Source organism: Roseateles sp. 22389 (assembly GCF_052044995.1).
Taxonomy (GTDB): Bacteria; Pseudomonadota; Gammaproteobacteria; order Burkholderiales; family Burkholderiaceae_C; genus Roseateles.
On the sequence record NZ_JBQEOF010000005.1, the window covers coordinates 339761 to 383857 of the forward strand.

A 44097-nucleotide genomic window follows, 5' to 3' on the forward strand; every position below is an offset into this window, starting at 1 on the left:
AGAAGTGCTCCACCCGCAGCGACGCCAGCGTGACGTCCAGCGGTGAGCCGAAGCTGGTGAACGCCGAGAACAGGCTGAGCACGCCCGCCGACGAACGCAGCCGCGTGTGCAGCAGCGGCGTGTGGGCGTGCGGCGCGACGCGCTGCGGCACATGCGGACGCAGTTCCTCCAGCAGCGGCTTGAGCTCGGCGAAATGCGCGGCCTCGTGCTGGGCGCGGCTCCAGAGCGCGGCGCAGACCTCGGCCTCGTTCTCGCACAGCGCGCGCAGCCCGCCCGGCTGCAGGCAGGCGCGCAGCAGGTTGAAGCCGGGCTGGAGCATCGCCTCGGCGTCGACGCCCAGCAGCGTCATCAGCCGGTGCGCGCCGCGGTTGGCCATCACCAGGTTCCAGCCGCCGTCCAGCACCAGCGCGGGCGCGGGGTCGTGCGCGTCGAGCAGATGGCGCAGCGCCTCGCGCACCGCGCCGAGGTCGGGATCGTCGAGCGAGCGGCGCGGATAGTGCGGCGCGTAGCCGGCGGCCAGCAGCGCCTCGTTGCGGCGCGGCAGCGGCGCGTCCAGCGCGTCCAGCAGCGCGATCAGCATCTCGCGGCTGGGCCGCGCGCGGCCGGTCTCGATGCAGCTCAGGTGGCGCTGCGACACGCCCACGCGCAGCGACAGCTCGAGCTGGCTCAGGCGGCGCTCGCGGCGCAGCTGCGGCAGCAGCACCGTGACGGGGGAGGTCGCGGAGGTCGAGGCGGTGAACGTGTTCATGCGGGGCATGCTAGCCGCGGGGTGGATGGCGGCAATGACCTCGCAGGTCATTGAGCCGGCGCGCGCCGCCGCCGAGACTGACCGCCATGTTCAACCCGTCGATGACCTCAAGGAGCCCGTCATGCTGAAGATCTCCCTCGCCCTGGTGCTGGCCGTGTTCGGCGCGTATTCGATGCACGTCGTCGTGGAGCTGGGTTACGTCGGCCTGTGGATGTCGCTGTTCGAGCGGCCCGGCAGCCGCCAGGCGGTGGCCGACCTGATGATCGCCTGCGTGCTGCTGCTGGGCTTCCTGTGGCGCGACGCGCGGCAGCAGGGCCGCCGCTTCTGGCCGTATGCGGTGATCACGCTGGCGGCCGGCTCGGTCGGCCCGCTGCTGTACCTGCTGCTGGCGCCCAAGGCCGCGACCGCGCCGGCGCACCGGGCCGACGGCCTTCAGACCTCGCCCAGCAAGTCCTGACCCTCGTCCAGCGGCGGCGCTTCGGGCGCCGCCTTCGCGAGCGCCATCCAGGTGCCGAAGTCCGGCCTCATCGGCCGGCGCGGCGCCGGACGGCCCAGCTCGAAGCGCCAGCCCTCGCCCAGTTCATGCGCGAACAGCACGCCAAAGGCGGGCGGGATTTCCTCCACCGCGGCGATGCCCGCGCGCAGCACGTACCAGCACTGGCCGCTCAGCGCGAGGTAGGCCTGCGCCTTGGCCGGGCGGCGGAGTTCCGAGAGCAGGTCGGCGCGGCTGACCTTGATCTCGTGGACGGCCGGTTCGAGGTAATCCTCGACGGTGGTGTTGCGCACCGAATAGACGTCGGGCATCGCGTTGACCCAGCGCAGGCGGTCGGGTTCGTCTTCGCGCGGCAGGCCGGCGCGCAGCGACAGTCCGCGCCAGACGACGCGCCCCGCGCGCTGCAGTTCCACCGCCATCCGGCCGACCAGATCCTCGTGCCGGTCGCGGGCGGCGCGGTTCCTGCGCAGGCCCAGGTGCAGGACCTCGATGCCGGGGGCGGTCAGCCGCAGCGTCTCGCGGCCGTGCGCGTCCTGCTGGCGCTCCAGCCAGCCCAGCGCCAGCAGCTCCACCTCCAGCATGTCCTGGCACGGCCAGCCCGCCGAGCGCCACAGCTGGCGCAGGCGGCGGATCTGGATCACGGTGGGACGGAGCGGCGGCGAGGACATCCGGCGATGTTGCCGCATGCGGCGTCCGGGCGCGTCAGGAGAGGCGCCCGAACGCCCTGGCGATCAGCGTTCGCGGCGCACGACGCCACGCGCCGTGCCATCGCCACCGAGCATGAACACCGTGTAGACGCCGTCGGCCAGCGCGGCGAAGCTGGGCTCGGTGTGCAGCGCCGCCGCCGACTGGGTGGCGGTGACCGTCAGCAGCGCGGACGTGGTGGCCGTCACCGTGCCGCCGCCCGCGGCGCCGGGCGAGATCGCCCCAGCCAACGGGCTGTAGTTGAAGTTCAGCGAGACCGGCTGCGCCAGGCCATTCACCAGCCGCAGCCGCGCCTGGCCGGCCTGCGCCGGCGGGCGGTTCTCGTCGGTCAGCACGTCCAGCGTGGCCGAGCTTGCCGGGCCGCGCAGCAGCAGCGTGTAGTCGCCGCCGGCGGTCATCGCGGGCAGGGTGCGCACCGTCTCCTGGCCGTCGAGCGAGGTCCGCAGCGCCGAGGCGGCCGCCGGCACCTGCGTGTAGTCGCCGATGACGGGCGCCGCGGCGGCGTCCAGCAGCTTGCGTTCGCCGATGCTGCCGTCGACCCGCCCGCCGGCCATGGCCGCGACCAGCCGCCCCCGCGCCATCGGGTTGTCCCGGCGCACCGCCTCGCCGCGCTGCGCCAGCGTCAGGCCGTGCACCAGCACGCCGCCGCTGCCGCCGGTCAGCACCAGCGTCGTCACCGCGCCCGAGTCGAGCTTGAGGTCCGCCAGATCCAGGCGCAGGTCGTCGGTCCGGCCGGTCCCGGTGACCCGCACGCGGAAGCTGCCGCTGTTGCGCGTCAGGTAGCCGCTGCCCGCGCCGCCGGCCAGGTTGGTCGCGAACGGCGTGGCGCCAGCGAGCGAAGCGTCAGCGGCCGTGACGAACACGTCCAGCGCGCCGGCTTCGGGGGCCAGGTTCAGCACCATCAGCTTGCTCTGGCCGGACGGCGGCGCTTCCTGGTCCTCCTGCAGCAGGCTGGTCCGGATGGCCCCGGTCCTGCCGTAGGCGATCACCGTGTAGTGGGTCTGGTCCTTGAGCGTCGCGGGCGAGGACGCGACCGTCGCCCCGTCGCCGCTGCTGCGGATCTGCAGCGACAAGCCACCGGGGCCGCGGTCCGCATAAGCGCTGACCGAGCGCGCGGCGATCGAGGACGCCAGCTTGCCGTTCTCGACGAACAGGTCGGCGGACGACAGATCGGCGCTCGCATTGAGCAGCCGGACCCGGGCGTCCTTGTGGGATCCGCCTCCGCCGCAGGCCACGAGCAGCGCGGCGCAGCTCAGCGACAGCCACAGGGTCAGGGTGTTTCGGTTCTGGGAGTGCATCGTCGGCATCGCCCGTCGGGCGCCAAGTGAAAAACCTGGGAGGCTAAGGAGCGCTTCCCGCGGGCGCAGTGGCCCTCACTTGCCTCTTTGTCGAACGCGCCTGATTCAGGTGAGAGTCGGTCTGACTCAAAGTTGGGGCAGCCGACCAGCGAAAAAAGGGCCACGCCTCGTGAGAGGACGTGGCCAACAGGGAGGAAGTTGCTGGGGCCCGGAGCGTCGGGCCTGAGGGCCGGGCAAGGGCCCGGCCGGCGCTTTCCAGCGCTTTCGGCGCGTCAGTTGTTCGTGCGTTCGCGGCGCAGCGAGCCCACCATCGCGGTGCTGTCGCCCATCACGAAGACGGTGTAGACGTAACCCGCCGTGATGCCCAGGTCGCTCAGCGAGTACACCGGCGTCGTCGACGACGGCGAGGTCACCGTCAGCAGCGCTGAGGTCGAGGCCGGCGTCGTCTGCGCCGTCGAGGCCGTCCCGGCCACCACGTTCGACGCCAGCGCGCTGTAGTCGACGTTCAGCGTCAGGCCGGTCGCGGCGCTCGCCACGCCGTTGACCAGGCGGATCTTGGCGGTCGTCGTCGGGCTGGTGGGCAGGCGGTTGTCATCGGTCAGCACCGCCAGCTGCGGACTCGCCGCCGGGCCCCACACCATCAGCGTGTAGTCGTTGCCCGCCACCAGCGTCGGCTTGGCGAAGGACATCAGCTGGCCGTTGACGTAGACCGACAGGTCGGCCGCGCCGGCCGTGAGGGTCGTGTAGTCGCCGATCGTCGGCGCGACCGAGGTGGGCATCAGCGCCGTCTGGCCGACCGAGCCCGACACCAGCGCGCTGCCGCCCACCGCCGCCACCAGCCGCGCCCGTGCGGTGGTGTTGGGGAAGTTGGTCGTCGCGCCCTGCTGGATCAGCTGGATGCCGTTGACCAGCACGCCGCCGGCGCTGCCGGTCAGCACCAGCGTCGAGACGCCGGCCGAGGGCAGGGTGATGCTGGGGATGTCCAGGCGCACGTCGCTCTTGGAGCCGGCGGCGGTCAGGCGGACCCGGAAGGTGCCGCTGTTCAGCGACACGTAACCGCTGCCCGAGCCGGCCGCGATGCCGGCCGCCACCGTCGACGCGGTGTCCAGCGTCTCGTCCGCGCCGGTGACGTAGACGTCCATCGAGCCCGCGTCCGGCGCCAGGTTCAGCACCAGCAGCTTGGACTTGCCGGAGGCCGGCGCTTCCTGGTCCTCCTGCAGCAGCGTCGTCTGCAGCGAGCCCGCCGAGCCGTAGGCGATCATCGCGTAGTGGCTGCCGGCCGCCAGCGTCGGCGTGGACGAGGCCAGCGTGCTGCCGACGCTGTTGCTCTGGATCTCGGTGCCGGTGGCGGAGGTCTTCACGTCGGCATAGCTGCCGACCCCGGCGTAGGCCACGGCGGAGTTGACCGTCGTGCTGTCCACCGACATGTCCAGCGCGGCATAGCCGATGCTGGCGTTGAGAAGGCGCATCTGCGCCGTGCTGCTGTCACCGCCGCCCCCGCAGGCAGCCAGCAAGGTGGCCGCGGCCACGCTCAGGCCCCAGGCCCAGGTCTTGAATCGCATCGTCCGACACTCCGATTGAGGATGGCGGGATTGAACGAGGCCCGTGTTGCTGCGGCTTGTGGCCGCTTGCCAGGTTTGTGTAGTTCCATATCAAGACCGACACAGCATTGCTGGCGTCCGGCCCAGCGCGGGCGCACCTGGGGTCTTCCCTCCTGGGTTCCACTCTCTAAACGGCCGGTGGGCGCGCCGCTAGCATCCGCGCCATGAATGCCTACCCGCAGCTGCTGTCGCCCCTGGACCTGGGCTTCACCACCCTCAGGAACCGCGTGCTGATGGGCAGCATGCACACAGGGCTGGAGGACTCGCGCAAGCACATCGGGCGCCTGTCCGAGTACTTCGCCGAGCGCGCCCGCGGCCAGGTCGGCCTGATCGTCACCGGCGGCTACGCGCCCAACATCGCCGGCTGGGCCAAGCCCTTCGCCGGCACCTTGATGACCGGCGGCGCCGCGCGGCGGCACCAGGCCATCACGCGCGCGGTCCACGCCGAGGGCGGCAAGATCGCGCTGCAGATCCTGCACACCGGCCGCTACGGCTACCACCCGTTCAACGTCGCGCCTTCGGCGCTGAAGTCGCCGATCTCGCCCTTCACGCCGCATGCGCTGAGCGAGCGCGGCATCGAGCGCCAGATCCGCGCCTTCATCCGCTGCGCCGTGCTGGCGCGCGAAGCGGGCTACGACGGTGTCGAGGTGATGGGCTCCGAGGGCTACTTCATCAACCAGTTCCTGGTCGCCGCGACCAACCAGCGCGACGACGCCTGGGGCGGCGACTTCGCGCGCCGCATGCGGCTGCCGGTCGAGATCCTGACGCGCATGCGGGAGGCCGTCGGGCCGGACTTCATCATCATCTACCGCCTGTCGATGCTGGACCTGGTCCCGGACGGCGGCAGTTGGGACGAGGTGCTGCAGCTCGCGCGCGCCGTCGCCCGGGCCGGCGCGACCATCATCAACACCGGCATCGGCTGGCATGAGGCCCGCATCCCGACGATCGCCACCAGCGTGCCGCGGGCCGGTTTCGCCTGGGTCACGAAGAAGCTGCGCGACCAGCTGCACGCCGAGGGCCTGCGCATCCCGCTGATCACCAGCAACCGCATCAACACGCCGGAGGTCGCCGAGTCGGTGCTGGCCGACGGTTCGGCCGACATGGTCTCGATGGCGCGGCCGCTGCTGGCCGACCCCGCCTTCGTGCGCAAGGCCGCGGAGGGCCGCGCCGACGAGATCAACACCTGCATCGCCTGCAACCAGGCCTGCCTGGACCATGTCTTCAAGCAGGAGGTCGCGTCCTGCCTGGTCAACCCGCGCGCCGGCCACGAGACGCTGCTGCGCATCGTGCCGGTGACCCCGGAGCAGCGGCGCAAGCGCGTGGCCGTGGTCGGCGCCGGACCGGCCGGCCTGGCCGCCGCCACGACGCTGGCCGAGCGCGGCCATGCCGTCACCCTGATCGACGCCGCCACCGAGATCGGCGGCCAGTTCAACCTGGCCAAGCGCATCCCCGGCAAGGAGGAGTTCCACGAGACGCTGCGCTACTTCAAGCGGCGGCTGGAACTGCTGGGCGTGACGCCGCAGCTGGGCCGGCGCGTCGGCGCCCAGGACCTGATGGACTACGACGAGGTGCTGCTCGCCACCGGCGTCACGCCGCGCGATCCGCGCATCCCCGGCCAGGAGGAAGGCGTCGCGCGCGGTCAGGTCCTGACCTACCTGGAAGTGCTGCGCGGCGAGAAGCCGGTCGGCCGCCGCGTGGCGGTGGTCGGCGCGGGCGGCATCGGCTTCGACGTGTCGGAGTTCCTGCTCGAGCAGGGGCACTCGCTGGCGCTGGATGCGCCCGCCTGGCGCCGGCATTGGGGCGTCGGCGATCCGCAGGAGACGCGCGGCGGCCTGGCGCGTCCGCAACCCGAGCCGGCCGAGCGCGAGATCACGCTGCTGCAGCGCCGCGCCGGCAAGCTCGGCGCCGGCCTGGGCAAGACCACCGGCTGGATCCATCGCGCGGCGCTGAAGACGCACGGCGTACGGATGATCGGCGGCGTGCAGTACGAGCGCATCGACGCGGCGGGCCTGTGGATCAGCCGGGGCGAGGATCGCACCGAGCCCGAGCGCATCGACTGCGACACCATCGTGCTGTGCGCCGGCCAGGAACCCTTGCGCGAACTCGAGGCGCCGCTGCGCGCGGCGGGCCGGTCGGTGCACCTGATCGGCGGTTCGGCCGAGGCGAAAGAATTGGACGCAAAGCGTGCAATCCTGCAGGGAACCCAGGTGGCGGCCTCGCTGTAAACCCTAGCGGCCCCTTCAGCCGCGCGCCGATACTCCGAAGGTCGAGCCAAAGGGAGCGGCCGCCACACGCGGCCGCCGCCGACATGGGGCCAGCTGTTGCCCCTCCATTCATAAGAAAAGCTTGGGTGAGCCATGCGTCTTCGCCTGACCCGTCGTTGGGGATGCCTTGCCGTGTCCGCGCTGCTGCCTGCGTGCCTGAGCACGACGGCATGGGCCGGCGCGTCCGCGCCTGCGTCGGTCCAGGCGGCGGCGACCGGGATGGCCTCGCGCCTGCCGGCGTGGATCGATTCCGGCTCGACCGTGTTCTGGCTGGGCGCCGGCTGCGTGATCGGCGGCCTGACGCTGGGCGTGATGGTCAGCCTGTTCGTGCAGCAGCGCGGCCGGCTGCAACGCCGACGCGAGGAACTCAAGCGCGTGCGCCGCGAGCGCGCCCGCCTCAGCGCGCTGCTGAACGCGATCCCCGACCCGATGTATTTCAAGGACGCGAACGGCGCCTATGAGGGCTGCAATCCGGCCTTCGAGCGCGCTGTCGGCCTGAGCGAGCAGGAGATCATCGGCCGCCGCGACGCCGACCTGCCCAACCCGCCGGGCTGGGTCGACACGCAGGCCGACGGCCGCACGCTCACCTGGCGTGATGGCGCCGACGGCGGCGCCCGCTGCCTGGACGTGCTCAGCGCGCCGGTGGTCGATGACGACCAGTACCTCGGCCAGGTCGCCATCGCGCGCGACATCACCCAGCTGCAGCAGGCCACCGATGCCGCCCGCCGCGCCGCCACCGTCTACGAGCACTGCGGCGAAGGGATCATGGTCATCGACCACAACCTGCGCATCGTCGACGTCAATCCGGCGCTGGTCGCGATGGTCGGCCATGACCGCCAGACGCTGCTGGGCAAGCGCCCGCTGCTGCTGCGCGAGGCCGAGCAGGATCCCGAGAAGCTGCGCGCGCTGTGGGCCGACATCGAGTCCCGCGGCAAGTGGAGCGGCGAGGTCACCGAGCGCCACAAGAACGGCGAATCGATCCCGATGTGGGCCACCTTCGTGAAGGTGCCGGCGCCGTCGGGCGATCCCGACCAGGTGCAGTACCTGAGCGTGCTGACCGACATCTCCCGCATCAAGCAGACCGAGGCCGAGCTGCTGCACCAGTCGCTGCACGACAGCCTGACCGGCCTGCCCAACGCGGCGCTGCTGCGCGACCGCATCTCGCGCCAGATCGGCAACGCGCAGCGCGAGCACACCTGCGTGGCGGTGCTCTACATCGACCTGGACGGCTTCCGCGACGTCAACGACATCGCCGGCCATGCCGCCGGTGATCAGGTGCTGCTGACGGCGGCGGCGCGTTTCGCCAATGTCACGCGGCTGAGCGACTCGGTGGCGCGGGTGGGCGCGGATGAATTCGTCGTGGTGCTGTCCGGCCTGGTCGACGAGGAAACCGCGATGCGCCTGGGCGACCGCCTGATCCAGGCGATGGACGAGCCGGTCGTGATCGACAACCACCGCTTCAATGTCGGCGCCAGCATCGGCCTGGCGCTGTTCCCGGCCGACGGCACGCAGGTCGACGAGCTGCTGCGCAATGCCGAGGTCGCCATGGTGCGCGCCAAGCTGCATGCGCGCGGCTCGGTCCAGGCCTACCGGCCGGAGCTGACCCAGGCGGTGCAGCAGCGCTTCGAGCTGACCCACGCGCTGCGCCAGGCCAATGAGGCCGCGCAGTTCCGCCTCGAATACCAGCCGCAGGTGCGCCTGAGCGACGGCCAGCTGATCGGCGCCGAGGCGCTGCTGCGCTGGCGGCATCCGACGCGCGGGCCGATCTCGCCGGCGGACTTCATCCCGCTGGCCGAGGAGACCGGCCTGATCATCCCGATCGGGCGCTGGGTGCTGGAGCAGGCCTGCGCGCAGGTGGCGCGCTGGCAGGGCCAGGAGGGCAAGCCGCAGCAGGTCGCGGTCAACGTGTCCGCCCGCCAGCTGCGCCAGCCCGATTTCATCGAGACGCTGGACTTCATCCTCGGCGAGACCGGCTGCCCGCCCAGCGCGCTGGAGCTGGAGGTCACCGAGAGCCTGCTGCTGGAGGATGCCGAGCAGGCCATCAGCCTGCTGACCCGCATCTCCAAGCGCGGCGTGCGGGTGGCCATCGACGATTTCGGCACCGGTTATTCCTCGCTGGCCTACCTGAAGCGGATGCCGGTCAGCACGCTGAAGATCGACCGCAGCTTCGTCCATGAGCTCAGCAGCGACGCCAACGTCGCCGCGATCGCGCGCACGGTGATCGTGCTGGCGCGCAGCCTCCACCTGGACGTGCTGGCCGAGGGCGTGGAGACGCTCGAGCAGGTCGAGTGGCTGCGCCGCGAAGGCTGCGACTGGGCCCAGGGCTGGTACTACGGCCGCCCGATGCCGGCCGAGGACTTCGTGCTCACGCCGCCGCCCGAGCCGCTGCGCCGCGCGCCGGCCAAGCGGCTGCAGCTGGCCTGATCAGGCGTCGCCGTCGCCGTTCACGCGGCGCCGGGGCGCGGTCGGCGGGGCCGGCTCGCTGACCCAGAGCCGCCATTCGCGGGCGCTGATCTCGCGCACCTCCAGGCCGCGCCTGAGGACGTAGCTCGAGTCATGCCAGCTCTCGACCGGACCGGCGACGGTGCGCTTGGGCGGGGGCTCGAAGCCGAACTCGGAGTCGCCGAAGCTGCTGCCGCTGTCCGCGTACTGGCTTTCGCCATGGCTGAAACGGCTCTCGCCGTAATGGCTGGGATACAGGCTGTCGGACCCGCCGCCGGTCGCCATCGGCCTGGACGCCGCGGGCGGGAGTTGTGGGAGGGAGGACCGGTACTTCATCGCTGGAACTCCGGGATCACGGGGAAGGGGCACTCCATGGTGATCCTGTCGGCCCGCGGCCGTCAGCCCGCAGATGGAGGGGCTGGCGGGGGAGGACATCTCCCCCTTGAAATCACTTGCCGGCGCCGGCGGTGTGTGCAAGTCACAGCGGTAGCGCTGTCGTGTGCTTCACCTCTTCCATCACCGCGTAGGTCCGCGTCTCGCGCACACCGGGCAGCGTCCAGATGACGGCGCCGATGAACTCGCGGTAGGCCGCCATGTCCGACACCCGCGTCTTGAGCAGGTAGTCGAAGCCGCCCGCCACCAGGTGGCATTCCAGGATCTCCGGCCGCGCCTGCACCGCCGCGCGGAAGTTGTCCATGACGTCGTGGACGGTGCGGTCCAGCAGGATCTCGATGAACACCAGCATCTGCGCGCCCAGCTTGGCCGGATTCAGGCGCGCCTCGTAGCCGAGGATGAAGCCCTCGCGCGTCAGCCGCCGCACCCGCTCCAGCACCGCCGTCGCGGACATCTGCACCTCCTCCGCCAGCTTCAGGTTGCTGATGCGCCCGTCCTGCTGCAGCAGCGCGAGGATGCGCCGGTCGATCTTGTCCAGGTCCTGGAGGTCGCTCATGCTGGATTCCGTGCGGTGAATGGCCTAAACATTGGAGATTAATTCGGAGCCCTCCTTTTTACACTCCCGATATTCGCTAGGGGAGTGCCCCTCGCACGAACATTCGAGGATCCCATGACCGCCTTCGCCCTGCCGCCCGAGACCTCCCGCCTGCCGGACCCCTACCGCGAGGAACTGCCGCTGGTGCGCGCGCTGGCCGAGCCGCTGCAGACGCTGCACTGGCCGGCGGTGGTCGACCAGGCGCGCCCCTGGGTGCAGCAGGTGCGCGCCAACCCGGCGCCGTTCTGGGCGATGGAGTCGCTGCTGCGCGAGTACCCCATCACCAGCGCCGAGGGCCTGGCCCTGATGCGTCTGGCCGAGGCGCTGCTGCGCGTGCCCGATGCGGAGACCGCCATCGCGCTGACCGCCGACCAGCTCGGCCGCGCCGACTTCGAAGGCGGCTCGGACGGCCCGCACAAGATGCTGGCCGGCCTGGCGGCGAGCGCGATCTCGCTGTCCAAGAAGTTCCTGCCGGACGCCGAGTCCGACGGCGGCCTGATGAAGCGCCTGGGCGCGCAGACGGTGGTGGCCGCGACGGTGCGGGCGATCCAGCTGCTGGGCCGCCAGTTCGTCCTCGGCCGCAACATCCAGGAGGCGATGAAGGAGGCCGACGCCGCGCGCAAGGCGCAGGCGCAGCTGCGCTTCTCCTACGACATGCTGGGCGAGGGCGCCCGCACCGAGCGCGATGCCGAGCGCTACCAGGCGTCCTACCTGAATGCGATCGCCGCCATCGCCGCCGGTCGCAAGGCCGAGTCGCCGGAGGGCAGCGACGGCATCTCGATCAAGCTGTCGGCGCTGTTCTCGCGCTACGAGGTGCTGCAGCGCGAGCGCGTCTACGCCGAGCTGCTGCCGCGCGTGTGGCAGCTGGTCGAGAAGGCGGCGCAAGCCAACATCAACCTGACGATCGACGCCGAGGAGGTCGACCGGCTCGAGCTGTCGCTGGAGCTGCTCGACGCGCTGGCGGCGCGCATCGCCACCCACTTCCCGCAGTGGCGCGGCTTCGGCCTGGCGGTCCAGGCCTACCAGACGCGCGCGCGTGACGTGGTGGAGGCGGTCGCCGAGATCGCCCGCCGGCATGGGCTGCGCTTCATGGTGAGACTGGTGAAGGGCGCCTACTGGGACGGCGAGATCAAGCGCGCCCAGGAGCAGGGCCTGCCCTGCTACCCGGTCTACACGCACAAGCCGCACACGGACGTGTCCTACCTGGCCTGCGCGCAGGCCCTGCTGCAGCACCACGACGTCATCTACCCGCAGTTCGCGAGCCACAACGCCGGCACCATCGCCGCCATCCTGCAGATGGCCCGCGCGCTGGGCGCCAAGTTCGAGATGCAGCGCCTGCACGGCATGGGCGAGGGCATCTACCGCGAGGTGCTGAAGGACGGCAGCATCCCCTGCCGCGTGTACGCGCCGGTCGGCGAGCACCGCGACCTGCTGGCCTACCTCGTGCGCCGCCTGCTGGAGAACGGCGCCAACTCCTCCTTCGTCCACCAGCTGGCCGATCCGACGGTGGCGCCGGAGGAGCTGCTGGCCTCGCCGATGACGCAGATCCAGGAGGCCGCGGCGCTGCCGCTGCCGGTGGCGCTGTACCGCGACGCGGCGGGCCGCGGCCGCGACAACTCCGCGGGCCTGGACCTGGCGGTGCCGGCGCAGCGCCAGCCGCTGCTGGACGCGCTGGCCGCCTGCAGCGTGCCGACGCTGACGGAAGCCTCGCCCGATGAAGTGGACGCGGTGATGGCGCGCCTGCAGGGCGGCTTCGCCGGCTGGAACGCGACGCCGGTGGCCGGGCGCGCCGCGGTGCTGCGCCGCGCCGCCGACGCGCTGCAGGCACAGCTGCCGCAGTACTGCGCGCTGCTGGTGAAGGAGGCCTACAAGAGCTTCGGCGACGCGATCAGCGAAGTCCGCGAGGCCATCGACTTCCTGCGCTACTACGCCGACGAGGCCGAGCGCCTGGCCGCCGATGGCGTCGCGCTGAATGGCCGCGGCGTGTTCGTCTGCATCTCGCCGTGGAACTTCCCGCTGGCGATCTTCGCCGGCCAGGTGGTGGCCGCACTGGCCGCCGGCAATGCCGTCGCCGCCAAGCCGGCCGAGCAGACGCCCGCGGTCGCGGCCGAATGCGTGAAGCTGCTGCATGCCGCCGGCGTCCCCGAGGACGCGGTGCAACTGGTGCATGGCCGTGGCGAGACCGTCGGTGCGCGCCTGGTGGCCGCGCCGCAGACGGCGGGCGTGTGCTTCACCGGCTCGACGCAGGTGGCGCAGATCATCAACCGCCAGCTGGCGGCCAAGCCCGGCGCCGCGGCGCTGCCGCTGATCGCCGAGACCGGCGGGTTGAACGCGATGATCGTGGACTCGACCGCGCTGCCCGAACAGGTCATCGACGCCGTCGTGCAATCGGCCTTCCGCAGCGCCGGCCAGCGCTGCTCGGCGCTGCGCCTGCTGGCGGTGCACGAGGCGGTGGCCGATGGCGTCATCGAGATGCTGCGCGGCGCGGTCAAGGAACTGCGCGTCGGCGACAGCGCCGATCTGGCCACCGACGTCGGTCCGCTGATCGACGATGAAGCCTTCCAGGGCGTCTCCCGGGAAGTCCAGCGCCTGAAGCGCGAGGCGACGCTGATCGCCGAGGCCGTGCCGGCCGATGCCTGCCCGCGCCTGCTGCCGCCGGTGGCGGTCGAGCTGCCGACGATCGCCTCGCTGAAGCAGGAGATCTTCGGCCCGGTGCTGCACGTCGTGCGCTGGAGCGGCGATGTGGACGGCGTCGTGCGCGAGATCAACGCGCTGGGCTACGGCCTGACGCTGGGCATCCAGACCCGCATCGACAGCCGCGCGCTGCGCCTGGCGTCGCAGGCGCGCATCGGCAACGTCTATGTGAACCGCAACATCATCGGCGCGGTGGTCGGCGTGCAGCCCTTCGGCGGCGAGGGCATGTCGGGCACCGGCCCGAAGGCGGGTGGCCCGCACTACCTGCTGCGCTTCGCGGCACAGCCCAAGGTCGAGGCGACCGAGGTGGCGGCGCCGGCGTTGGTGACGACGGTCGCCGGCACGGACCTCGGGCCGCTGTTCGCGGCGCACGAGGCCTGGGCCGAACGCGCGCTGGACGAGCGCGCCACCGCGCTGGAGCGCGCCAGCGCCGGCCAGCCGCCGGTGGTGGCCGGAGCCTGGCGCACGCTGGGCGCGGCCGCGCGCCGTGCGTTGGTGGATGTGAAGCTGCCCGGTCCGACCGGCGAGAGCAACGAGCTGCGCCTGCACGGCCGCGGCGTGATCGCGGTGCTGGCGCAGGGGGCGTCGACCGAGGAACTGGCGCGCGCGCTGGGCGCGGCGCTGGTGGCGGGCAACGCGGTGGCCGTGGTGGGCGGCGGCGACACGGCGCAGGACCTGCGCACCGCGCTGATGCGCGGGGGCGTGGCGGCGGCGGCGATGCAGCTGCTGCCGGCTGACCAGCTCGGCGCGGTGCTGCGCGCGGCGAAGCTGGCCGGCGTGATCGCGCCCGCGGGCCTGCAGCTGGCGGCGCAGCGCGAGCTCGCCGGCCGCGACGGCGCGATCCTGCCGGTCATGCCGATGATGGAACTGGCGGATGCGCGCCAGCTCTACCGCCTGGTCGCCGAGCAGACGCTGACGATCAACACCGCGGCCGCCGGCGGCAACGCCGCGCTGCTGGCAGGCGTGCACTGAGCCTCTGCGCTTCAGCGCCCCCAGCGCCGCGTGCCTGGCGCCCGGCGCTCAGCGCCGAAGGCTGAACCGGCCGACGCCGTCCCAGGAGGGACGGCCGTCGATTCGCCACCAACCGGTGCGCGGCACGATCCAGGTCTCGCCCGCGCGCAGGCGCATCGGTTGCGGCCAGCAGTGGTCGGCCCACAGCGCGGGCGCGTCCTCGACGCTGATCTCGCCGCCGCGCAGGTGCAGCACCGTGCCGCGGGCCAGCCGCAGCAGCGTCGACTGACCGGCCGCCAGCGCGTGATCGTCGGCGGTCGACGCTTGCCTCGGCGCCATCGCCTTCGCCAGACGGGTCGGCACGTGCTGCCCGGACCACGGCGCGGGCAGCCATCTCAGGACATGGGTGAGGAACATGAGGTCATCGCCCGACCGGTCGCGGGTCCGGGCGCCATGAAGATGATGGGGACCAGTGTTCCGATCACCGCCGCGTCGCGACAGGTACAGCGGACCGATTTGTTCTGCGCAACAGCGCTCGCGCGCTTGCTGTTCCGTATCCACTGCCCGCCCGCTGTTCCGGTGCCGCGCGGATTGCTGGGCGCAGAATCGCCGCCATGGACGCCACCGACCCCCTCTACGCCCAGGTCGCCGCGCATTACCGCCAGGCCATCACCGCCGGCACGATGCCGCCGGGCAGCCGGATGCCGTCGGTGCGCACGCTGATGGGGCTGCACCGGGTGAGCCTCAGCACCGCGCTGCAAGCCTATCGGCTGCTGGAGAGCCAGGGCCTGCTGCAGGCCCGGCAGCGCGCCGGCTACTTTGTCCGCCCGCCGCGGCCGACGCGCCTGGCCCGCGCGGCCGAACCGCGCCAGACGCAGGCGGACCCGGCGCGTTTCGTCGGCGTGCATGAGCGCATCTCGGAAATCCTCACCCGCGGCATCGCGGCCAAGCCCGAAGTCAATCTCTCCGGCGCCTGCGCGCATCCCTCGCTGTATCCGACCCGCGCGCTGGCGCTGCACGGCCAGCGCCTGCTGCGTCGCCGTCCGGAGATCCTCGGCACCCAGCCCGATCCGCAGGGTCTGCTCGGGCTGCGCCAGGCGCTGTCGCGCCTGGCGCTCAATGCGCAGATCCAGCTCGACCCCTCGCAGCTGGTCATCACCCATGGCTGCACCGAGGCGCTGAGCGTCGCCCTGCGCGCGGTGACGACGCCTGGCGATGCCGTCGCCGTCGAATCGCCCACCTACTACGGCCTGCTGCAGCTGCTCGAAAGCCTGGGCTTGCGCGCGCTCGAGATTCCGACCAGCCCGCACACGGGCCTGTCGGTCGAGGCGCTCGAGGCCGCCGCCGCGCAGGAGCCGCGGCTGAAGGCGGTGGTGGTGGTGCCCAACCTGCAGAACCCGCTCGGCGCGGTGATGCCGGACACGGCCAAGCAGGCCTTGCTGGCGCGCTGCGAGGCCCGTGACCTGGCGCTGATCGAGGACGACACCTACGCGCTGCTGTGCGACACGCCGCAGCGCGCCATCAAGTCCTGGGACACGACCGGGCGCGTGATCTTCTGCTCCTCGCTGCACAAGACGCTGGCGCCGGGCATGCGCGTGGGCTGGATCGCCGCCGGGCGCTGGCAGCCACGGGTGGAGATCCTCAAGTACGCGCAGAGCCGGCCCAACGAGATGCTGGGGCAGGCGATCCTCGCGGAGTTCCTGGCCGGCGGCCAGATCGACCGCCACCTGCGGGCCCTGCGCGCGAAGCTCGCCACGCAGCGCGAGCAGATGGCCGCGGCGCTGTCCGACGAGCTGCCGACCGGCACGCGCCTGTCCATGCCGCCGGGCGGCCCCAGCCTGTGGGTGGAATTGCCCGAGGGGCTGTCGTCGCTGGCGCTCTTCGACGCGGCGCTGGAAAAGGGCGTGCGGCTGGGTCCGGGCCTGATGTATTCGAACTCGGACCGCTTCGACAACTTCATCCGCATCAACGCCGGCAATCCGATGGACGAGGCGCAGCGGCGCGCCATCGCGACGCTGGGCCAGCTCTGCGCGTCGATGCTGCGCGGGCGCTGACCGTCCTCCCGCCCGAGGGCCCGCGGCTACACTGCCGGCCCATGAGTTCCTGCATCGCATTCATCGGTGGCGGCAACATGGCCAGCGCCATCATTGGCGGCCTGCGCCGCGCCGGGCATCCGGCCGAGGACCTGCTGGTGGTCGAGCCTTTCGAGGCACAGCGCGAGCGCCTGGCCGCCAACTTCGGCCTGCATCCGATGGCGACCGCCGATGCCGCGCTGTCGCGCGCCCGCGCGGTGGTCTGGGCGGTCAAGCCGCAGCTGTTCCAGGAAGCCGCCGCGCCGGTGGCGCCGCATGTCGGGGGCGCGCTGCAGCTGTCGGTGATGGCCGGCCTGCGCGCCGACGCGATCGCCCGCGCGACGGGCGCCGCGCGCGTCGTCCGCGGCATGCCCAACACGCCGGCGCTGATCGGGCAGGGCATCACCGGCCTGCATGCGAGCGCCGCGGTGACCGCGGACGATCGCGCGCTGGTCGAGCAGCTGCTGCAGGCGACCGGTCGCACGCTGTGGGTCGATGCCGAGGGCGACCTCGACACCGTCACCGCGCTGTCGGGCTCGGGCCCGGCCTACTTCTTCTTCCTCGTCGAGCACATGGTCGCCGCCACCCGGGCGCTGGGCCTGGACGAGGCCAAGGCCCGCGAGCTCGCGCTGGCGACCTGCGNCGCGCTGGCCCTGCAGTCGGGGGAATCGCCGACCGCGCTGCGTGAGAAGGTGACCTCCAAGGGCGGCACCACGCATGCGGCGATCACCAGCCTGCAGGCGGACGGCGTCGGCGATGCGATCGAGCGCGCGGTGAAGGCCGCGCATCGGCGCGCGGGCGAGCTGGGCGACGAGTTCGGGCGCGGCTGAAGCCCCGTGCTTCACGCGCTGCACCGACGTCCGCCGATGTCCTGATCCAGAGTTCCGTTCCGACCGATGGGGATCGCCGATCGCTGGGGCCTGCGCGCGTGGCTGCGCGCGCCGGGCTCGCTGAGCAAACGCCTGGCCGCGACCGGCCGCCGCTACGAGGTGCTGGTGCTGCGCCAGACGGTGGCGCCGCTGCGGCCGCAGGAGCGCGCCGCGCTCGGCTTGCCGCGTCGCGGCCTGACCGTGGTGCGAGAGGTGCTGCTGCATGTCGACGGCCGGCCGCTGGTGTGGGCGCGCTCGGCGGTGCACGGCCATTCGCTGGCGGGCCCCTGGAAGGCGCTCAAGGGCCTGGGCAGCCGGCCCCTGGGCCATCTGCTCTACGACGATCCCCGCATCCATCGCAGCGAGCTGCAGCCGCGCCGCGTGACCCGCCATGGCGCGACCCACCGGCAGATGCAGCGCCAATGGCTGGCCGCGACCGGCACCGAGGCGCCCGCGCGGATGCAGTGGTCGCGCAATTCCGTCTTCACCCGGCACGGCCAGCAGCTGCGGGTGATGGAGATGTTCGTGCCCGACGTCGCGCTGCGCGACCCCGGGCCGCTGCGGCGCAAGTCGCGGCCGCGGCGCTGAACGCCGCCGCGCCGCGCCCGACGCCCACCGGAGACGCCGATGCCTGATCCGACTTCCCCTGCCGATGCCGGGCCGATGACGCTCGCGGAGCGCCTGGTCGGCGCGTTCCGGCGCTGGCTGCAGGCGCTGCGGCCGGCGCCGATGCGCGTCGATGCCGGCGAGCGCCTGCGCGTGGTGGCCGGCGCGATCGCCGGCGTGCTGGTGACGGCCGTGCTGATGGAGCTGCTGTCGCGCCATGCGCCGGGCGTGCCGCGACTGGTCGCGCCGCTCGGCGCGAGCGCGGTGCTGGTCTTCGGCGTGCCCGCCAGCCCGCTCGCGCAGCCGTGGGCGGTGGTGGTCGGGAACACCGCGTCGGCGCTGGTGGGCATCGCCTGCGTGCACCTGTTCGGCGGCGTGCCGGAACTGGCCGCCGCGATCGCCGTCGGCGGCGCCATCGGGCTGATGTTCCTGCTGCGCTGCCTGCACCCGCCCGGCGGCGCGGCGGCGCTGCTGATGGTGCTGTCGGGCGCGCACGACTGGCACTTCGCGCTCGACACGGTGCTGCCGAACTCGGCGCTGCTGGTCGCGGCGGGCATGCTCTACAACGGCGTCACCGGCCGGCGCTACCCGCACCCGCAGGTGGCGGCGCCCGCCGCGGCGCCGGCCCGCGGCGGTCCGGCCGGCGAGGCGACCGCCTTCAGCGGCGCCGACTTGGAGACCGTGCTGGCCCATTACAACCAGGTGCTGGACATTCCCCGTGACGACCTGCAGGCCATCGTCGACGAGGCCGGGCTGCTGGCCGCGCGGCGGCGGATGACGACGCTGCGCTGCGCCGACGTGATGTCGCGCGAGGTGAAGACGGTGGAATGGGGCACGCCGCTGCAGGAGGCCTGGTCGCTGCTGCGGGAACACCACATCAAGGCGCTGCCGGTGGTGGACCGCGCGCGGCGCGTGGTCGGCATCGTGACGCTGGCGGACTTCCTGCGCGGCGCCTCGCTCGACCTGCACGCGGACTGGGCGACCCGGCTGCGACAGCTGATCCGCCCGACACCCTCGACGCACAGCGACAAGGCGGAGGTCGTGGGCCAGATCATGAGCCGGCAGGTGCGGGTGGCGAGCGCGGACCGCCCGCTGGCGGACCTGGTGCCGCTGTTCGCGGCCACCGGGCACCACCACATCCCCATCGTCGGCGACGAGGCGCGCCTGGTCGGGATCCTGACGCAGTCCGACCTGGTCGCGGCGCTGGCCCGGGTGGATCGCCTGTAGGCCGCCTGGCGCGGCGATCCGTACAGGTCCCGCTCAGGTTCGCTCGGTATGCTGCGGCCGCTCCGTTTTCCTGGATGCCGCGCCGATGGACATCGACCCCGAAGAACTGATCGAGAACGCCCGCCAGGCCGTGGACCGGCCCGAGGCCGCCGCGCGCCCGTCGCGGCTCAATGCCGTCGTGGCGGTGACCGTCGCGCTGCTGGCGACCTTCATGGGCATCTGCAAGGTCAAGGACGACAACATCAACCAGAACATGCAGCAGGCGCAGGCCGACAAGATCGACCACTGGGCCTTCTACCAGGCCCGCAACGCCCGCGAGGAGATCGCCAAGGCGGCGCTGACGCAGCTGAAGCTGCAGGCGCTCGGCGCGCCGGAGTCGGCCGCCGACGGCTACCGGCAGGCGATCGCGCATTACGAGACGCTGGCGGCCGAGCAGTCGGCCAAGAAGGACGAACTGCGCAAGCAGGCCGAGGCCGACCAGCAGCGCTACGACGCGCTCAACTTCCGCGACGACCAGTTCGACCTGTCCGATGCGTTGCTGGCCATCGCGATCGCGCTGCTGGCGATCACGGCGCTCACGCAGATGTGGGCGCTCTTCGCGGTGGCCATGGTGCCGACGGTGTTCGGCGTGCTGATGGGCCTGGCGGGCCTGGGCGGCTGGCCGCTGCATCCGGACCTGGTCGTCCAGCTGCTGTCCTGAGCCGCGCGGCGGGCCGGACGTGGGATCGGGCGCACGAGGCGCCCGTTTGTCATGGGATCGCGACCGCGGCGCTCAGCGCAGCGCCAGGTCCAGCACCGTGCCCGCGAAGATCGCGAAGCCGACCCAGTGGTTCTCGCGGAAGGCCTTGAAGCAGCCGTCGCGGCCGCGGTCCTTGATCAGCGTGTAGTGCCAGACCACCTGCGCCGCCGCGGCGGCCAGGCCGGCCAGGAACCAGTGGCCCATGCCCAGGCGCAGGCCCAGCGCGGCCCACAGCGCGAGGAAGACGACGTAGAAGGCCATCACCCCGATGACGTCGAAGCGGCCCAGCGTCAGCGCGGAGGTCTTGATGCCGATGCGGATGTCGTCGTCGCGGTCGACCATCGCGTATTCGGTGTCGTAGGCCAGCACCCAGAACAGGTTGGCGACGAGCAGTCCCCAGGCCGACAGCGGCACCGAGGCGGCGATCGCCTGCAGGCTCCACTCGCGCCCGCCCAATGCCGCGGAGAAGGCCATCGGGATGCCGAAGGAGAACGCGACGCCCAGCACGGCCTGCGGCATCGAGACCCAGCGCTTGGTGAACGGATAGAGGATGGTCACCGCGAGCGCGGCGAAGGACAGCAGGATGGTGGGCGGGTTGGTCGTCAGCACCAGGCCGAAGGCGACCAGCGACAGCACCGCGCCGAGCACCAGGGCTTCCTTTACCGACACCAGCCCGGCGGTGACGGGCCGCTGGGCGGTGCGTTTGACGTGCTTGTCGAAGTCGCGGTCGGCGACGTCGTTGACGGCGCAGCCGGCGCTGCGCATCAGGAAGGTGCCGATCGTGAAGACCAGCAGCAGGTGCCAGCCCGGCCAGCCGTCGGCGGCCATCCACAGCGCGGAGAGCGTCGGCCACAGCAGCAGGTAGGTGCCGGCCGGCCGATCCCAGCGGATCAGGTTCAGGTAGAGCGAAAGACGCGACGGCGCGGCGGGGGAGGGGGCGGCGGGAGTCATGGCGGGGATTGTCGCGCTGCGGGCCGCACGCGTTGCGCGTAGTGCTCATGGCAGCTTGCGGCGAAGCTCGGCGCTTTAGCGTGCCAGGCTATGGAGGTCCTTAGAAGTTCAGCTCCTCGAGTTCCGCCTGCGTGAGGCTACGAACTCGGCGGCGCTGATCCTCGCGTTGCTGTTGCAAGAGGGCGGGATCGCTCTCGGTCAGAAGCTCGACCAACGTCATCCCTGGCGCTATCGCATCCAGATAGCGCAACAACTGGCCCATTGCCAGCCCCGGCTCGCCCCGTTCGATGCGGTAAGCCGTGTTGCGCGATAGACCGGCGCGAATTGCGGCATCCGCCTGCTTGATCTGGCGCGCTACCCGCAGCCGCGCCAGGAGATCGCCCAGTTGAGCGCACTCGGATTGCAGATGGACTGGCAGGGCGGAGAGCTGATGAACTTTCATGCTCGTCAAATCGAGCCTTATCTCGATAACGCTCGATTTAACGAGCATTCCCCGGCCTGCGGAACCGCTCCACCAGCGCCCCCGCCTCGCCCACCAGCCCGCGGCGGAAGGCCAGCACGCACAGGATGAAGATCAGCCCCGTCACCAGACTCACCGATTCGCCCAGGCCGGTGAACCACTGGATCCCCGTCACGCCGGCCAGCCACTGGCCCAGGTCGCCGATCTTGTTCTCCAGCGCGATGATCACCAGCGCGCCCACGATCGGCCCCACCATCGTCCCCATGCCGCCCACCAGCGTCATCAGGATCACCAGCCCCGAGGTCGTCCAGATCGCGTCGGTCAGCGTCGCGAAGCCCAGCACCAGCGTCTTGGTCGCGCCCGCCAGCCCCGCCAGCCCCGCCGACAGCACGAAGGCCATCAGCTTGAAGCGCGCCGCGTCGTACCCCAGCGAGGTCGCCCGCGCCTCGTTCTCGCGGATCGAGGTCAGCACCTGCCCGAACGGCGAATGCACCGTCCGGTAGATCAGCCAGAACCCGAACACGAAGATCGCCAGCACCAGGTAGTACAGCGCGGTGTCGTTCTCCAGGTTGATGCCCAGGACGCTGCCGCGCGGCACCGACTGCAGGCCGTCCTCGCCGCCGGTGAACGGCGCCTGCAGGAAGTAGAAGAACAGCATCTGCGCCAGCGCCAGCGTGATCATCGAGAAGTAGATGCCCGAGCGCCGGATCGCCAGCAGCCCGAACACCAGCCCCGCCAGCGCCGCCATCAGCGTGCCGAAGGCGATCCCCAGCAGCGGCGGGAAGCCCCACACCTTCAGCGCATGCCCGGCGGCGTAGGCCGCCGCGCCCAGGAAGGCGGCATGGCCGAAGCTCAGCAGCCCGGTGAAGCCGATCAGCAGGTTGAAGGCGCATGCGAAGAGCGCATAGCACATCACCTTCATCGCGAAGATCGGATACACGCCCAGGAAGGGCAGCAGCGCGATGGCGACGAACAGGGCGGCGTAGCCCAGCGGTTTCTTGTTCATTTCTCTTTGCCGAACAGGCCGGCGGGACGCACCAGCAGCACCAGGGCCATGATGACGAACACCACGGTGTTGGAGGCTTCCGGATAGAAGACCTTGGTCAGGCCCTCGATCACGCCCAGCCCCAGGCCGGTCAGGATCGAGCCCAGGATGGAGCCCATGCCCCCGATCACCACCACCGCGAAGACGACGATGATCAGGTTCGAGCCCATCAGCGAATTCACCTGCAGGATCGGCGCCGCGAGCACGCCCGCGAAGCCCGCCAGCGCCACGCCGCCGGCGTAGGTCAGCGTCACCAGCCGCGGCACGTTGACGCCGAAGGCCTGCACCAGCTTCGGGTTCTCGGTGCCGGCGCGCAGCGTCGCGCCCAGCGAGGTCTTCTCGATCAGCACCCACACGCCCAGGCACACCACCAGCGAGGCGACGACCACCCAGGCCCGGTAGTTCGGCAGGATCATGAAGCCCAGGTTGGTGGCGCCCTGCAGCGCCTCGGGCGCCGAGTAGGGCTGCCCGCCCACGCCGAAGAAGGAGCGGAAGACGCCCTCGATCACCAGCGTCAGCCCGAAGGTCAGCAGCAGGCCGTAGAGGTGGTCCAGCTTGTAGAGCCACTGCAGCAGCAGCCGCTCGATGACCAGGCCGAAGGCGCCCACGATCAGCGGCGCGATCAGCAGCATCGCCCAGTAGTTGACGCCGAAGTACTCCAGCCCCATCCACGCCAGGAACGCGCCCATCATGTAGAGCGCGCCGTGGGCGAAGTTGATGATGTTCAGCATGCCGAAGATGACGGCCAGCCCCAGCGACAGCATCGCGTAGAACGAGCCGTTCACCAGCCCCAGCAGCAGCTGGCCCAGCAGCGCGGGCAGGGGGACACCAAAGAAGTCGGTCATGCGTCGTCGCTCATCGTCATCGTCTTGGACATCGCGGCGGACCGGCACGCGCGCGGCCAAGCCGCGCGACGCGCCAGCGCCGGTTCAGCTCACTTCTTGACCAGCGGGCACTTGGAGTCGGCCAGCTTGGTGAAGGCGTCGTCGCCCGGGATGCGGGTCACGACCTTGAAGTAGTCCCAGGGCTCGGTGGACTCCTTGGCCGACTTCACCTGCAGCAGGAACATGTCGTGCACGCCGCGGCCGTCTTCCTTGCGGATCGTGCCCTTGGTGTAGAAGTCGTTGATCGGCGTGGCCTTCATCTGGGCCACCACCTTGTCGCCGTCGTCGGTCTTGATGGCCTCCACCGCCTTCAGGTAGTGCGCCACCGCCGAGTAGTCCGCCGCCTGCAGCGACGAGGGCATGCGCTTCATCTTCTCGAAGAAGCGGCGCGCCCAGGCACGTGCCTCGGGGCTCTGGTTCCAGTACCAGCTGTCGGTCAGGTACATGCCCTCGGTGGTCTTCAGGCCCAGCGAATGCACGTCGTTGATGAACATCAGCAGGCCGGCCAGCTTCATCGTCTTGGTGATGCCGAACTCGTTGGCCGCCTTGACCGCGTTGATGGTGTCGCCGCCCGCGTTGGCCAGGCCCAGGATCTGGGCCTTGGAGCTCTGCGCCTGCAGCAGGAAGGAGGAGAAGTCGCTCGCGTTCAGCGGGTGCTTCACCGCGCCCAGCACCTGGCCGCCGGACTTGGTCACCACCGCCGAGGTGTCGGCCTGCAGCGAGGTGCCGAAGGCGTAGTCCGCCGTCAGGAAGTACCAGCTCTTGCCGCCGGCCTTGGTCACCGCCGCACCCGTGCCGTTGGCCAGGGCCACCGTGTCGTAGGCGTAGTGGATGGTGTAGGGCGTGCATTCCTCGTTGGTCAGGCGCGAGGTGCCGGCGCCGATCGCGATGAAGGGCTTCTTCTTCTCCGCCGCCACCTTGGCCATCGCCAGGCTGGTGCCGGAGTTGGTGCCGCCGATCAGCAGGTCCAGGCCCTGCGTGTCGAACCACTCGCGCGCCTTGGACGCGGCCACGTCGGCCTTGTTCTGGTGGTCGGCGAAGACCAGCTCGATCTTCTTGCCGGCGGCCATGCCCTTGGCATCCGCGATCGCGAGGCGGATCGCCTCCACGCCGCCGGCGCCGTCGATGTCCGCGTAGACGCTGGACATGTCGGTGACGATGCCGATCTTCACCACGTCGCCGGAAATCTGCGCCTGCGCGCCGAAGCTGCCGCAGGCCAGCACCGAGGCCAGGGCAAGGGTCTTGAGGGTCGTCTTCATCGCTTGTCTCCTTTTCTAACGGCCTCGTCGGGCCACGCGGGTTTCAGACTCGAAGCTCGAAATCAACGGCGGCGGTCACGCGGTGACCGCACGGGGATTCAGACGCTCAGCAGCTCGTCGAGCAGCGCGCGCTTGCTCTCGAGCTGCGCGGCGGCGAAGGACTCGACCACCTGGCCGTGCTCCATCACGACGAAGTGGTCCGCCAGCGGCGCGGCGAAGCGGAAGTTCTGTTCCACCATCACGATGGTGAAGCCCTGCGCCTTGAGCGCGGTGATCATGCGGGCCAGCGCCTGGACGATGACCGGAGCCAGGCCCTCGGAGATCTCGTCCAGCAGCAGGATGTCGGCGCCGGTGCGCAGGATGCGGGCCACGGCCAGCATCTGCTGCTCGCCGCCCGAAAGCCGCGTGCCCTGGCTGTGCCGGCGCTCGGCGAGGTTGGGGAACATCGCGTAGATCTCGTCCTCCGACATCACCTTGCCGCGCCCGCCCTTGAGCGCCGGCGGCAGGCGCAGGTTCTCCTCGGTGCTGAGCGAGGCGAAGATGCCGCGCTCCTCCGGGCAGTAGCCCAGGCCCAGGCGCGCGATGCGGTGCGTCGGCAGCTGCACGGTTTCCTGGCCGTGGACCTTGATCGAGCCGCTGCGGCGGTCGGTCAGGCCCATGATGGCGCGCAGCGTCGTCGTGCGGCCGGCGCCGTTGCGGCCCAGCAGCGTCAACACCTGGCCCTGCGGGACGGCCAGATCGATGCCGTGCAGGATGTGGCTTTCGCCGTACCAGGCCTGCAGGCCCTTGATCTCGAGCGCGTAAGCCATCAATGGGCTCCCTGCAGCTCGGCGGCCTCGGAACCCATGTAGGCCTCGAGCACCTTGGGATGGCGGGAGACGCTGGCGTAGTCGCCCTCGGCCAGCACGGCGCCGCGCGCCAGCACGGTGATGCGGTCGGCGATGCTGCTGATCACCTTCATGTTGTGTTCCACCATGAGCACGGTGCGGCCCTCGGCGACGCGCTTGATCAGCGCGGTGACGCGGTCCACGTCCTCGTGGCCCATGCCCTGCGTCGGCTCATCGAGCAGCATCAGCTCCGGCTCCATCGCCATCGTCGTGGCGATCTCCAGCGCCCGCTTGCGGCCGTAAGGCAGGTCGGCAGCACGCAGCGCGGCCATGTCGCGCAGGTCGACGAGCTCCAGCAGCTCCAGCGCGCGGCCGTCCAGCTGGCGCAGGCCGCCCAGGCCCTTCCAGAAGTGATAGCTCGTGCCGGTGAAGCGCTGCAGCCCGATGCGCACGTTCTCCAGCACCGTCAGGTGGGGGAACACGGCCGAGATCTGGAAGGAGCGGATCACGCCGCGGCGGGCGATCTGGGCGGGCTTCTCGCCGGTGATGTCGTGGCCGTTGAAGAGGATCTGGCCGCGGGTCGGCGTCAGGAACTTCGTGAGCAGGTTGAAGCAGGTGGTCTTGCCGGCGCCATTGGGGCCGATCAACGCATGGATGTGACCGCGCTGCACTTGCAGGTCGACGGAGTCCACGGCGGTGAAGCCCTTGAACTCCTTGGTCAGTTTGCGTGTCTCCAGGATGAGGGTGCTCATCGGCGCAAGGTGGGCGCCGGTGTGCGGAGCCTCTGTAGTGGAGCCAGGAATTTAGGGCCCCGGCGGGCGCCCTCGACAGCGTAAAACCCTTTACGCAGCATTGCGCAAGGGCTAACCCGGGGGCCTTCGTCAAGGGCGAGCCCGGCAGGTTCGGATCACGCAACAGGCGTCTTTCACGAGGCTGACGAGCGGGGGCCAGGACGTGCCACAACGGCGGCACAGCGAACGCGTGTCACCGGAATCTCCTGCGGGAGAGCGGTGCTTCTTCCGATCGGGGAGCGCGCGCCGCGGGCCGCGTGGCTATGCTGCGCGCCTGCTCGAACGCAGGACATCCCCGAGGCGCGCCGGACGCGCCTCGCGACACGACATGACAAGCACAGGAGGTTCCTCATGACCCGTTCCGGAAAGTTCGCCGCCCTCGGTCTCGCGCTCGCGCTGGCCGCGGCGGGCGTGCAGGCGGCGGCCCCGCAGGTGAAGACCCAGGCGCCGGGCTACTACCGGCTGGTGCTGGGCGATTTCGAAGTCACCGCCCTCAGCGACGGCACCGTCGACCTGCCGGTGGACCAACTGATGGACAAGGCCAAGCCCGGCAGCGTGGTGAAGGCGCTGGGCAAGCAGTTCCTGAAGCCGCCGGTGGAGACCTCGATCAATGGCTACCTGATCAACACCGGTACCAAGCTGGTGCTGATCGACACCGGCGCCAATGGCGCCTTCGGTCCGACCACCGGCAAGCTGCTCGCCAACCTGAAGGCGGCGGGCTACCAGCCCGAGCAGGTCGACGAGGTCTACATCACCCACCTGCATCCCGACCATGCGGCCGGGCTCAGCAAGGACGGCCAGGCGCTGTTCCCGAACGCGGTGGTGCGGATGGACCAGCACGATGCCGACTACTGGCTGAACCTGGACAACGCCGCCAAGGCGCCGGCCGGGCACAAGGACTTCTTCGCCGCCGCGATCGCGGCGCTCAAGCCCTACAAGGACGCGGGCCGGCTCAAGCCGTTCAGCGGCGAGACCGAGCTCGTGCCTGGCGTGCGCACGCACGCGGCCTACGGCCACACGCCGGGCCACACGGTCTACATGGTCGAGAGCCAGGGCCAGAAGCTGGCGGTGTGGGGCGACCTGATGCATGTCGCCGCCGTGCAGTTCCCGGACCCGTCGGTGACGATCGCCTTCGACACCGATTCGAAGGCGGCGATGCCGCAACGCAAGCTGGCCTACGCCGATGCGGCGAAGCAGGGCTACTGGGTGGCGATCGCGCATGTGTCCTTCCCCGGCATTGGCCACGTGGCCGCCGACGGCAAGGGCTATCGCTGGGTGCCGGTGAACTACAGCATCAAGCCTTGAGGGTCAGGGCGACGGCGGGCGAGCCTCCCGCCGACGCCCTCAATCGAAATACTGCTGCCGCAGGCGCTCGTAGCGCCCATCCCGCCTGAGGCGGTCCAGCGCGACCTGCAGCCGCCGTGCGACCGCCGGGTCGCTGTCGGCGGGCAGGCCGAACCAGTAGGCCTTGTCCACGTCCATCGACAGCACCGGCGTCAGCGTCGAGTACGGCAGCTTCAACTCGCGCAGGTGCCAGGCCGCGGCCCAGTCCAGCAGCACGATCAGGTCCATGCGGCCGGCGAGCAGCTTGCGCAGGTTGGTGGCGTCGTCCAGGCCCAGTTCCAACTCATGCTCCGGCCGCAGGCCGTCCGCCAGCAGCTGACGGGCGGCGGCCGAGTCCCGCGACACCCCCAGCCGCAGCCCGTTGAGCTGCTTGAGGCTGGCCGGACGCACGTCCGCGCGGTGGCGCAGCCGGTACACGAGGATCCGGCGCGCGCTGATCGGCCCGACCCAGCGGTATTGGTGCTCGCGCTCGGGCGTGCGCACCAGCGAGAACAGCACGCTGTCGGCGCGCCGCGCCGCTTCCTGCACCGAGCGCTGCCAGGGCAGCACCTCGATGCGCAACCGCACGCCGGCCTCGGCGCTCATCAGGCGCAGCAACTCGGTGCTGAAGCCGCTCGCCTCGCCCGCTTCGGCGTAGTTCAGCGGCGGCAGGTTCTCGGTGAAGGCGACCAGCTCGCGCGGCGCGTCCTGGACCGCGCTGGCCGGCACCTGCGCGGCGATCGCCGTCGGCATCGCGCCCGCGATCAGGCCCGCCGCCAGCAGGAGGCAGCTCAGACGGCGCTCCTGCAGGGGCTCGATCACGTTCGGCATCGGCGCAGTGTAGGAAGCGGTGATGACACGGCGCTCACGGGGCGCCGATGAAACGCCAACAAGGTCACGGCATCGCGCCGAGGGGCGCCGCCCTCGCGCCCTCAGGCGTCCATCTGCTTCTGGAAGACCAGGCCCGCGTGCTCGCGCAGCGCGTGGAACTTGATCTTGGGCCAGTTCTCCTGCATCGCGCGGAGCTCGCCGGCGTACTCGAGCAGCACCGTCGGCGCGTTGACCGCGTCCCAGGCCACGCGGTGGGCGTTGTGGTCGATGAAGCGGCGCAGCTCCTTCTCGCCGCCGTCGGCCTCCTCGCAGGTCACCCAGCGCGCGACGTTGTAGCGCGCCGGCGTGATGCGGGCCTTGACGCCGTACTCGTGCTCCAGGCGGTGCGCGACGACCTCGAACTGCAGCTGGCCGACCGCGCCCAGCAGCAGCACACTGCCGGCCTCAGGGCGGAAGACCTGGATCGCGCCTTCCTCGCCGAGCTGGCGCAGGCCCTCGCGCAGTTGCTTGGTCTTGAGCGGGTCCGCCACTTCCACCGAGCGGAACATCTCCGGCGCGAAGAAGGGCAGGCCGGTGTACTGCAGCGCCTCGCCCTCGGTGATGGTGTCGCCCAGTTGCAGCACGCCGTGGTTGGGGATGCCGATGATGTCGCCGGCGAAGGCCTCGTCCAGCAGCTCGCGGCGCTGCGACAGGAAGCTCACCACCGTGTTGGGCCGCAGCTCCTTGCCCGAGCGCACGACCTTGAGCCGCATGCCGCGCTCGAAGTGACCCGAGGCCACGCGCAGGAACGCGATCCGGTCCCGGTGCGCCGGGTCCATGTTGGCCTGGATCTTGAAGACCACGCCGGTGAACTTGGGCTCCTCCGGCTGCACCACGCGCTGCATCGCGGCGCGCTCGGCGGGCGCGGGCGCCAGCTCGACCAGCGCGTCCAGCACTTCCTGCACGCCGAAGTTGTTCACCGCGGAGCCGAAGAACATCGGCGTCTGCCGGCCCGTGAGGAAGGCGTCCTCGTCGAAGGCGGGGGCCGCCTCGTTGACCAGCTCGATCTCGCCCTGCGCGTTCTCGTACTGCATACCGAAGCGCTCGACATAGGCCGGGTTGTCCAGGCCCTCCAGCACTTCCTCGGTGCCGGCGGCGCGGTCCTCGCCGGGCGAGAACACGCGCATGCGCTGCTGACGCAGGTCCATCACGCCGTGGAAGTGCTTGCCCATGCCCACCGGCCAGGTGAAGGGGACCACCGTCATGCCCAGTTCGCGCTCGATCTCGTCCATCAGCGCCAGCGGCTCCTGGACCTCGCGGTCCAGCTTGTTGACGAAGGTGAGGATCGGCGTGTTGCGCGCGCGGCAGACCTGCAGCAGACGGCGGGTCTGCGGCTCCACGCCGTTGGCCGCGTCGATGACCATCAGCGCCGCGTCGACGGCGGTCAGCACGCGGTAGGTGTCTTCCGAGAAGTCCTGGTGGCCCGGGGTGTCCAGCAGGTTGATGACGCAGTCGCGGTATTCCATCTGCATCACCGACGAGGCCACCGAGATGCCGCGCTGCTTTTCGATCTCCATCCAGTCGGAGGTCGCGTGGCGCGAGGCCTTGCGCGCCTTCACCGAGCCCGCGATCTGGATCGCGCCGGAGAACAGCAGCAGCTTTTCCGTCAGCGTGGTCTTGCCCGCGTCAGGGTGCGAAATGATGGCGAAAGTGCGGCGGCGGCGCACTTCGGACTGGATACGGCTGGGCTGATCGGTGGACATGACGGCTCTTGGGCGGCGAACCCGCGATTATCGGGGTTCTTCCCTGCGGCGCCCCGGCCCTCAGTCCGGCGTCATGAACGGCCGCACCCGCGCCAGCAGGCGCTCCACGTAGTCGGCCTTCTCGCCGACGGGCGCGGCGTAGGTGAGCGCGTCGCGCGTGGCGGCCTCGCCGGCCTTGCTCCACATCAGCCACGCCGCCAGGTATTGCGAGGCCAGGCAGCCGCCCGAGGTGGCCACCGGGCCGCGCGCATGGAAGGGTTCGTCGAGCACCCGCACGCCCGCCTCCACCAGCCAGGGCCGGGTGCTCGCGTCGGTGCAGGCCGGTGCGTCGCCCAGCAGCCCCAGGCGCGCCACCAGCAGCGCGCCGGAGCACTGCGAGGCGATCAGCTGCCGCGTCGGATCGATCTGCAGCCGGTCCAGCAGCGCGGAGTTCTCCGCGATGGCCCGCGTGTAGATGCCGGAGCCGAACCAGACCGCGTCGGCCTCGTTGGCCCATTCGAGCGGGCGTTTCAGCTGCACGGTGACGCCATTCATCGAGGTCACCGCCGGACCCGGCCCGCACAGCTCGGCGGACCAGCCCTGCGGCTTGAGCCGGTTCAGCAGTCCCAGCGGAAGGAAGCTGTCGATCTCGTTGAAGCCGTCGAAGGAGAGGATGGCGATGCGCATCGGAGGTCCCACCAGGCGATGCGGCCGACTGTAGCGCTCAGGCCCGCGCCGCCCAAGCCGGTGGGGTTATTGCCGCGGGCTCACTCGCCGGCCAGCAGGCGGAAGGTGTGGCGCGCCATCATGAGTTCTTCGTCGGTGGGGATGACCCAGGCCTCGCAGCGGCTGTCGACGGTGCTGAGGCGGCGTTCGGGCGGGCCGTCGCGGTTGGCGGCGTCCTGCACCGACACCCCCAGCCACAGGCAGCGCGACAGCACGCGGCGGCGGATCTCGGCCGAGTGCTCGCCGATGCCGGCGGTGAACACCAAGCCGTCGAGGCCGCCCATCTCCGCGGCCAGCGCGCCGATCTCGCGCGCGACGCGATGCACGAACACGTCGACCGCGAAGCGCGCCCGCGGCGCATCGCTGGCCAGCAGCTGCCGCATGTCGCTGGACACGCCCGACAGCCCCAGCAGCCCGGACTCCTTGTAGAGCAGCGTTTCCAGCTCGCGCGCGTCCATGCGGTGCTCGTCCATCAGGTAGAGCAGCACGCCCGGGTCGACGGCGCCGCTGCGCGTGCCCATCGGCAGTCCGTCGACGGCGGTGAAGCCCATGCTGCTGGCGATGCTGCGCCCGCGATGCAGCGCACAGGCGCTCGCGCCGTTGCCCAGGTGCAGGACGACGACGCGCCCGTCCGCCAGCCGCGGCGACAGCGCCGGCAGCCGCGACGCGATGTACTCGTAGCTCAGCCCATGGAAGCCGTAGCGCCGCACGCCGGCCTCGAACAGCGCATACGGCAGCGCGAAGGCGTCGGCGACGTCGGACTGGCCGCGGTGGAAGGCGGTGTCGAAGCAAGCCACCTGCGGCAGGCCGGGCAGGGCGGCGAAGGCGCGGCGGATCGGTGCGAGGTTGTGCGGCTGATGCAGCGGCGCCAGCGGGACCAGCGTCTCCAGCGTGGCGAGCACCGCCGGCGTCACCACCACCGGTTCCTGGAAGGCCGTGCCGCCGTGTACGACGCGGTGCCCGATGCCCAGCATCGAGAGGCCCGGGAATTCGTGCCGGACGAATTCGACCAGGTGCTCGAGCGCCCCCTCGTGGCCAAGCCGCTCGCCCACCGGCCAGTCGCGCGAGCCCGCCTTCGTGCCGTCGGCATGGGCGGCTTCGAAATGCGGCGTCGCGGTGCCCAGGCCCTCGACCTGCGCGCGCAATTCGAGCCGCAGGGGCCCCTGCCGGCGATCGTCGTGCAGCGAGAACATCGACAGCTTGATGCTGGACGAGCCGGCGTTGACGACCGCGATGAACTCGCCTTCCAGCCTTGGACCCATCGCTCACCCCTTCATGAGGACCGCCGCCGATGCCAGACATCTGCCCGTTTCCAGCACCGCCGCGTGACCCCCGCGTCGCTTGATTTGTTGCAGCGCAGCATGCATCATCGACCGCGACTCGTCGTGAAAGCCCGAGGAACAAACAGGGTCAAGCGCGCGGCGGGTCGGGCGTCGGAAAACTTGTCCGAATGCGCGGCGACAACGGGACGCCGCGCCGTCTGCAGCACAGGGAGCCAGCCAGTGATCACCTCGTTCCGAAGCGCCGGCGGGCCGGCCGGCCAGGCGCCGTCATCGGTGCCGTCCATCGCGCCGTCCATCGCGCATCCCCCCAGCGCCCATCCCCATTACGACCGCCTCATCGAGGCCGTGCGGCACCTGCCGCCGCTGCGCATGGCCGTCGTGCATCCGTGCAGCGACGTGGCGCTGCTGGCGGCGACCGAGGCCGCCTCGCTCGGGCTGATCGAGCCGGTGCTGATCGGCCCGGCGGGCAAGGTGTCGGAGGCCGCGGCGGCGGCCGGCGTGGACCTGGCGCGCTTCACGCTGTTCGATGTCCCGCACAGCCACGCGGCCGCCGAGATGGCGGTGACGATGGCGCTCAAGGGCAGCGTGGACGCGCTGATGAAGGGCAGCCTCCACACCGACGAACTGATGGGCGCCGTGGTGCGCCGCGAGGGCGGGCTGCGCACCGCCCGGCGCATCAGCCACTGCTTCGTGATGGACGTGCCAGGGCATCCCCAGCCGCTGATCATCTCGGACGCGGCGATCAACATCGAGCCGACGCTGGAGGAGAAGGTCGACATCGTCCAGAACGCGATCGACCTGGCGCATGCGCTGCGACTGCCCGAGGTGCGGGTGGCGCTGCTGTCGTCGATGGAGACGGTGAATCCGAAGGTGCCGTCGACGATCGACGCCGCGGCGCTGTGCAAGATGGCCGACCGCGGACAGATCACCGGCGCGGTGCTGGATGGCCCGCTCGCGATGGACAACGCCATCGATCCGGAGGCGGCCCGCATCAAGGGCATCGTGTCGCCGGTGGCGGGCCGGGCCAACGTGTTGATCGTGCCGGACCTGGACGCCGGCAACATGCTGGCCAAGAGCCTGAGCTTCCTGGCGCAGGCCTACGCGGCGGGCGTGGTGCTGGGCGCGAAGGTGCCCATCGTGCTGACCAGCCGCGCCGATTCGCGCACCGCGCGGCTGGCGTCCTGCGCGCTGGCCTCGATGCTGGCCGAGGCCCGCCGCGGCGGGCGCATCAAGGCGATCGGCTGAGACCGCGACCGGAGGCCCGGGCGCCGGCCCACGAAAAAGGGGACCTCGCGGTCCCCTGGCTGCCGGCGGCGGATGCGCGCGCCGTCGCGGCGATCACTCTTCCAGCAGCGAGCGCAGCATCCACGCGGTCTGCTCATGCACCGTCAGGCGCTGGGTGAGCAGGTCGGCGGTCGGTTCGTCGCTGGCCTTGTCGACCAGGTCGAACAGCGCGCGCGCGGTGCGGGCCACGCCTTCATGGCCGTCCACCAGGATGCGCACCATGTCCAGCGCCTTGGGCGGCGTGGCCGGCGCGTCCGGCAGCGAGCTCAGCTGCGCGAACTGGGCGTAGGAGCCCGGCGCCTTGTGGCCCAGCGAGCGGATGCGCTCGGCCACCGGGTCGACCGCGTTCCACAGCTCGGTGTACTGGGCCATGAACATCGCGTGCAGCGAGTTGAACATCGGCCCCGTCACGTTCCAGTGGAAGTTGTGCGTGGTCAGGTACAGGGTGTAGGTGTCGGCCAGCAGCTTGGACAGGCCTTGCGCGATCGCGGCGCGGTCCTTGTCGCTGATGCCGATCTGGAGGGACGGCGCACCCTTGGCGGAGGGCGCCTTGGCGGGAGAGGGGCTCTTCTTGGCCATCGAGGGACTCCTTCTGGGAATGGAAGACAAAAGACGCTGCGCAGCCTAACTGATCCACGGCCGCGGTCGTGTGAACGGCGCGCGCGTCAGACGACGCTGTGGCGCATCCAGTCGATCAGCGTCTGGGTGTTCAGCGCGGCGCCAGCGGCGACCAGCAGCCAGCCCACGGCGCGTTGCCCGGATCGAAGGGTCATGTCTTGCTCCTTGCAGATGAACCCGCGACGGGACGCGCCTCGGGCGCTGGCCGCGTTTGTAGGTCCTCGATTCGCCGCCGACATCTCCCGGACGGAGGATGCCGGCGGCCGATGAGCTGCTACTTTAGTGATTGGCTATCGACATCGCCATTCGAATAGCTTCACCGATGTCATAGCCAGAATCAAACGCGGCGGCGCAAATGGAAAAAGCCGCCCGGAGGCGGCTTTGCTGGCGCGTGGGGCGATCAGGCCTGGACGCGACGGCGGCGGCTCCAGCCCAGGCCCAGCAGGCCCAGGCCGGCCAGCGCGAAGGAGGCCGGTTCCGGCACCGCGTTGGCGTTGATGAAGTCGCGGTGGATGCTCACCGGCACGAAGCCGTTGAACTCGCCGAAGCTGCTGTTCAGCTCGTCGTCCACGTCGCCCCAGAAGCTGCCGAAGGTCAGGCCGAAGGAGGTGACCGACGCCACCTTGCCGTCGATGAACTCCGGACCGCCCGAGTCGCCGCCGGCCGAGGACACCTCGTTGGCGCCGCGGCCGGTGTTGCAGAACTTGGCGCTGGGCGGCAGGCCCAGGCCGTCGACCGCGATGTTGCAGGCCAGGTCGTTGGCGGGCAGGCCGTTGTCGAAGTCCGACAGGTAGGTGTGCTCGATCTGCCCGGCCGGCTCGCCCAGGATGTCGGCCCAGACGCCGCCGAAGTCGGCGTCGCCGAGGCGGAAGTCATAGCGGTTGTCGCCCTGGCGCAGGCGGCCGGTGCCCAGGTTGTCGCCGACGTTGCCGCCGGTGTCCGAGCGCGCGCCGTAGCCGGCGATGTTGAAGTCCTTGCCGGTCAGGTCATCGCCTTCATACAGGCCGTGGGACTTGACGGACCAGTCCACCAGCTTGTCCAGCGACAGCACGGCGATGTCGTTCTGGTCGATCACCTCGCCGGTGTAGGCGGCGTGGACCGCGTAGTTGGTCACCTGGTAGGAGAACGAGGGCTGGTTCCAGGTGATGTTGTCCGGGTTGTTGCCGGTATAGAAGTAGACCGAGGTGCTCAGCGGGCGCGCGTTCGTGCCGTCGCTGACGCAGTGGGCGGCGGTCAGGATCGAGCGCTGGTTGGGCAGCAGCGTGCCGGAGCAGATGAACTGGCCGGCCGCGCCGTAATCCATGATCAGCGTCGCGACGCCGCCGTACTGCGAGCGCGGCGCGAAGTAGCGCGGATCGCCGCCGCCGGCGGCGGTGGCGGTCGAGGTCACGCCGACGATGGTGCTGGCGGCGGTCCAGCTCAGGCCATTGGCGGAGCCCGACACGGTGGTCGGGCCCGCATGCGCCACGCCCGCGGTCAGCAGCGCGGCGGCGAGGAGGGTGGGTCGAAGTTTCAAGATTTCCCCCTGATGCGATGGTTGGACATGGCGACGCCCCCAGGACCCTGCGTCCGGGGCGAGCGCGGCCACGGAGCCGGGTAGGCGCCGTGCGCATAGCGAGGCTATCGGTGACGACTTCGTGAGAAATTCACGGATACCCTGACGACCCCCGCTTCGAGGGGGGCGGGTCTTGCCAGCCCGTCGCGGCGGGTGGCGGGCCTATCGAGGGCCGGTCAGGAGAGCAGCTTCACGCCGCTGAGCTTGCAGGCGTAGACCGCGTTGCGCAGCGCGGCGACCGCTTCGTAGCGGGTGAAGGTGCGGCGCCAGGCCAGCACCACGCGACGCGTCGGGGCCGGGTCCTCGAAGGGCACGTAGCGCAGGTGCGGCGGCACATGCTCCGGCACGCTCAGCGCCGGCACCACAGTGACGCCCATGCCGGAGGCCACCATGTGCTTGATCGTCTCCAGCGAGCTGCCCTCGAAGCTCTTGCGGATGCCCTCGGCGTCGGTGGAGAAGCGCGCGAACTCCGGGCAGACCTCCAGCACGTGATCGCGGAAGCAATGGCCGTTGCCCAGCAGCAGCATGGTCTCGGCCTTGAGCTCCTCGGCGCTGATGCGCTCCTTCTTCGCCAGCGGATGCACCGCTGGCACGGCGACGACGAAGGACTCGTCGTACAGCGGCGCCACCGCCAGGCCGGCGTCGGGGAAGGGCTCGGCCATGATGGCGCAGTCCAGCTCGCCGGTGCGCAGCATGTCCAGCAGCTTCTGGGTGAAGTTCTCCTGCAGCATCAGCGGCATGCGCGGGTAGAGGTCGATGCAGTGGCGCACCAGCTCGGGCAGCAGGTAGGGCCCGATCGTGTAGATGATCCCCAGCCGCAGCGGGCCGTCCAGCGGGTCCTTGCCGCGCTTGGCGATGTCCTTGATCGCGCTGGCCTGCTCGATCACCGACTGGGCCTGGCGCACGATGTCCTCGCCCAGGGGAGTCATCGTCACCTCGTTGGCGCCGCGCTCGAAGATCTTGACGTCGAGCTCCTCCTCCAGCTTCTTGATCGCCACCGACAGCGTCGGCTGCGAGACGAAGCAGGCTTCCGCCGCACGGCCAAAGTGGCGCTCGCGGGCGACGGCGACGATGTAGCGCAATTCGGTCAGGGTCATGGGTCGGCATTGTCCTCAGAATGCGGCCTTCTGGCACCGTCCCGTACACTGCCGCCCCACCCCAAGGGCCCCGGCCCATCCTCCAGGGGACACGCATGACCGAACCGACCCCCCCCTACGCCGCGCCGCGCCCGCAGGCGACCGCCGACCGCAAGCCCGTGACGCTGCAGCGCCTGCTCGACATGCATGCCGCCGGCGAGAAGATCGCGATGCTCACCGCCTACGACGCCACCTTCGCCCATGCGATGGAGGAGGCCGGCGTCGATTCGATCCTGATCGGCGACTCGCTGGGCAACGTGGTGCAGGGGCTGCAGACGACGGTGCCGGTCACCCTGGAGTCCATGGTCTATCACACCGCCTGCGTGGCCCGCGCGCGCCGCCTGGCCTGGATCGTGGCCGACCTCCCCTATGGCACGTACCACGAGTCGCCGCAGGTCGCCTGGCGCCATGCGATGCAGCTGGCGCAGGCCGGCGCCCACATGGTCAAGCTCGAGGGCGGCGGCTGGACCACCGACACGGTGCGCTTCCTCACCGAGCGCGGCATCCCCGTCTGCGCCCACCTCGGACTCACGCCGCAGACCGTCACCGCGCTGAGCGGCTACAAGGTCCAGGGCCGCGATGAAGCCGGCGCCGCGCAGATCCGGGCGCATGCGCGCGAACTCGTCGACGCGGGCGCGCAGATGCTGCTGCTCGAGATGGTGCCCGCCGCGCTGGCCGGCGAGCTCACGCGCTCGCTGGGCGTGCCGGTGATCGGCATCGGCGCCGGCGCGGAATGCTCCGGCCAGGTCCTGGTGATGCACGACATGCTGGGCGTGGGCGGCGGCCGCAAGCCGCGCTTCGTGCGCGACTTCATGCAGGGCTCGGCCTCGGTCGGCGAGGCCTTCGCGCGCTACGTCGCCGACGTCAAGTCCGGCGCCTTCCCGGCGCCCGAGCACAGCTACTGATCATGCAGATCCACCACGACATCGCCGGTCTGCGCGCCGCGCTCGCGGGCGACCGCCCGGTCGCCTTCGTGCCCACGATGGGCAACCTGCACGACGGCCACCTGGCGCTGGTGCGCCAGGCCCGCGCGGCGGTGGGCGAGGGCGGCCTCGTTGTCGCCAGCATCTTCGTCAACCGGCTGCAGTTCGCGCCGCACGAGGACTTCGACCGCTACCCCCGCACGCTGGCGCGGGATGCCGAGCTGCTCGAGGGCGCGAGCTGCGACTTCGTCTTCGCGCCCGACGAGCGCGAGATGTATCCCGAGCCGCAGGGCTACAAGGTGCATCCGCCCACCGAGCTGGCCGACATCCTCGAGGGCCACTTCCGCCCCGGCTTCTTCGTCGGCGTCTGCACCGTGGTGGCCAAGCTGTTCCAGATCGTGCAGCCGGACGTGGCCGTCTTCGGCAAGAAGGACTACCAGCAGCTGATGGTGATCCGCCGCATGGTCGACCAGCTGGCGATGCCGATCCGCATCCTGGCCGGCGAGACCGAGCGCACTGCCGATGGGCTGGCGCTGTCCTCGCGCAACGGCTACCTGAGCGAGCAGCAGAAGCAGGACGCGCTGCTGCTGTCGCGCACGCTCAAGGCGATGATCGGCCGCTGGCAGGCGGGCGAGCGCGACCTGGACCGCATCGAGGCCGACGCGATGCAGGCGCTGCGCGACGCGGGCTGGGCGCCGGACTACCTGACGCTGCGCCGCCGGCATGACCTCGGCCCGGCGCGCGAGGGCGAGGCGCTGGTCGCGCTGGCGGCCGCCCGGATCGGCCAGACCCGCCTCATCGACAACCTCGAGTTCTGAAACCGACGGTGTCTTTCCGTCGCCGATCCTGGGCAGACCGGGGCGCGGATGGCGACGCTGGGTGACACCCATCACCCTGTGAAGGTGTCGTTAGGGAAAGCCCGATCGGTTTTCGTGCGGGCCGCGCACCGGGGCCATGACGTGTGTCGAGGCGACCACGATACTTCGCGCTTCTTTGCCAGAAGCGGGGGCCACAAGCTCCCATTGCGAGCCCCCATGAAGACGACTTCCTTCTCTTCCTCGATCGCCGCCGCTCCCCGGTGGCTGGCCCTGACGGCCGCCCTGGGCGGTGCCCTGATGCTGGCCGCCTGCGGCGGCGGCGATGACAACGACAGCGGCAGCCCGGCGCAGAGCCCCAAGCCCAACCCGGTGACGACGCCGCCGACGCTCACCTGCAGCGCCGCCGGCATTGCCGCGTCGAACGCCAGCACTGCCGCGCGCACCGTGTGCATGCTGACCAGCGACGGCGAGATCGTCATCGAGCTGGACGCCCGCACGCCGATCACCACCGACAACTTCCTGAAGTACGTCAACGCCAAGTACTACGACAACACCATCTTCCATCGCGTCGTGCCGAACTTCGTGGTGCAGGGTGGCGGCTTCTCGACGGGTTACGTGGCGAAGAATCCTGGCGCCAACCTGGGCGGCACGATCAAGCTGGAGACCAACGTCGGCCTGTCCAACACGAAGTACACGATCGCGATGGCGCGTGGCACTGCGGCCGACTCGGCGACCAGCCAGTTCTATTTCAACTCGGTCGACAACAGCGCGTCGCTGGACTACAAGAGCGCCTCGCAGCCGGGTTATGCCGTCTTCGGTCGCGTCATCTCGGGCCAGGCCACGGTCGACAAGATCAACGCCGAGCCCCAGCTCTACAGCGGTTCGGAAGTGACCGCCACCGAAGTGCTGCTGTACTGGGCCATCCAGCTGAAGTAAGGGCCCTGACTAGGCCTTGAGGTACTCGGTCTTGTGACCGAGCCACCGCTCCACGTGCAGCCGCGCCGCCCGCGGCTGCTCGTCGAGCAGTTTCGGCGCCAGCGCGCGCGCGGCGCTCAGCAGCGGCGCGTCTTCCTGCAGGTCGGCGAAGCGCAGCAACTGCGCGCCGCTCTGCCGCGCCCCCATGAATTCCCCCGGCCCGCGGATGTCGAGGTCGCGCCGCGCGATCTCGAAGCCATCGGTGGTTTCGGCCATCGCGCGCAGGCGTGACTTGCCGGTGTCCGAGAGCGGCCCGGTGTAGATCAGCACGCACACGCTGGCGACCGAGCCGCGGCCGACGCGTCCGCGCAGCTGGTGCAGCTGCGACAGGCCGAAGCGTTCAGCGTGCTCGATGACCATCACGCTGGCGTTGGGCACGTCGACGCCGACCTCGATGACGGTCGTCGCGACCAGCACCTGCATCTGCCCGCCGCTGAACAGCGACATCACCGCCGCCTTTTCCGCCGGCGCCATGCGGCCATGGAGCAGCCCCACCATCTTTCCGGGCAGCGCGTCGCCCAGCTCGGCGTGGGTTTCGGTCGCGTTCTTGAGGTCGAGCGCTTCCGACTCCTCGATCAGCGGACAGACCCAGTAGACCTGGCGGCCGTCGTCGACGGCGGCGGCGATCTTCTCGATCACGTCGTCGCGCCGGCTGTCGGCGAACACGCGGGTCACGATGGGGCTGCGGCCGGGCGGCAGCTCGTCGATCGTCGACACGTCCAGGTCGGCGAAGTAGGTCATCGCGAGCGTGCGCGGGATGGGCGTGGCGCTCATCATCAGCAGGTGCGGCTCGAGCGGGCCTGAACCGGGCGGCACGCCCGGCCCGGCGACCGCGGTCGCGCCGGCCGCCTCGTCCGCGAGCTTCTTGCGCAGCGCCAGCCGCTGCGCCACGCCGAAGCGGTGCTGCTCGTCGATGATGGCCAGCCCCAGCCGGTGGAAGCGGACCTTGTCCTCGATCACCGCGTGCGTGCCCACGATCAGCGTCGCCTCGCCCGAGGCGGCGGCGTCGAGCATCTTCTGCCGCGCCTTGCCCTTGACGCTGCCGGTGATCCACGCCACGCGGATGCCCAGCGGCTCCAGCCAGCCGATCAGCTTGCGGAAATGCTGCTCGGCCAGGATCTCGGTGGGTGCCATCAGCGCGCACTGCCAGCCGGCACCGATGGCCACGGCCGCCGCGAGCGCCGCCACCACCGTCTTGCCGGAACCGACGTCGCCCTGCAGCAGCCGGTGCATCGGCTGGGGGCGGGCGAGGTCGGCGGCGATCTCCTCGGCGACGCGGCGTTGCGCGCCGGTCAGCGCGAAGGGCAGGGCGGCGAGCAGCCGTTCATGCAGCCCGCCGGGTGCGCCGCGCAGCACCGGCGCGCGCAGGTGGACGCGCTCGCGCTGGGCGCGCTGCTGGCTGAGCTGCTGCGCGAGCAGTTCCTCGAACTTGAGCCGTTGCCAGGCCGGATGGGTGTGGTCCTCCAGCGTCGACAGGCCGGCCGACGGCGGCGGGTGATGCAGGAAGTTCAGCGCCTCGCACAGCGGCGGCAGGCCGCGCGGAATCAGCGCCTGCGGCAGCACCTCGTCCAGCGGCGCGCGGCGCAGCGCCGAGGCGACCGCCTTGCGCAGGTAGGCCTGCGGCAGCTGCGCGCTGGTGGGGTAGACCGGCGTCAGCGACGCGGCCAGCGGCGTGTCCGCCTCGACCTTGCGGAAGCTCGGGTGGACCATCTCCCGGCCGAAGAAACCGACGCGGATCTCGCCGCGCACGCGGGCGCGGGTGCCGACGGCCAGCGTCTTCTGGTGCGAGGGATAGAAGTGGAGGAAGCGCAGCGTCAGCAGGGCGCCGTCGTCGTCGCGCAGCTTGACCAGCAGTTGCCGCCGGCCGCGGATCTCGATGCGGCTCTCGATCACCTCGCCCTCGCACTGCAGCGTGTCGCCATCGCGGGCCTGGCCCAGCGGCGTCAGCGTGGTCTCGTCCTCGTAGCGCAGCGGCAGGTGCAGCGCGAGGTCGATGTCGCGCGTCAGCCCCATCTTTTCCATCGCCTTCTGGGGCGCGGACTTGGCGGCCGGCGTCTCGGTCGCCGGCGTACGCCCGCTCGGATCGGCCCCCGCGCGTTTCGCGGCGGGCGACGGCGGCGGGACGGTGCTGCGGGCCTCGGACATGGCCGCGATTCTGCCTCGGCGCCTCCCCCGTTCGGGTGGAGCGGGTGCACCCGGGGCTGGCGCGGCAAGGGCCTCGGGCAGAATCCGCCCGCTTCAAAAAGAAGACAAATTGATACATCGGGAGGATTCCTTGAATACGAACAAGCGTATGCGCGCCGGTTGGGCCGGCGCGCTGATCAGTGCCGCGCTGCTGAGCGCCTGCGGTGGAGGCGGTGGGGGCGATGACGCGCCACCGCCGCCGCCGCCCGTCCAGGGCGTGACCATTCCGGATAACCTGGCGATCGCCGCCGCCGCCTCGACCGACGTCACGTCCGGCACCGCCTTCACCAGCAATGCCGCGGCCACCACCGGCCTGAGCTTCGCGTGGAACTTCGGCGACGGCACGACCAGCACCGAGGCCAGTCCCAAGCACGACTACGCCAAGGTCGGCGATTACGCGGTGACGCTGAAGGTCTCCAACGCCGCGGGCGCTTCCAAGGAAGTGAAGTGGACGGTGTCGGTCAACAACCGCACCCACGTGCAGGGCCTGAGCTGCACCGGCGCCGAGGGCGCCGGCTGGTGCTGGCAGGCGCCGCGGCCGACCGGCACCGTGCCGGTGGGCTTCTTCTTCATCGACGCGAGCAATGGCTGGTCGGTCGGTGACAACGGCGAGATCCTGCGCACCCGCGACGGCGGCGGCAGCTGGACCAAGCAGGCCTCCGGCCTGACGACGCGGCTGACGACGATCCGCTTCTCCGACGCCAACAACGGCTGGGCCGCCGGCGACGCGGGCGCGCTGCTGCGCACCACCGATGGCGGTGCGCGCTGGACGCTGCAGCCGACCGCGCAACCGCCGATGACCGGCGCCTCGCTGCAGCTGGCCGGCGCCGGCACGCTGGTGATGTCGATGAACGGCCTGATCCGCGCGACCGCGGACGGCGGCGCGACCTGGAGCCAGGCGACGCTGACGCAGGAGCCGATGCTGGCCGCCGACGGCACGCTGTGGTGGTTCGACAGCGGTGCGCTGCGCAAGTCCACCGACCTGGGCAAGACCTCGACGGTGGTGCTGCCGGCGACGCCCAACGTGCCGCTGAGCGGCTTCCAGGTCTTCGGCAACGCGGTGGTGGCCACCGGCACGAGCTCGAACTACGTGAACGGCCAGGGCTGGGTCTACACCCTCTCGATCCGCCAGAGCGCCGATGGTGGCCAGAACTGGGACACGGTCGTCCCGCAGGGGCTGCCGTCGACCGGCTACTTCTCGTCCGGCAATCCGCAGTTCGTCGATGCGTCCACCGGCGCCGTCGTCACCAACGGCACGCTGTACCGCAGCGTCGACGGCGGACGGAACTGGTCCGCGGTGACGGCGCCGGCGAACGTGTACCCCGGGTTCACGGTCAGCTACAGCCTGGCCGCCCGCGGCGTCTGGATGCGGCAGTACTACGCCGCGTCCGGCCTCGGCACCGTGACCGAGCTCAGCACCGACCTGGGCCTGACCTGGCGCGCCGCGCGCCTGGACTTCGGCGGCCAGCTCACGCCCATCGACGGGCAGACCTGGCTGGTGACCGGCTGGGACAGCGTGACGCGGATCAGCACCGACCTGCAGACCTGGAAGCGCATCGCGGGTCCGGACGCCGATGCGGCGGGCAAGACGCTGCAGGCCTTCTGGTTCTTCGACGCCAAGCGCGGCCTTGCACTCTCGGCCAAGGGTGACCTGATGGAAACCGCCAACGGCGGCCTGGACTGGACCGTCAAGGTCGGTGGGCTGACCAGCTCGGGCTACTACTCGATGCTGCCGCGCTTCCAGTTCGTCGACGCGAAGAAGGGCTGGCTGCTGGCGGCGGACGGTCGCATCTACCTCACCGACGACGGCGGCCTGAGCTGGCTCACGCCGCTGCAGTCGAGCGGGCGCACCGTCACCGCCTTCCACTTCATCGACGCGAGCACCGGCTTCGCGCTGGCCAGCGACTACCAGCAGTCGCAGCAGCGTCAGTTGCTGCTGGCGACGACGGATGGCGGCAAGTCCTGGACGCAGCAGGCGACGCTGGACGGCTACTACAACGACCTCAAGTTCAGCGGCCCGCTCAAGGGCACGCTGGTCGGCAACGGCGGCGCGGTGGTGGTCACCAGCGACGGCGGCAAGACCTTCACCGGTCGCTTTTCCGGCACCAGCGCGACCCTCCACCAGCTGGCCTTCAGCGATGCCGAGACCCTCTGGGCGGTCGGCGATGGCGGCCTGCTGATGTCGAGCAAGGACGGCGGCGCGAGCTGGACCCTCCAGACCAACGTCAGCCTGCCGATGACCGGCCTGCGCGCCATCCGCTTCCTGACGGCGCAGCAGGGCTGGGCGGTCGGCGACAGCGGCACCGTGCTGATGACCACCGATGGCGGCGCGACCTGGAAGAAGCAGTTCGTGGGCACGCAGAGCGCGCTGACGCAGGTGTTCTTCGTCGACGCGCGCACCGGTTGGGTCGCGGGCAGCGCCGGCACCCTGCTGGCCACCGGCACCGGCGGCCAGTAAGCCGTCGCACGGCCCTCGGCGGGCCTCCACGGGCCGTCGCCTGTCCCCTGAAGCCGGCCCGGTCGCGAGACCCGGCCGGCTTTTTCACGGCCCTGCGTGATCGATTGCCGCTTCCGGGCCCGCAACCGGGCATTTCCCCCGGGTCGTCGAGGCGACCGCCGCCGCAGTCGGCTGCTAGGCTGTGCCGACCTCCCTGGCCCGCCCGCATCGACCGATCATGACCACCCGCCGCGACAGCCTCCTCCGGCTCGCCGCCGCCGCCTTGCCGCTGCTGCCGGTGCTGCCGGCAGGTGCGGCGGAACGACCGCTGCGCCTGGTCGCGACCGAGTTCCCGCCCTACACCGGCAG

At 70.9% G+C, this 44097-nt stretch carries 37 protein-coding genes (1 of these 37 running past the window's edge); 15 read left to right on the forward strand and 22 right to left on the reverse strand.

Annotated features, from left to right (window positions below; genetic code table 11):
• A protein-coding gene (locus ACTJKJ_RS09965; protein WP_440820321.1) for a helix-turn-helix domain-containing protein crosses the window boundary here: on the reverse strand, positions 1–748 show its 5' portion. Its footprint begins 44 nt before the window's first position; the window shows 748 of its 792 coding nt (coding positions 1–748); it begins with the start codon at positions 746–748; its stop codon lies off the left edge, out of view.
• A gap of 121 nt (positions 749–869) precedes the next feature.
• Between ACTJKJ_RS09965 and ACTJKJ_RS09970 the strand changes: the two genes are divergently transcribed.
• The gene (locus ACTJKJ_RS09970) at positions 870–1205 is read left to right on the forward strand and encodes a DUF2834 domain-containing protein (RefSeq protein WP_440820322.1); all 336 of its coding nucleotides are present in this window, start codon (positions 870–872) and stop codon (positions 1203–1205) included.
• Here ACTJKJ_RS09970 and ACTJKJ_RS09975 read toward each other — a convergent pair.
• The 3 genes from ACTJKJ_RS09975 to ACTJKJ_RS09985 all read right to left on the reverse strand — a co-directional run bounded on the left by ACTJKJ_RS09975 (position 1181) and on the right by ACTJKJ_RS09985 (position 4806).
• Positions 1181–1909 carry a hypothetical protein gene (locus ACTJKJ_RS09975; RefSeq protein ID WP_440820323.1) on the reverse strand — a complete coding sequence of 243 codons (729 nt, stop codon included), beginning with the start codon at positions 1907–1909 and terminating at the stop codon, positions 1181–1183. The two genes, ACTJKJ_RS09970 and ACTJKJ_RS09975, sit on opposite strands and share 25 nt — an antisense overlap.
• Before the next feature lie 63 nt (positions 1910–1972).
• Entirely contained in the window at positions 1973–3244 is a 1272-nt protein-coding gene (locus tag ACTJKJ_RS09980; protein ID WP_440820324.1) for a DUF4397 domain-containing protein, read from the reverse strand.
• A 272-nt stretch (positions 3245–3516) separates the two neighbouring features.
• A complete protein-coding gene (locus ACTJKJ_RS09985) occupies positions 3517–4806 on the reverse strand; it encodes a DUF4397 domain-containing protein (RefSeq protein ID WP_440820325.1) in 1290 nt (429 codons plus the stop codon).
• Between the two features lie 203 nt (positions 4807–5009).
• On the opposite strand from ACTJKJ_RS09985, the gene ACTJKJ_RS09990 reads away from it, so the two are divergent.
• Positions 5010–7070, forward strand: a complete 2061-nt coding sequence (locus ACTJKJ_RS09990) for an oxidoreductase (RefSeq protein WP_440820326.1) — start codon at positions 5010–5012, stop codon at positions 7068–7070.
• A gap of 171 nt (positions 7071–7241) precedes the next feature.
• A complete protein-coding gene (locus ACTJKJ_RS09995; RefSeq protein WP_440820327.1) occupies positions 7242–9533 on the forward strand; it encodes a sensor domain-containing protein in 2292 nt (763 codons plus the stop codon).
• Here ACTJKJ_RS09995 and ACTJKJ_RS10000 read toward each other — a convergent pair whose 3' ends face one another.
• The gene (locus tag ACTJKJ_RS10000) at positions 9534–9887 is read right to left on the reverse strand and encodes a hypothetical protein (RefSeq protein ID WP_141225384.1); all 354 of its coding nucleotides are present in this window, start codon (positions 9885–9887) and stop codon (positions 9534–9536) included.
• A gap of 142 nt (positions 9888–10029) precedes the next feature.
• The gene (locus tag ACTJKJ_RS10005) at positions 10030–10500 is read right to left on the reverse strand and encodes an Lrp/AsnC ligand binding domain-containing protein (RefSeq protein ID WP_091729536.1); all 471 of its coding nucleotides are present in this window, start codon (positions 10498–10500) and stop codon (positions 10030–10032) included.
• Positions 10501–10614: 114 nt separating this feature from the next.
• On the opposite strand from ACTJKJ_RS10005, the gene ACTJKJ_RS10010 reads away from it, so the two are divergent.
• Positions 10615–14205: an L-glutamate gamma-semialdehyde dehydrogenase gene (locus ACTJKJ_RS10010; protein WP_440820328.1), complete on the forward strand. Its 3591-nt coding sequence runs from the start codon at positions 10615–10617 to the stop codon at positions 14203–14205.
• A gap of 48 nt (positions 14206–14253) precedes the next feature.
• Here ACTJKJ_RS10010 and ACTJKJ_RS10015 read toward each other — a convergent pair whose 3' ends face one another.
• Complete coding sequence (locus tag ACTJKJ_RS10015; RefSeq protein WP_440820329.1) at positions 14254–14601, reverse strand: hypothetical protein; 348 nt, start codon at positions 14599–14601, stop codon at positions 14254–14256.
• A gap of 197 nt (positions 14602–14798) precedes the next feature.
• Between ACTJKJ_RS10015 and ACTJKJ_RS10020 the strand changes: the two genes are divergently transcribed.
• The 5 genes from ACTJKJ_RS10020 (at position 14799) to ACTJKJ_RS10040 (ending at position 19658) form a co-directional block, all read left to right on the forward strand.
• Positions 14799–16238, forward strand: coding sequence for a PLP-dependent aminotransferase family protein (locus ACTJKJ_RS10020; RefSeq protein WP_440820330.1), 1440 nt, complete (start codon positions 14799–14801; stop codon positions 16236–16238).
• Positions 16239–16279: 41 nt separating this feature from the next.
• The gene (gene proC, locus ACTJKJ_RS10025) at positions 16280–17086 is read left to right on the forward strand and encodes a pyrroline-5-carboxylate reductase (RefSeq protein WP_440820331.1); all 807 of its coding nucleotides are present in this window, start codon (positions 16280–16282) and stop codon (positions 17084–17086) included.
• Positions 17087–17152: 66 nt separating this feature from the next.
• Positions 17153–17713 (forward strand): chorismate--pyruvate lyase family protein, encoded by a 561-nt coding sequence (locus tag ACTJKJ_RS10030; protein WP_440820332.1) that lies wholly within the window; start codon positions 17153–17155, stop codon positions 17711–17713.
• A gap of 75 nt (positions 17714–17788) precedes the next feature.
• Complete coding sequence (locus ACTJKJ_RS10035; RefSeq protein ID WP_440820346.1) at positions 17789–18958, forward strand: HPP family protein; 1170 nt, start codon at positions 17789–17791, stop codon at positions 18956–18958.
• Positions 18959–19043: 85 nt separating this feature from the next.
• A complete protein-coding gene (locus ACTJKJ_RS10040) occupies positions 19044–19658 on the forward strand; it encodes a DUF4337 domain-containing protein (RefSeq protein WP_297379444.1) in 615 nt (204 codons plus the stop codon).
• 72 nt (positions 19659–19730) lie between these two features.
• On the opposite strand, the gene ubiA is transcribed toward ACTJKJ_RS10040, so the two are convergent.
• From ubiA to ACTJKJ_RS10075, 7 genes are all read right to left on the reverse strand, one after another.
• A complete protein-coding gene (gene ubiA / locus ACTJKJ_RS10045; RefSeq protein WP_440820333.1) occupies positions 19731–20648 on the reverse strand; it encodes a 4-hydroxybenzoate octaprenyltransferase in 918 nt (305 codons plus the stop codon).
• 100 nt (positions 20649–20748) lie between these two features.
• Positions 20749–21090, reverse strand: coding sequence for a helix-turn-helix domain-containing protein (locus ACTJKJ_RS10050; RefSeq protein WP_343603370.1), 342 nt, complete (start codon positions 21088–21090; stop codon positions 20749–20751).
• Positions 21091–21127: 37 nt separating this feature from the next.
• On the reverse strand, positions 21128–22114 hold the full coding sequence (locus ACTJKJ_RS10055) for a branched-chain amino acid ABC transporter permease (protein WP_147239980.1): 987 nt from the start codon (positions 22112–22114) through the stop codon (positions 21128–21130).
• Positions 22111–22998 (reverse strand): branched-chain amino acid ABC transporter permease, encoded by an 888-nt coding sequence (locus ACTJKJ_RS10060; RefSeq protein WP_183493268.1) that lies wholly within the window; start codon positions 22996–22998, stop codon positions 22111–22113. The genes ACTJKJ_RS10055 and ACTJKJ_RS10060 overlap by 4 nt, the downstream gene beginning before the upstream one ends.
• Before the next feature lie 89 nt (positions 22999–23087).
• Complete coding sequence (locus ACTJKJ_RS10065) at positions 23088–24296, reverse strand: ABC transporter substrate-binding protein (RefSeq protein ID WP_440820334.1); 1209 nt, start codon at positions 24294–24296, stop codon at positions 23088–23090.
• 98 nt (positions 24297–24394) lie between these two features.
• Positions 24395–25105, reverse strand: coding sequence for an ABC transporter ATP-binding protein (locus ACTJKJ_RS10070; protein WP_440820335.1), 711 nt, complete (start codon positions 25103–25105; stop codon positions 24395–24397).
• Positions 25105–25875 carry an ABC transporter ATP-binding protein gene (locus tag ACTJKJ_RS10075; RefSeq protein WP_147239978.1) on the reverse strand — a complete coding sequence of 257 codons (771 nt, stop codon included), beginning with the start codon at positions 25873–25875 and terminating at the stop codon, positions 25105–25107. Before ACTJKJ_RS10075 ends, ACTJKJ_RS10070 begins: the two co-directional genes overlap by 1 nt.
• Positions 25876–26265: 390 nt before the next feature.
• On the opposite strand from ACTJKJ_RS10075, the gene ACTJKJ_RS10080 reads away from it, so the two are divergent.
• A complete protein-coding gene (locus ACTJKJ_RS10080; protein ID WP_440820336.1) occupies positions 26266–27219 on the forward strand; it encodes an MBL fold metallo-hydrolase in 954 nt (317 codons plus the stop codon).
• A gap of 39 nt (positions 27220–27258) precedes the next feature.
• Here the strand turns inward: ACTJKJ_RS10080 and ACTJKJ_RS10085 are convergent, their stop codons facing one another.
• The 4 genes from ACTJKJ_RS10085 to ACTJKJ_RS10100 form a co-directional block, all read right to left on the reverse strand.
• A complete protein-coding gene (locus ACTJKJ_RS10085; protein WP_440820337.1) occupies positions 27259–28068 on the reverse strand; it encodes a substrate-binding periplasmic protein in 810 nt (269 codons plus the stop codon).
• A gap of 101 nt (positions 28069–28169) precedes the next feature.
• A complete protein-coding gene (locus tag ACTJKJ_RS10090) occupies positions 28170–29810 on the reverse strand; it encodes a peptide chain release factor 3 (RefSeq protein WP_440820338.1) in 1641 nt (546 codons plus the stop codon).
• 60 nt (positions 29811–29870) lie between these two features.
• Positions 29871–30476 carry a DJ-1/PfpI family protein gene (locus ACTJKJ_RS10095; RefSeq protein WP_091729458.1) on the reverse strand — a complete coding sequence of 202 codons (606 nt, stop codon included), beginning with the start codon at positions 30474–30476 and terminating at the stop codon, positions 29871–29873.
• A gap of 80 nt (positions 30477–30556) precedes the next feature.
• Positions 30557–31777 carry an acetate/propionate family kinase gene (locus ACTJKJ_RS10100; RefSeq protein ID WP_440820339.1) on the reverse strand — a complete coding sequence of 407 codons (1221 nt, stop codon included), beginning with the start codon at positions 31775–31777 and terminating at the stop codon, positions 30557–30559.
• Between the two features lie 303 nt (positions 31778–32080).
• Here ACTJKJ_RS10100 and ACTJKJ_RS10105 point away from each other — a divergent pair, with 303 nt between their 5' ends.
• Complete coding sequence (locus tag ACTJKJ_RS10105) at positions 32081–33043, forward strand: phosphate acetyltransferase (RefSeq protein ID WP_183484184.1); 963 nt, start codon at positions 32081–32083, stop codon at positions 33041–33043.
• A 93-nt stretch (positions 33044–33136) separates the two neighbouring features.
• Here the strand turns inward: ACTJKJ_RS10105 and ACTJKJ_RS10110 are convergent, their stop codons facing one another.
• From ACTJKJ_RS10110 to ACTJKJ_RS10120, 3 genes are all read right to left on the reverse strand, one after another.
• Positions 33137–33661, reverse strand: a complete 525-nt coding sequence (locus ACTJKJ_RS10110; RefSeq protein ID WP_091729451.1) for a Dps family protein — start codon at positions 33659–33661, stop codon at positions 33137–33139.
• Between the two features lie 439 nt (positions 33662–34100).
• Positions 34101–35216: a trypsin-like serine protease gene (locus tag ACTJKJ_RS10115; protein WP_440820340.1), complete on the reverse strand. Its 1116-nt coding sequence runs from the start codon at positions 35214–35216 to the stop codon at positions 34101–34103.
• Between the two features lie 215 nt (positions 35217–35431).
• Positions 35432–36352: a hydrogen peroxide-inducible genes activator gene (locus ACTJKJ_RS10120; RefSeq protein WP_091729441.1), complete on the reverse strand. Its 921-nt coding sequence runs from the start codon at positions 36350–36352 to the stop codon at positions 35432–35434.
• Positions 36353–36447: 95 nt separating this feature from the next.
• Here ACTJKJ_RS10120 and panB point away from each other — a divergent pair, with 95 nt between their 5' ends.
• From panB to ACTJKJ_RS10135, 3 genes are all read left to right on the forward strand, one after another.
• Positions 36448–37296, forward strand: a complete 849-nt coding sequence (gene panB / locus ACTJKJ_RS10125; protein ID WP_183493261.1) for a 3-methyl-2-oxobutanoate hydroxymethyltransferase — start codon at positions 36448–36450, stop codon at positions 37294–37296.
• 2 nt (positions 37297–37298) lie between these two features.
• On the forward strand, positions 37299–38132 hold the full coding sequence (gene panC / locus ACTJKJ_RS10130; RefSeq protein WP_183483566.1) for a pantoate--beta-alanine ligase: 834 nt from the start codon (positions 37299–37301) through the stop codon (positions 38130–38132).
• A gap of 216 nt (positions 38133–38348) precedes the next feature.
• The gene (locus ACTJKJ_RS10135; protein ID WP_440820341.1) at positions 38349–39068 is read left to right on the forward strand and encodes a peptidylprolyl isomerase; all 720 of its coding nucleotides are present in this window, start codon (positions 38349–38351) and stop codon (positions 39066–39068) included.
• 9 nt (positions 39069–39077) lie between these two features.
• Here the strand turns inward: ACTJKJ_RS10135 and recG are convergent, their stop codons facing one another.
• On the reverse strand, positions 39078–41252 hold the full coding sequence (recG, locus tag ACTJKJ_RS10140) for an ATP-dependent DNA helicase RecG (RefSeq protein ID WP_440820342.1): 2175 nt from the start codon (positions 41250–41252) through the stop codon (positions 39078–39080).
• A gap of 130 nt (positions 41253–41382) precedes the next feature.
• Here recG and ACTJKJ_RS10145 point away from each other — a divergent pair, with 130 nt between their 5' ends.
• The gene (locus ACTJKJ_RS10145) at positions 41383–43749 is read left to right on the forward strand and encodes a YCF48-related protein (RefSeq protein ID WP_440820343.1); all 2367 of its coding nucleotides are present in this window, start codon (positions 41383–41385) and stop codon (positions 43747–43749) included.
• Positions 43750–44097: the final 348 nt, after the last annotated feature.

What these genes read in the sequence shown, in the direction of transcription:
- ACTJKJ_RS10020 (WP_440820330.1), top strand. Translation starts at nt 14,799, where the DNA reads ATGGACGCCACCGACCCCCTCTACGCCCAGGTCGCCGCGCATTACCGC.
- ACTJKJ_RS10100 (WP_440820339.1), bottom strand. Translation starts at nt 31,777, where the DNA reads ATGGGTCCAAGGCTGGAAGGCGAGTTCATCGCGGTCGTCAACGCCGGC.
- ACTJKJ_RS10065 (WP_440820334.1), bottom strand. Translation starts at nt 24,296, where the DNA reads ATGAAGACGACCCTCAAGACCCTTGCCCTGGCCTCGGTGCTGGCCTGC.
- ACTJKJ_RS10095 (WP_091729458.1), bottom strand. Translation starts at nt 30,476, where the DNA reads ATGCGCATCGCCATCCTCTCCTTCGACGGCTTCAACGAGATCGACAGC.
- ACTJKJ_RS10075 (WP_147239978.1), bottom strand. Translation starts at nt 25,875, where the DNA reads ATGAGCACCCTCATCCTGGAGACACGCAAACTGACCAAGGAGTTCAAG.
- ACTJKJ_RS10135 (WP_440820341.1), top strand. Translation starts at nt 38,349, where the DNA reads ATGAAGACGACTTCCTTCTCTTCCTCGATCGCCGCCGCTCCCCGGTGG.
- ACTJKJ_RS10005 (WP_091729536.1), bottom strand. Translation starts at nt 10,500, where the DNA reads ATGAGCGACCTCCAGGACCTGGACAAGATCGACCGGCGCATCCTCGCG.
- ACTJKJ_RS10050 (WP_343603370.1), bottom strand. Translation starts at nt 21,090, where the DNA reads ATGAAAGTTCATCAGCTCTCCGCCCTGCCAGTCCATCTGCAATCCGAG.
- ACTJKJ_RS09980 (WP_440820324.1), bottom strand. Translation starts at nt 3,244, where the DNA reads ATGCACTCCCAGAACCGAAACACCCTGACCCTGTGGCTGTCGCTGAGC.
- recG (WP_440820342.1), bottom strand. Translation starts at nt 41,252, where the DNA reads ATGTCCGAGGCCCGCAGCACCGTCCCGCCGCCGTCGCCCGCCGCGAAA.
- ACTJKJ_RS10010 (WP_440820328.1), top strand. Translation starts at nt 10,615, where the DNA reads ATGACCGCCTTCGCCCTGCCGCCCGAGACCTCCCGCCTGCCGGACCCC.
- ACTJKJ_RS10110 (WP_091729451.1), bottom strand. Translation starts at nt 33,661, where the DNA reads ATGGCCAAGAAGAGCCCCTCTCCCGCCAAGGCGCCCTCCGCCAAGGGT.
- ACTJKJ_RS10000 (WP_141225384.1), bottom strand. Translation starts at nt 9,887, where the DNA reads ATGAAGTACCGGTCCTCCCTCCCACAACTCCCGCCCGCGGCGTCCAGG.
- ACTJKJ_RS10090 (WP_440820338.1), bottom strand. Translation starts at nt 29,810, where the DNA reads ATGTCCACCGATCAGCCCAGCCGTATCCAGTCCGAAGTGCGCCGCCGC.
- ubiA (WP_440820333.1), bottom strand. Translation starts at nt 20,648, where the DNA reads ATGACTCCCGCCGCCCCCTCCCCCGCCGCGCCGTCGCGTCTTTCGCTC.
- ACTJKJ_RS10015 (WP_440820329.1), bottom strand. Translation starts at nt 14,601, where the DNA reads ATGTTCCTCACCCATGTCCTGAGATGGCTGCCCGCGCCGTGGTCCGGG.
- panB (WP_183493261.1), top strand. Translation starts at nt 36,448, where the DNA reads ATGACCGAACCGACCCCCCCCTACGCCGCGCCGCGCCCGCAGGCGACC.
- ACTJKJ_RS10070 (WP_440820335.1), bottom strand. Translation starts at nt 25,105, where the DNA reads ATGGCTTACGCGCTCGAGATCAAGGGCCTGCAGGCCTGGTACGGCGAA.
- ACTJKJ_RS10060 (WP_183493268.1), bottom strand. Translation starts at nt 22,998, where the DNA reads ATGACCGACTTCTTTGGTGTCCCCCTGCCCGCGCTGCTGGGCCAGCTG.
- ACTJKJ_RS09990 (WP_440820326.1), top strand. Translation starts at nt 5,010, where the DNA reads ATGAATGCCTACCCGCAGCTGCTGTCGCCCCTGGACCTGGGCTTCACC.
- panC (WP_183483566.1), top strand. Translation starts at nt 37,299, where the DNA reads ATGCAGATCCACCACGACATCGCCGGTCTGCGCGCCGCGCTCGCGGGC.
- ACTJKJ_RS10030 (WP_440820332.1), top strand. Translation starts at nt 17,153, where the DNA reads ATGGGGATCGCCGATCGCTGGGGCCTGCGCGCGTGGCTGCGCGCGCCG.
- ACTJKJ_RS09975 (WP_440820323.1), bottom strand. Translation starts at nt 1,909, where the DNA reads ATGTCCTCGCCGCCGCTCCGTCCCACCGTGATCCAGATCCGCCGCCTG.
- ACTJKJ_RS10120 (WP_091729441.1), bottom strand. Translation starts at nt 36,352, where the DNA reads ATGACCCTGACCGAATTGCGCTACATCGTCGCCGTCGCCCGCGAGCGC.
- ACTJKJ_RS10085 (WP_440820337.1), bottom strand. Translation starts at nt 28,068, where the DNA reads ATGCCGAACGTGATCGAGCCCCTGCAGGAGCGCCGTCTGAGCTGCCTC.
- ACTJKJ_RS10080 (WP_440820336.1), top strand. Translation starts at nt 26,266, where the DNA reads ATGACCCGTTCCGGAAAGTTCGCCGCCCTCGGTCTCGCGCTCGCGCTG.
- ACTJKJ_RS10035 (WP_440820346.1), top strand. Translation starts at nt 17,789, where the DNA reads ATGACGCTCGCGGAGCGCCTGGTCGGCGCGTTCCGGCGCTGGCTGCAG.
- ACTJKJ_RS09970 (WP_440820322.1), top strand. Translation starts at nt 870, where the DNA reads ATGCTGAAGATCTCCCTCGCCCTGGTGCTGGCCGTGTTCGGCGCGTAT.
- ACTJKJ_RS09985 (WP_440820325.1), bottom strand. Translation starts at nt 4,806, where the DNA reads ATGCGATTCAAGACCTGGGCCTGGGGCCTGAGCGTGGCCGCGGCCACC.
- ACTJKJ_RS10040 (WP_297379444.1), top strand. Translation starts at nt 19,044, where the DNA reads ATGGACATCGACCCCGAAGAACTGATCGAGAACGCCCGCCAGGCCGTG.
- ACTJKJ_RS10055 (WP_147239980.1), bottom strand. Translation starts at nt 22,114, where the DNA reads ATGAACAAGAAACCGCTGGGCTACGCCGCCCTGTTCGTCGCCATCGCG.